Source organism: Sphingomonas sp. F9_3S_D5_B_2 (assembly GCF_054263715.1).
The window spans coordinates 510,570-568,240 of the sequence record NZ_JBSZFB010000001.1 but is presented as its reverse complement, the minus strand read 5'-3'; the positions used below and the strand labels follow the sequence as shown (position 1 = coordinate 568,240).

Here is a 57,671-nt window from a genome sequence, read left to right as displayed (position 1 = left end):
AACGCCAGGCGCATATCTTCCGGGCCCATGCCGCAGCCATCGTCAGAGACTTCGATTCGCTCGGTCCCGCCGCCGCTCAGCGAAACCGCGATCTGGGTCGCGCCGGCATCCAGCGCGTTCTCAATCAGTTCCTTGAGCGCACTTGCCGGCCGCTCCACGACCTCGCCGGCGGCAATGCGATTCACAAGCTCGGCGGGCAGCCTTCTTATTGACATGGTAAGGGTCTTATCCCAATCCGAGGCAGCCGGCGAAGCGCTGATTTTCCGCGAGATTCAGGCCGCATTCAATGGGACGTATTTAACGGGGTTAAGCTGCGGACGATGGCTTCCGCTGCTGCCCCGCCTTTAGCGAGAAACGGGTAGAGAATGTTCTGGACGCGCTGGTTCAAATGGATCTCCCACGACATGGCCATCGACCTCGGGACGGCCAACACGCTCGTCTACGTCCGGGGCAAGGGCATCGTCCTGAATGAGCCGTCGGTGGTGGCGATCGAGACCATCAACGGCGTCAAGAAGGTCAAGGCGGTTGGAGAAGACGCCAAGCTGATGATGGGCAAGACACCCGACCAGATCGAGGCAATCCGGCCGCTTCGTGACGGAGTCATCGCCGACATCGATGTCGCCGAGCAGATGATCAAGCACTTCATCCACAAGGTGCACGGCGGCAAGATGCGCGCCTGGCGCTTCCCGGAGATCGTGATTTGCGTGCCGTCGGGCTCGACGTCAGTCGAGCGCCGCGCGATCCGCGACGCCGCCTCCAACGCCGGCGCGAGCGCCGTGTACCTCATTGAGGAGCCAATGGCGGCAGCGATCGGCGCGGACATGCCGGTGACCGCCCCGATCGGTTCGATGGTCGTCGACATCGGCGGCGGCACGACGGAAGTCGCGGTGCTGTCGCTTCGCGGCCTCGCCTACACCACCTCCGTCCGGGTCGGCGGCGACAAGATGGACGAGGCGATCAGCTCCTACGTTCGCCGCAACCACAACCTGCTGATCGGGGAAGCCACGGCGGAGCGGATCAAGAAGGAAGTCGGCATCGCCAAGCCCCCCGTCGACGGAATCGGCAAGACGGTCCACATCAAGGGCCGCGACCTGGTGAACGGCGTCCCCAAGGAAATCTCGATCAACCAGGGCCAGATCGCCGAAGCGCTGTCCGAGCCCGTCGGAACCATCGTCGAGGGTGTGCGCATCGCCCTGGAGAACACCGCCCCCGAACTCGCCGCCGATATCTGCGACCAGGGCATCGTCCTCACCGGCGGCGGCGCGCTCCTGCAAGGCCTGGACGAAGTCCTTCGGGACGAGACCGGCCTGCCCGTCACCGTCGCCGAGGATCCGCTCACCTGCGTGGCGCTTGGTACCGGCCGGGCGCTCGAGGAAGAGCAGTTCCGCGGCGTCCTGCAAACCGCCTAGGGACGCTTGAGGGGTGGCGGCCACGCGCCCCGGCTGGTCGCGACGCGCGCAGTACGGGCTGTTCTTCAGCTTCCTGGCGCTCATCGCAGGCCTACTGTTCGGCCTGATCCTGCTTGCGCTTTCCCTGCTTGCGCCGGCAAAGTTCCAGCAGATCCGTGGGGCAGCGCTCGATGTCACCGGTCCGATCGCGTCCGGGCTGCACGAGGTCACCAGCACTGCCCAGGGACTGGTTAGCGGGGCTGGTAATTACTGGGACGCGGCAAACCAGAACGGCAAGCTCAAGCGCGACCGTACGGCGATGCTTCGCCGGATGGTCGAGGCCAAGGCCATCTTCCAGGAGAACCAGCAGCTCAAGGCCGTCCTTCACCTGCGAGAGAACGACCCGGGCACCATCGCGGTCGGCCGCGTCGTGGGTTCTTCGTTCAACAGCCCGCGCCGGTTCGCGATCTTGTCCGCCGGCACACGCGACGGCGTGCAGGTCGGAATGCCCGTGCGCGCGGCCGACGGCCTCGTCGGGCGAATCGTTGATGCAGGAGCACTGTCATCGCGGGTGCTGCTGGTATCCGACCGGTCCAACATCGTCCCCGCGCGCCTGCTGCGGAGCGGCATCCCTGTCATTTCGCAAGGCCGTGGCGACGGAGCAATTGACGTTCGACCGCTGGAAGTCGGCCGCAACCCGTTCAAGCGCGGTGACATCATCATCACGTCGGGCACCGGCGGTCTCTACCCGCCGCTGGTGCCGATCGCCCGCATCGTGAAGCTGGAGGACGACGGCGCAATTGCCTTGCCACTCGCCGATCCGGGCAGGATCAGCTTCGCGACCGTGGAGCCGCCTTACGAACCGGCGGCGGCAGGCGCGGGAGCTGCAACGGACGCGGACAGGCCCTGATGGCTCGAGCTGCGCTCACGGCGAAGCGCCGCATCGGCGTCGGCCCAAAGCCGCTCGCCGGTTACGTGCCGGCGATCACGGTGGTGCTGGCCTCCTTGCTTGCAGCGCTGCCGGTCGTCTCGACGAGTGGCTGGTACCCAGACTTCGGCTTCCTGGCCCTGATCAGCTGGCGGCTGCTTCGTTCGGACCCGTGGCCCGGCTGGTGGGCCGCTCCGCTCGGTCTCGTCAACGACCTGTTCACCGGCTTTCCAGTAGGTTTCTCAGTGACTTTGTGGAGCGCAACCATGCTTGCGCTGGATTTGGTCGACCGCCGCACGATGTGGCGCGACTATTGGATCGAGTGGGGGCTCGCAGCGGTGTTGCTGGCGGCAGACGAGTGGCTTCAATGGCGAATCGCGGCGCTGGGCGGGGCGCGGGTGCCCTTCTGGGCGGTCGTTCCACCCCTCGTCATCTCGACCTGCGTCTTCCCGCTTAGCGCCTATCTCGTGTCGCGGGCCGATCGTTGGAGGCTCGGGCGATGAACGGCGGCAAGCGGATCACTCCGGTCCACCAGTCCCTGACCTTCTCGCGGCGGATGCTGCTGCTGGGCGGCGCGCAGGCAGCGGTCGGCGGGTTGCTGATCGGCCGGATGGGCTGGCTGTCCGTCGCGGAGAACCAGAAATACCAGCTTCTCAGCGAGAGCAACCGCGTACAGCTGATCCCGGTGCCGCCGCGCCGGGGGTGGATCGTCGATCGCAATGGCAAGCCGATCGCCATCAATCGCTCGAGCTTCCGCGTCGACATCATTCCGCAGCAGCTGGTCAACGGGCCGAGGGTTGTCGCCCGGGTCGCCGAGCTGCTGCAGCTGCCGCCGGACGAAATCGAGCGGATCAGCCGCGAACTGAAGGATTCGCGCGGCTTCCAGCCGGTCTCGGTCGCCGACAACATTCCCTACGAGCAATATGCCGCGATCACCGTTCGGCTGCCGGAGTTGGCCGGTGTATCGGCATCGCGCGGCTTTACCCGCTACTATCCCGGCGGTTCGACCGTCGGGCAGCTCGTTGGCTACGTCGGCGCCGCGTCTGCCAACGAGTATGAGAAAGAGAACAAGAACCCGCTGCTGCTGATCCCGGGCGTGAAGATCGGCAAGGCCGGGCTGGAGAAGGCCCTCGAGCAGACGCTTCGCGGCGAACCCGGCGGTCAGCGCGTCGAGGTGACTGCACGGGGCAAACTGGTCAAGGAGCTGGACCCCAAGCCGGACCGCAGCGGCGGCACCGTCCAGCTGACCATCGATTGCGACCTGCACCAATATGTCGCACGCCGGATCGGCGACCAGTCCTGCTCCGTAGTGGTGCTCGACGTCACCAACGGCGACATCCTGGCGATGCCGTCGATGCCGTCATTCGACCCAAACCAGTTCTCCGACGGGATCAGCCAGGCGGAGTGGAAGATGCTGTCGGGGGACGACCACCTTCCGCTCGTCGATAAAGCGCTTCAGAGCCTCTATCCATCCGGTTCGACGATCAAGCCGTCGATGGCCATGGCGCTCCTGAACGCCGGGGTCGACCGCAATCACCACGTCCTTTGCACCGGCTCCTATCCACTCGGAAACCACGTATTCCACTGTGACCAGGTCCACGGCGCCGTCGACATGGACAAGGCGGTGGTGAAGAGCTGCGACATCTATTTCTACGAGATGTGCCGCCGCGTCGGCGCCGAGAAGCTCGCGCCGATGGTGCGTTCGATGGGCTTCGGCGAGGAGTTCGACCTGCCGTTCGACCAGCGCTACGGCACCATTCCCGACCCGCAGTGGCTGATGCGCAAGTATCACCGCGAGTGGCAGACCTACGACACCATCAACATGTCGATCGGCCAGGGCTATGTCCTCATCAACCCGCTTCAGCTCGCGGTCATGGCGAGCCGTCTAGCGACGGGCAAACGGGTGATGCCGCGCCTGCTGAAGAACAAGCCGATTGTCCCGCAGACGCAGCTCGCGGTCGACGCAGACCACCTGAATTTCATCCGCAAGGCGATGGCGGGGGTGGTCGATCACGGCACCGCCGCGGCGGCCAAGTTGCCGCTCGATGGCATCCACATGGCCGGCAAGACCGGAACCGCCCAGACCCACAATCTCAGCGCAGGCGAGCGTGGCAATTACACGGCATCGCAGTGGAGGCTGCGCGACCACTCGCTGTTCATGGCCTTCGCTCCGTACGACAACCCGCGCTACGCGGCCGCGGCGATTGTCGAGCATGGCGGCTTCGGCGCGGCAGTGGCGGCGCCGCTGATCCGCGACACCATCACCTTCCTCTACGACAAGGAAAAGGCGCTCGCGGCGCTCGACACCTTCGAGCAAAGCATTGGCGGCCCATTGAACGAGCGCCTAGCCCGCAAGACCGCGGCGTGGCGCTCCGCCAACGGACTACCGCCGCTACCCGCTGCCCAGGCATGATCACGTCGGAGATCATCCCGCGGCCGCTGGCGCGGCTGCCGTGGCGACTTATCTTCATGGTCGGGACCATCGCCGGCTTCGGGCTGCTCGTCCTTTATTCGGCGGCCGGCGGCTCGATGCAGCCGTGGGCGATCAAGCAGGCCGTTATTTTTCTGTTCTTCCTCGGCGTCGCAATCTCCATGTCGTGGCTGAGCGAGGCGACGATCAAGGCACTGACGTTCCCGCTGTACGGTGCCACCCTGCTCATGCTCTTCGGGGTCGAGGCACTCGGCCTCGTCAGCAAGGGCGCGCAACGCTGGCTCGACCTCGGCTTCATTCGCCTGCAGCCGTCCGAGTTCATGAAGCCGGCCATCGTCCTGACGCTGGCCCGCTTCTACGAGCTGGTGCCGGCCGGTGAGATCCGCCGGTGGCGGGCGATCTGGCCGGCAATGCTGCTGCTTGGAGTGCCGGCGTTCCTGATCCTGGTGCAGCCGGACCTTGGCACCTGCATCATGGTCGGGCTGTGCGGCGTGACGGTGATGTTCCTTGCCGGCCTGCCGCTCTGGATCTTCGTCGGCCCACTGGCGGTCGCGGGCATCGCGGCGCCAATCGTTTACGGCCTGATGCACGGCTATCAGCGCAAGCGGATCGACGTGTTCCTCGATCCCGAAAGCGACCCGCTCGGCGCCGGCTACCACATCGCGCAGTCCAAGATCGCGATCGGATCGGGAGGAATCTGGGGCAAGGGCTTCCTCCAGGGCAGCCAAAGCCACCTCGACTACCTTCCCGAAGGTCACACCGACTTCGTCTTTGCGACTATGGCGGAGGAGTGGGGCCTGGTCGGCGGCGTGCTGCTGATCCTGGCCTTCGCGATGGTGATCCGCTGGGGCATGAAGGTCAGCGCCAACTCACGCACGCGCTTCGGCCAGCTTGCCGCCGCCGGCCTTTCCGCGACCATCTTCTTCTACGTTTCCATCAATTTGATGATGGTGATGGGCCTGGCGCCGGTCGTCGGCGTGCCCCTGCCCCTGGTCAGCTTCGGCGGGTCTGCGGTGATGACCGTGATGCTCTGCCTCGGCCTGTTGATGTCGCTTGAAAGGCAGCAGCGGAGCGTGTCGACGATCGGCTAGCAGGTTGAAGCGCAAGCGGTTGCGCACCACCTGTGCCCATGCTACCGGCGCGCCGCTCCGAGCAGAAATCGCCGCCGGAACATCCGCCTCACGGCAGTGGACGCATAGCTCAGTTGGTAGAGCAGCTGACTCTTAATCAGCGGGTCCTAGGTTCGAGCCCTAGTGCGTCCACCACTTTTCGCCTTGATAACTCTGCAGTTTTTTAGACGAGTGGTGGGTGCCGAGCACAGAGATAGCCGTCCCTGGGTAACAATCTGGGTAACAGCTGCAAAATGCAGTCGTTGTATATCCGGTGACAAGTGAACCAACCTTCCCCGATGAAGGGCCGCTGTTGGCGGTTGCTGACGGCCTGTTTCGGTCGACCTTACGTGCAAAGGGGTCCTTCGTTTAAGGCACGATGCGGCTCGGACCCACAAGGCGACATTCACGGCACCTTGGCGGCTTTTAAGTTTCACTGTTCCTACCTGCAGTGCGCTATTTGGTGGCAAACCGGGCCGTCGTCGGCCATCTCGCTCCGGCCCGCAGGGCAGTTGACCAGGAAGCGTTAGGCAGGTCGGCGAAAGGAACAATCGGAGCGCGACGATGGAAGAGGCTGCGGTCGCGAACCTCGACGACATCCACAGGGCCACCGGCTCAGACTACTGCTACCACTATAGTGAGCTTCCGCGCCAGGCGAGCCTCGAGCAGATCCGAAACTACTGCGCGGACCGGCGGCAGATGTTCGCCCCGATCGCGAAGGCCTTCGACGCAGCCGCCAACAGCCGCTGGGTGCTGAGGCACTACCTCGCCATCAAGTTTGCAACCGCCGCCAACATGCTGGCCGGATCGTCGGTCTACGCGCGCGATCACAACCTGATGCTCGCCGTGCCGTACTTCAACTACTACGCCGTGCTGAACGCGTGCCGGGCGTTCCTGCTAACCTCCCCACCGGTCGAGTGGAATGGCCGCGACACTGTCGAGATGACGCACGCGAAAATTCTCAACCTCACCGGCGACTACATGCGGGCGCTCGATCCGACGCGGCGCAATGAATCGAACGCACAGTTGGAGCGGCTGCGCGGGCACCGCGAACTGTTCTCCTACCGCTTCCCGCTGTCCGGACGCGGACTAACGGGCGGCGAAGCCTTCGACTGCGAGGCTGCCATCTCGCTCGGCCGGCTGATCGCGGAGCTGGCATCACTTAACAGCGAGTGCCTCGACGCTTCGCTGCGCAAGCATGCGTCGATGGAGCTGCCGGTTGGCAAGATCTCTGACCACGAGTGGGCATCGGCGTACGAGCTCTCCGGCGTTTCGCTGCCCGATACCGACGACCAGTACCGGTTCGACAAGTATGTGCGCGGTTGGCGGACGGTCTCCCCTCTCGAGGTCATGACGTCCGATGGCTTGATCGAGGACATTTACGGCAACTGGAAAGATCCCGACGATCGGCCAGGCATGTTCGACCCGGACGAGAGCCACAACATAATTTTGGCGCTCTGACGAGTGGCGGACCTGACTGCGCGCAACTTGCAGCGACGTTGACCGGCCTCTTGTCTCACCGGAATGCTAGCCATTCGACAGTTGACCGGTTCCGCGCCGGAAGCAAGATCATAGCCTTTAGCTCGCGGAACTAGAACGCGGGTCTCCGAACGTGCCGTTACCTCAGATCAGCAACGCGTTTCGCGCCGACCCACGGCTTAGATGAAAAAAGAAGTCGGCGAGAGACTAGGCGGGTCGGAATGCACCGGCCGTCTGTGGCCAGGCATTAGGTGACGTTGAGCAAACCCTGCCGCATATGCTGCGATGACAGCCAGACTTGAAGATCAGTAAGCGTCCGCCGCCGCAGCATCAGGATCGGCGACCATTTTTTCACCTCTTGCATCCCGAACGATACGGCAAAGTGCGAATCGAGCACGAGGTGAACCACACCACCCTGCTGACCCGCGCAGTCGAGCCACAGCGGTCCGTACGATCGCAGGAAATCGGCCTGCGCTCGTAGTCCACCCGCGTGCGCCTCCGAAGCGAAACAGCCCACGACGAAGCGGGGCATGGTCCATTTGCCTTGAGCATAGTCGCAGGCAGGAGTCGCCTCCACGAGTACGAGAGGACCACCCTTGGAAGCGGAGGCGAATATGTCCTTTCGTAGGACCGTCTCGTCGAAGCCCATTGCGGTGAGGGCATCGTGAACCGGATCGCCCTTCGCCCCAACGAGATAGATGCTGCCAGGACGCACCGGGTTGCCACTCGCCAGCACGGACCAATGGAGCATCGCATTCAAACGGGCGGCCTGAGCCGCAGCGAATACCAAGCTTTTCGGCTTCTGAGGTTCGGCGATCAGCGCTGCAATCTTCTTGCGCTTTCGCCCGGGATCGGACTCTGGCGTACCGTTGGAGTAAATGAAGTCGACGGCATCCCATAGGATGCCGCTCAGCCGCTCGATGAAAGCAGCGACTCCGCTCTTTTCCTTCCGATAGTCGGCATTTTCTTTGATCGCCTTGCGCTGCTCAGCCGCCGTGTCGAAGATGAGCTTGGCAGATCCCTCGACCAATTGGGCGTTCGGAACCCTATGATGTTCGAGGCGATCGAGCAAAAGTGGCTCCAAGCCACTGCAAAGGTCATCCAGCAACTTCTCCTGCGTGTGCCCTTGCTGACCTGTCGATGCCCGGGCGAGGGCTGCCAGTACATGCGAAGCTGCCGCGTTCCACGCCAGTCGCTTGTCACCGGTGCCGCGGCCGACGTCGATGATGTCGGCGATTGCAGAGGTGGTGCGGCTGGCAGCGCCGTGAACCGCCTCCTCCCACGACCAGAACAGATCGAGCGGCCGGCTGGCCGCCAGTTGCTCCTCGATGGCACTCTTGAAAGCATCGGCCGCCGCATCGGCCCAGTCTTGAGTGACTTCCGGGAAATCTGATTTGTCGAGGCGATGGACGATTCCGGGCGCACATTGTGGAAAGGTCTGAGGGAAGCGCTGCCGGAATTCCTCATAGGTTTCGTCGGATCCGGTCCACACAATCACCATCAGCGGGTTGGCATCGCCGTGCAGGATCTGCTGGAGAAATCCGAGCGTACCGGCTGCCGTCTCCTCTGCACTGGTGCCGGTGCCAAGGTTTAGGTCCATGTCGACAATTGCCAAGCGGATCCCGTGGAGCGGCGCAGGAGGATTGTCCTCCACTCTGCCGCTCAAATAGACCGACCCTATGCCGAGACGCGTAAGCGCCCGAATGACGGGTTCCACCTCTTCGTAATGATCGTCGACCACAATCGCGCGGGCAGTCGAAAGCATGTCAGGCCTTTTCGCTGAACTGAAGTGCGACGACGGCACCATCCCGGAGCTCAAAGGGCAGACGAACGTCCCCCCTGTCGGGAAAGACAAGCCCCCCTCCGTGCGCTCGCATGATCTCGTCGGCTAGGTGAAGTCCTAGACCCATCCCTTCAGGTCGCCGGGTCGCGAACGCCTGAGTCAGGAACTCGGGCGGATCCTGGAACCCTGGCCCATTGTCCGCAACCACCAGCGCGGGCCCGCCAGCCAGATCGGTGGTGGTCCCCAGATAGATCGCTTTGCTGACGGCACCCTTGTTCTCAAGCCAGTAGATGGAATTGTCGACGAGGTTCATCAGCGTGGCGATTATCAACCGGCGCGAGCAGACGATGGAGAAGTCCTCGTCACCAGCCTCGATGCCGTTAATCATCTCGATGCGGTGCGCCCGCGCGCGATAGCCTGTGTTGAACAGCGCTTGGCGAATGAGCAGGCTGGCAGCCTCCTTCCGGCGCCCGGACTTGCGGGTGAGATAGGTCAGACCCTCAATGAGCTCAGAAAGATGCTCCGCGAGCGGCACCAGTTCGTCGACGCGAGTGCCCCGCCGGACGGCAGTGACGATCTGACCGATGCCCTTTTCGACCTCGTGGATGACCGTCGACACCGTCAGCCCCGAGCTCGCCGCGACCATCAGCGTGTCGCGGACGCTACGAAACTCGCGCTCGATCGCATCCAGCAACCGATTGAGATCGGTGACACCCCGTCGGGCGAGCTCATCGCGCAGCTCACCCATGCGCTCGATCACCGGTTCGCGCGCCGATGCCGCGCTGTATTCGCGCCTGATCCTGACCTTATCCTGATTGCGTTCCGATTCGATCTGGGTGAGCGCGAACAGCACAATGTCGCGAAAGAGGTCGTACCGTTCGTCCTCGACAAAACCCTCGCGGTTGGTCTTTTCGACGAGACCTCGGCTGTCCTCGCCCCTCAGATGCACTGCGCCGATGATCTGGTTGTTGCTGAGGCGCTGGGTCGGCGTGTTCACGCGGCGCGTGCCGAGCTCGAGCCAGTCGTTGCCGGGCTCGCCATAGTCGAATACGCGGATCTGGTCGCGAAAGACGCGCACCCCCCCATTGTTGCGCAGGAACTCACGAAGGCCTTTGCGGTCGGACACAGCGAAGCGAAGAACTTGGGGATCGAGGTCGAACAGACGCAGATCGACGTCGAAGTTGCCAATCCCCGCTAGGGAACCGGCGCCGTTCGTCGCCAGCAGGCCTCTTATCGAGAGCTCGACGCCATCTCGCCTGCGCCCCTCCACGCGGGTCATCCCGGCCGGGGGCTCGAACTCGTAGTCATATTCCAGGCGGTCTCCTCGCACGCGGCAGCTTCCGCGATAGGGAGCGAAATCGAGCACCGACTCCAGACTGAGAAGATCGGCCACCCACTCGGCGTGAGGCTGGACGCTGAAGGTCACATTGAAGTCGCTTGGTCCCTGGAACGGCGACGAGATGGCAGTGACGGCGCGATGGACCTGCCGCACCATGCCGCGAGTCCACGGCTCGCCGAGGATCGTCACCTCGATCCGCGTTCCGGTGGCGTCGCCGGTGAAATCGATCGGCGTGCGCGTCGAGACCGCGACGGGGGTCTCGTCGAGATAATGGTCGCCCTGAAACTTGCGCCAGTCGAGGTCCACGACAACCTCAGGCCTGTCGCGAAAGCGCGTGACGAGTTTTACGTGGAGGCCAAGCTTGTGTGCGGCGAAGCGACCGATGCCCTTCTCACCAAGAGGCAGCCGATGAAACCGCGGGCTGCGGATCCCCGCGTTCTTCTCCTTCTCGCGATGATCTGTGCCCGGCTCAAGCCAGACACGGGTAACCGTCTCCCAAGTCATTCCCGAACCGTTATCTTCGACGATAACGGACCCGGAATCGGGGTCGTCGATGCCCTGCATGGTGACCGACACGTGGGTGGCGTCGGCGTCGTAGGCGTTCTTGACCAATTCGAAGACAGCAATGCCGGGATCTCGAATGAGCTGGTCGCCAAGGAGCAACAGCATCCTGGCTCGTGGCCGGAAGCGCAGCAGTTCGGTATGATCCTGGGCCGTCACGCCAAGCCTTCCCCTCTCACACGATCCCCGTTCAGCCGGGCTTCGCCGAGATCATGCATTTCCACAAGCTTTGCGAGAGGGGCGTGCGCTGCAGCACCTCCTCCGCCTTCGTCACTGGAGTAGAGATGGAGCGCTCCGGCTACTTCAAGTCCACACCGACGTCTTCGCGCAGCTTCATCCAGAACTGGTCGACAGGTTTGCGATCGACTATGAGGAGCGCGCACTGGGGCGTCCAATGTCCTCCACAGCAAGGATCGATACCGGACCACCTTTTTGACGCCGAGTTGAAGCTGGTTATTCCGACCGCGCGCCGTGCAGCTAGTCACCTCGACAATCCGAATTAGCTTTCGAGCGCCCAAGCAAAGTCCGAAGGGCCAGAATTGCCGTATCTTGCCACAGCGGGATAGCTCGCTACGCCCAATTATGACTGCCCCAACATCCAAGGTGAAGCATCGCGACCCGCCGCCAATCGTTCCGGAAGAGCTTTTGGGACGAGAATATGCGTGCAGCGGCTGCGGCCTGAACCAACCGGTCAATTGGATGGAGAAACAGCCTTACCCCAAGGAGTCAGTCGCCGGCACCAAGGCGGTGGGTCACTGGGTGCCGGTTTCGTTCTCCAACACCTGCTCAAGATGCAGGCTTCGAAATGATATCCGTGCCGACACCACGCCGCGTCGCGGATCGCTGACCATATCGGCAGACGAGGCGGTCCGGGAAGTCGCCGGTGTCTCGCTGTTTCTTTTGGCAGGATTGGGCATAGCGGGTGACAAGCGGGCGGTGATTGAATGTAAGGTTGCCCAGCTTGAACACGACTTGGCGAGAGAGAGTGGGGGGACCGTTAAAGCCTTCCACGCCAAAGATATCATGGACCGAAAGGTTTGGCCTGACAGGTCACTGTCAGCGGGCCTCAAATATGTGCGTCGGATGGCGAAAATCGCACGCACAAATCGCGTTTCCAAATTCATCACGGTTGGAGCAATGGGGACCGCAGACGCAGCTCAGAAGCGCTACCTCCGTGATCAGGTTTTCTCCGCCTACACTCTCCGAACGCTGGAGCTCTGCACGAACGCTGGAGTTCAACCCCGCTTCGCCTTCGACCAAGTTCAGCGAGGGAAGAAAAACGGGTGGGCCGAGGAGTGCATGGTAGGCATCCGCAGGTTTCCGTTGTTCGTTTGGTTTAGCAGGGGGTGTCACGTCCCAGACATCGATCATATTGAACCAGGCAGCACTCTTGAGAGCAAAATTGCCGACTGCCTCGCCTACATCACAGCGCGTGAGTTCGAACGGCAAGCAAGTGGTCTCGCCGTCGACGTGAACACGGAATGGTTTGGAGATACGCACTTCTCCGGCTTTAACGATGGGGGCGATCTTATTTACGCCGATGGTGTCGGTTTTCCGTGGCGGAAGGTGTTCGGCTCCAAGGGCGCTCGGTAGTGTCCGCCGTCTGCCATTTCTTTCCCTCGTCGCGTTCGATGCTCACGCCTCCGACGGATCATCGCGTTACACAGCGAGCGAAGCGAGGCCTCCGAGATGAATCATACAACGGATCGGCGCCTATCGCGCACCCTGAGTGAGTTACGTGATCTTACGCCGCGCTTTGAGATAGCCATGGCGCAGTTCGATGAGAGCGCAGGATCCATCGATGCAGCCAAGAAGGTGGATGAGCTAGATCACAGTGCTGAGTTCTGGGTGTCTATGGCTTCAGGGCGGAAGCGACATCCCGGTCCGCGACGCTTTGCTAACTGAGTGTTCGCGCGTGGGAAGCAGACCGAAGCTGCTCAAGTGCGCCCGCTTGCCATGGGGCGTCGCAAGCGCGAAAGTTGAACTGTGCTTAGGATTTTCGTGGGCGTCACTCACAAGCCGTGGTTCGACCACCTCTCCGGACTTAGCCCGGGCGAGGTGAACTTCTGGCAGCCGTCCGGCGCGGGCGAATTCAAAGCGCTGCGGCCTGGTGATCTATTCCTGTTCAAACTGAAGGCACCTTGGAACGCTATCGCAGGCGGCGGTGTGTTCGAGCACGCGAGCCTTGCTCCGTTGTCGCTTGCATGGGAGGCGTTCGAAACTGCCAACGGCAATCTAAGCCTAACCGACATGCGCGCCACGATAGCCAAGCTGAGGCGGATGAGGGACTTGGACAAAAGCGACGACCCAACGATCGGTTGTCGCATTCTCACGCAGCCGTTCTTCTGGCCGAGCGAGCGATGGCTGCCCGCACCCAGCAGCTTTTCGGCTAACACCGTCGTTGGGCGTACTTACACGACCGAGGACGCGGAAGGGCTCGCCCTATGGCGCGCGGTGCAGGAGCGCTTGGCCACCACACCCAACGCGCCCGAACCGGCCTCAGGCAACCGGTTCGGTGCGCCCACACTGTTGCTGCGCCGGCTGGGGCAAGGGACGTTCCGCATGGCCATAACCGACGGGTACCAGCGGCGCTGCGCAGTCTCCGGCGAGAAGACGCTGCCAATCCTGGACGCGGCTCACATCCGGTCGTACGCCGAAGGCGGCGAGCACGAGGTCTCAAATGGTCTTCTGCTCCGAACCGACATCCACAAGCTTTTCGACCGCGGCTACGTCACCGTGACCGAGGACTTGCGGTTCAGTGTATCCGAGCGGCTCAAAGCTGACTTCGACAACGGTAAACATTACTACGAGATGCACGGGAGGGAGGTCGCAACGCCAGCGCCGGGGATCGCGCTGCCCTCACAGGATGCGCTCCGTTGGCATCGCGAGAACAGGTACTTGGGATAAAAATCAGACACTCGTAGACGTAGGTTCTCGCGCACCAGCTCCAAGCCCCCTCATATTATTCGAAGCGCTGTACCGCGAGATACCGCGCCTGGGCGCTGTGGGCCTGGAGATAACAGATAGCGCGACGCGCCCACTGATCGGACGTAGAAGCCGAGCAGCCGAAGCTCCTTAGGTCGCCGGGTCATTTGGTGTATGTCTCTCTTGCGACCAACCTTCAACGACCGCAAGTGTTAGGCAGCGATATCCGATACGGGTCCAGCTAAGTCCCTTGCACCGAAGGCAGACTCTAGTAACGGAGCCATCGTGGAATGAACTATTGCGGCAATTTGCCGAGCAAGTAACGGCGGAACAGCATTTCCTACTTGAACATACTGCTGCGTGCGATTGCCCTCAAAATAGTAATTGTCGGGAAAGGTCTGCAATCGCGCAGCCTCGCGCACCGTCAGGCTCCGGCATTGTGAAGGATCAGGATGGATGAAGTAATGGCCGTCTTTGGCGATATGACTGGTGATTGTGGATGATGGTTTGTTCCATGTCTGAACTCGAAACCGATCATTAAACTTGTTGGATTTCCAGTTCTTATGCTGCGGAGATAGTGAGGCAGGGAAGTCGACTGCGCGCGGAGAGAAACCTTGAATTTCCGCGAACACTGATGCGAATGCATACCGTGCCAGATCAGCAGCCATGTGACCGCGCGCGTAATGATTTGGCGTGACTTTGAGCTTCTTGTCGTGCAGCCAGTCCGATAGGTTTCCGTCTTCTGCGGGCGCAGGAGGGAGTTCCACCTGTCGGTGCAATTCCCGAGGCGACTCTGCGAGCGCAGCGAGTCTCGCGGCCACGTCGGACAGACCAACTTCAGCCGCGCCTAGCGCGGCCACCTCGTACGCCTGACGGATCATGGTGCGCCAAGCGCCGTCAGAGTCGGCTGCCTTGCTGAGACCGCTTCTCAGCGCAGGAAAGCCCCGGATGACGTCTGATACAGTGGGAACGTAGTTCCGCTTCGTTAGTCGCTGGTCGAGGTTTAACTGGTCGGACAGGTCACCTCTGACGCCAACTAGGATGACCCGGTGACGGGACTGGGGAATACCGTATTCCTCAGACCGTAGGATGAACTGATTGTTTTTTGAATCAGGGGCGAACGAAGTGATTGTGTAGCCTTCGCCTGCATTTCGCAGGTCGTCGAGGACCTGTCCGAAAATGCTCGTTCCCCTCACGCTCGAGGAAAGGATACCCTTCACGTTTTCCATCACGAAGGCGACTGGGTTCAGTCGATCGAGGATCCTGATGTATTCCCGATAGAGGAAATGCCTCCGGTCCTCGCTGGGTACATATCCGGCTACGCCACGGTTTCTGGCGCGCCCTACGAGCGAATAGGCCTGACAAGGGGGCCCACCGACCAAAATCGCTCTGTCGCCGGCCTCCCTATTGATCTGATCAATGCGCCAGTCGATTTCTCGCTCGGCTGCCGACGATCCTAATTCCGCTTGGAGTGTCTCTTCGCAGGCGGCTTTCCAATGCGCCGGAAAGCGCCTGATCAGCTCTGCCTTGGGCAACTCGCCAGCGATATAGTCGTAATATTCGGAAGGCGGTTGGCCATCAAACTGTCGGAAGAAACTTCGTAGCCTGAGGGTGGCAAACGCAGAACTTTCCTTCTCAACTGAAAGTGCCACCTTGAAAGGGTGTATGCCGTCAGTGGACAGCGACGAGAAACCTTCGGCCAGCCCGCCTGGTCCGGCGAAAAGATCAACCACGCAGAATTTTTCCGGCACCCCGCTCCCCCTCAAAGCGTATTGATACCAGGTCCCACAGGCACATCCAGCGGAATGTCATGGCCGACGTCGTAAATGCGGCAACCCGTTCACGAATGATGAGCGATATGCCTACGAAGAACACGAAACCGGAACGGCGACTTCGGGACGCGTTGCAGGAGCTCGGGTTTAGTCTGGAAACTCATGCAGGAGATCTCCCAGGCTGCCCCGACATAGTCGACAGGAACAGGCGGTGCGTGATCCAAGTGCACGGTTGCTTCTGGCACCGTCATCCGGGGTGCCGATATGCGGCAACTCCTGTGACGCGGCCGGATTTCTGGATCCCGAAGCTGACAAGGAACGCAGAACGTGATGCGAGGAACATGCAGCGTTCCCGCGAGCTCGGCTGGAGAACGGCGGTGGTCTGGGAGTGCCAACTGCGGATGCCCGAACAGGTGCGCGCAACGTCAGCGCTCGTGGGCGAGTGGATCCGTTCGGAAGACGCGAGTTTTGAACTGCCTGTGGGAGGTGCTGATGTCAGCTCAGGAACTGGTCCAAGTCGACGCCCTCCTCCGCTAACCGCGCCAGCAGGTGAGTTAGCGCTGCCTTCTCCGAGCGAACCAGATTGAAGTGCCCTTTGGCGACCTTGTTGAGGGCGGCATCGGAACGTGGTGAGAGCAGCCCCTTCCGTTTCGCGCCAGTTGCCAGCGCTTGAGCCTTTGGGGCCAGACGCACCAGGAGCGTGTCCAGCTCGATCTCAAGGTCCATTTTTCTCACCGAGGACGCGGCTTTGATCGCTTCCTTTGCATCCTCATGATCGAGCAGCACGGAGTCAGGTAGATGCGCGAGCGGCAGTTCGAGCCGGGATACTGTTGCCCAGCATGCCTGCTGCTTGCAGTATTCGCCTACGTTCTTGACGGTCGGAGGCGTGTCCCGAATGGCCTTCGCCACGGCTGGTGCGGCCTGCTCGATGATCACACGCAGTTCCTCGGGGACTTCCTGACTGTTCCAGACGAGCTGAAGGTTGATGCCGGCTTTCCCGCTACGTCTGATTCTGTTCTGTAGCCAAGCCAGCGTGTAAGTCACGGTCTGGGCCTTGTAGCCCCTGTCCTCGCGGTACCATTCGGACTGACCCACCATGTGGTCCGTCCAGCGGAAGATCAGTGCCTTCGAGGCCGTATTCCTGAACCACACTTCGTTGAAACGTAGCGAAGAGGTCTCCCAATCCTTGGCAACCTGTTCTGCGAAGGTGAGGAAGCACTTCTGAGCGCCTTGAGACACCACATGCGGTTCACCGTCGAACGTAAGCTGATACTTCGCAAGGTCGGTCTTATCGAAGACCTGCGCCTTCGGAAATTCCAGCGAAAAGCGTCGCTTCTCTGCTGGTGTGCCATACGCGCTCGCGTCCTTGTACTGCCCACGCGCTCTTTCGTAGAACCACTTCGTCCCTGTCATCGCACCCGGCTTTGGTGGCGCCGCTAACCGACGCGACATCTGCTCCATCGCGACGTGGAACGGGTGACTCGAGAAGAAGTCCGCTTCGCTGATCTTGTTCTGCGTGTTCGCGTATCGAGAGATCTTCGGAACGATCTCCTCGATCAGGTCAGGGCGGACCACCGTCAGCTTCATCTGGACGAAGACTTCTGAGAGGTCCGCGCTGACCTGGTCTTGGGCATACAGAATCGACGCGGTAGTCTGACCTCCATTGACAATCTGAAGATCCTGTATCGCTTCGAGCGCGACAGCTCCGTCTGCCGTGCGGCCGCGCCGAATGCCCGAAGCGGTCGCCGTGATTCCGTTATTGTACGCGAAGAAGCGCTCAGGATTCTCGCGAGCCGTAGTGATGATCCCGCGGTTCACCTTTGTGCGGGCTTGTAGAAATGTTCGCACGTTCTGCTCCAGAAGCCGCGCGCCGTATAAGCCGTAGATCTTGGCAAGGAGGCTTCCAGGAATAGCAGCGAGGTAGGACTCGAAGGCGGCGTTGCCGCCCGAAGCGGGCAGGCATGGTAGCGGCTCCGAGCCAAGCGCAGTGAAATCGATCTCGATCGGTTCCGGCGCTCCCCGGGATCCCAGGATCTCGGCGTAGCGTCGAAAGTCGAAATAGTTGTAGACAGCAGATCGGCCCGCAATCTCATCCGCGGCCTCGGGTGGCCGCCGCGTCGACAGCCGCGCATTGGAGAATAGAACGACCCTGATGCGTCGGATGGCAGAAGGCTGGCTGTAGATCGCATATGCTGCCTCGAACGACGGGCTCGTTTCCTCCAGTTCGTTGATGAAAGTTGCGTCGAAGGCGAGCTCCACGAACCGCCGCGCCTTTTTCATGTAATCTTCGATTTGTTGAGCGTTCAGGACTTCCAGGTCGCTGCTTTGCCGGAAGTCACATATAGCGAGGTACAGAATCTTCCGTTCTGCATCGAGAGCGTAGCCGTCAATCTGGTATGCGCCGCGACCCTCGCGGCGGACGGGGGTGTACTGCAGATCTATACAATCTCCATTATCCGCCGCCAGCTCCGAATACATGCGGAAGAATGCACTTCGGGTGGGCTCCGATGAAGCTTCAGCCTCGAGCAGCAGCTCCTCGTTGAACTCAGAATAGGACGCTTCGAGATCAGCTGCCTCCACGAATGAGTCCTTCCAAAGTGTCGTTGAGATCAATGACGAATTGGCTGCAGGCGTCTGGCCGGATTGAGTACCGCACCTTCTCGACCCCTGGTCGCAGCATGCTCCTGACGATGCGCGGGAAATCATCCCGAACGTGGTATGATATCCTCTCTGATAGGAGCCAGTGGTCGACTCCATATTCCGGCCGATCGGAATATCCGCCAGCAACCAGCCCGCCCTCCAACCGATCTCTGGCTTCAGACTCCGTCCCTACCAAAGCTCGGATTTCATCCACCAAGGATCCGAGCGACCGCCCATCATCGCCAGTTGCCGTCGTGACACTCAGGTTCTGCTGACAAAGAACTATCGGACCTGAAGTCGTGTCGAGCTGATCCTCCGATGAAATTCGCAGACGACGGTCTGAGGTAGCAATTGTCGTCTTGATCTCGAAGATCGTTCCGGCGAACAGAAAATCCTGCTCATCACCATATGGGCCCCGCCACGAATGCACCGCGGGAGCCGCTGACATGTTCGTCAGCATCACGTCCCTTAGGAAGAGTAGCTCCCCGAATAGCCCCAAGGCCTCCTGCGGACTCAGGAGAGACGCCTTGCGGCGAGCGAGCATGTCCTGCCACTTGAAAAGGAGCGAAACCACGATCCGCAGGGCTTCATCGCCCTCGCGAGTGAGATCGCTGGTGGCGTCAAGCAACGTTACGCAGAGCGCGCGGAAAAGCTCTCTGTCATCCTCGTCGAATAGGATCAGGCGCAGCCGGTAGCGATCCTGCCCCATCGGGACCGGGTGCAGGTCGATGCCAGCCGGCGCTGGCCACTTGCCAATTGTCTCGAGCTGACCATGTCCATCAAGCTGGAATATGTAGCGGCCTTGAAAATCGCGACCGCGCCAGAAATCCAACGGGTGAGCTGGATCGGCGCGCCTGAGGTTCGGCTCGGCAGGATCGACGCTTGGCGGGATGTCGGCCCACCGGTCAGGCATCTATGTACTCGTTGACTAGGATCTCCTCGTCGTCGTCCTGCTCGCTCATGAAGAGCTCGAGTTGCTTCTTGTAGACCTTGTTCACCTGATAGGTGCGCGTCGACGGAGCCACTCCGGTTGTTGGCAGCGCGACGCTGAGAGAAACAACGGGGTCCGCAATTTTTAGCGTACCCTTGGCAGTTTTGGCCTTGAAAACATGGATTATGAGCAGCGGTCTCGATCGATGTGCGCAGTATGCCCCTTCCCCACGCCGGCCGTTTTCCGCCGCCATTTCTTCTGCAGCGGCAGCGAGTTCCTCATCGGCCATCGCGAGCTGAACGTCGTTCGGATCGGCGACACGGTTCTTCATGCCGTTGACGCGGTACACTTCCCCGTCTGCCGTCCCGCTCAAGCGTGATCTCAATCGGATCGTCCTTCCGAATACTTCGCGCGGTTCACCGGACTGAATCTGCGGAAGGGCAACATCCCACTCGCGCAGTTCCGAGCCAAGGCGGTCCCCCACGTAATCCTGGAGGAGGCTCGTATCGCCGGTTATGAGGCCAAGATCACCATGAGCTTCCGAAAAGCGGAAGCTTCGAAGGAGCGAGAACACGTTGCGACCGTTCACGCCCCGCCAGACCAGTGACTGTTGGCAGGTCGCCGTGGGGTTGGGCGAGCCAAGCGCCTTCACGAATTTCCCCACCACCGACATGTTTTTCAAATTCACTGCATCGTCGTTGACGAGCGCGTACCCTTCGATGTGACGGCCAGAATAATCCTGTGCGAGCGTGAGCTTCGATGCCGTTCGCATCTTGTTAGCGGCCGTGATGCGGATCGCGAGCGGGCTCTGACGAACTCGCAATCCGAACTGCTCGGGAGTCTGATTTAGAAGCTGCATGCGCTTCACCTCGGTGCGCAGTTCCTCGATCGCAGCATCGACATATTCGTAATGATCCAAGGACGTTTCGGGCAGATAGAGCCGGCAAATATCTTCGTAATCCGGTCGGTAGCCAAACCATCGCGCCATCTGCATGAGAGTGTCGGATGCTGCCGTATTCCGGAGGATGTACGACACCGTCAGGCCCTCAAGTGTCAGACCGCGCGACAGAGCCAAGCCGCCGATGGCGATAACGTGCAAGCCCTTCTCGCGATTGCGTGAGTATTCGAGGGCACCGCCCTTCATGTTCACCGTAAGGGGTTTGATGCTGTCGACTGCGTCCGGAAGGAGCGGCAGAAGCATCTTGAACCCAATTCCGAGGTCGCCGTACTCCTCCTCGTACGTCGCTCTCAACTCATGAATGTCACCGTCCGTCACGGAACCGAACGGAAGGTTTGCATTGACGACGACGGCGTTCTGGAGGCGCGTCAGGTATGTATAAACGAGGCCGAGGACGCGTTCTTGGATGTCATTGAACCGGCTGACATTGATCATCATCGAACAGTGCTGTTTGCCTTGGCCACGCAGCACGCGGATCGCCCTCGACAGACAGAATACACGTATGGCCTTGAGGAGAGTTGGCGGGAGTTCCTCAAGTGGGTGAGTCCGCTTGTGTGCGAGCGGGAGGATGTCACCGAAATCGTCGACAACCCTGACCATCGATGTTTTTAGGTCGCCATCGTCCGCGAAAACCCGGGCAGAACCGACGTAATTAGTCGGGGGATCCAGCGCCTTGATGAAGTGCCGCGGGAAAAGGTCATCGGCCTCCATCGCCTCGTCGCTGTCTGGATCAATGAAAATGTTCGCGAACGGAGTGGCGGTGTATCCCACGTATGCAGAGCGATCGAAGAGGGCGAGAGTCTGGCGGATGACCCCGTTGATGGCGGTGGTGCGCTTCGGATCCTTGATTGTATTGATGGATGCGTTGTCCGCCTCATCGTCAATGAGCAGGCAGGGCAGATCTAGCGTGTCCGGGCCGCCCTGTTCGATGAGCCAGTCACGCAGCCTTTCCAAAGGCGCCTTGTTCTTCTTGGTAACAAAAATGATTGGTTCATTGTGTGCCGCCAGGCTGAAGAACATGCCGGCCGCATCCCGAGTGAAATCGCGATCCCTAGATGTCCCGTAGGACGGGATTCGCCGTTCCGTCGCGTACATCTGGATTGGCAACGATTCAGGTGCCACAGGGCCAAAGACCGATTTCTTGCCGATAAATGTCTCATCGAGACGTTCCTGCGTCTGCGCACGGAGCGAGTTCGTGATGCCCGCCAAGAGGATGATCACCTTGTAACCCGCATCCGCGGCCTTGCAGATCAATGCTGAATAGTTCGTGGTCTTGCCCGATTGGACGTGGCCCATCACCATACCCCGTCGGCCGCCGCTGCTGGGCTCGGTCGGATCGCCAGAGAAATCCAGGATCTCATCGGTCACGTTGTCGAGCGTGGCGACGACGTGCGACGGCAGAACGTTGCCCTCCAGGTAGTACCTGCGCAGGCGCGGCCAGTAGTAAGAGTTGTGGCTGCTACGCTTGTCCTGCAGCCAAGGACGGAAATCCTTCGTGACGGCGGCGCCCCTCGCCTGCGTTACGGTGAAGCCATGCTCGAGCTCTCTGATCGCCAGTTCGCGATCTTCGTCGGTAAGATTCGCAAAGGGGCCGCTCTCTACCGTTTCGCGGATCGCGCCCACCGGGATTGGGAGCCCTGCGGAAATCAGTTCACCGTACTTCTGGTTCAGACAGATTCTGAAATACGCGAGTTCGCTGTCGATATTAGCCACCTAGCCAACCCTTGCTCTTGAGATGCTCCGAGACCATCGGCCACGCTTCACTGAAAGGCTGCGTGAACTTCAGTATCTTCACCAAATTTTCAAATGAGCCGCCTGCGTTCGCCAAGAGAAGCGGAAGGGCCGCATCGAGCTGGTCGAGAAGCTTCCGCGGATCGCTCTCAGCTTGGTGCAGACCGTCAGGGTTAGCCACGACGTCCTGGCCGAAATTCACAACGGGAAAATTCTGTTCGATAGCGCTGATCGCCGCGAGTGCGGCCCCGCTCAGATCATCTTCCGGTAAGTCGAGGAGCGCTGCGACCAAGGGATGCTCGCGGTTGATGTAGTAACGGATCTCGCCGCCACGCGCATACTTGCTCCAAACCGCTATCTTGTTTGCGGACGATATCTTACCGCCCTTCGATCGGAATACCTTCCCAGAGCTTTTCCGCAGTCCCTCTACGATCGTCCTGAGACGGTTGCGCAATGCGGTCGGTAGCTGAGCGTCGGCCTTATCGACGGTGATCTTCCACAGCTCGTCGAGCGAGTTCGGGATATCAATACTGATCCTGACAAGCTGGGAGAGCTCGCCATGCCTCATCAAACGGAACCATGTCCCGTTGATGATCAGGCGATGATTTCGGTAGACGTAGAATCCCTGGTTTCGGACAAACCCTTCCGCGCCAGCCAGCCGCTCATAGTCGCCGGCGCCAAGTTTCGAATAGTGCGGAAGGATGAAGGGCTCGATGCGAATCCTCCCTTTGCCGCGGACAGCCACCTCCTGGATTTCCAGCGGTTGGGTGGCATTATTGGAGCGATGGAACGGATCAAATGGTGAGAGAGGAGTTCCATTGAGCCGAATCGCGAGCTTGCGCCCGCGAACCTCTCCGGCGAGATAACGATGGAATACCAGTGACAGTCGATTTCGAGCGTGAACGATCAGATCATTGAAGGCAGATTCCGCTAGATTTCCGTTCTCGGAAAGCCGGTCGCACGACGTCCAGATAACCTCAGTGCCGTGCTTCTTTTGCACCTGAGCGGAAGCGAGTTCGGTGATGTCTGCCACCTCGAGGACGCCCATCTTCCAAGCGTCGACGTCGTCTAGATCCCAGGTTGCACCCGACAGCTTCCCATTCTTCTGGCTGACTACGGTCAGCCGTTTGCACTGCGAGAATGAGGCAGTCTTCATGCCCCAGCCAAAGCGGCCAAGGTCATCCGGTGAGCGTTCGTCTGAAGGGTTTGAGCTTGCGGGTCTCATCGCAGCGTGCAGCTCGCCCTGCGTCATTCCGTCGCCGTCGTCGGCGATGCGGACGATCGGGTCGGCTGCGTTGTAAAGGCAGGTCAGGTCGACGACTTTTGCCTTCGCCTTGATACTATTGTCGATCAGATCGGCGAGTGCGCTCGCGAGATCATAATTTCCGAAGCTGCGGGCGGAGGTCATCAGCGCGCACGCATCTGGAGGATTCTGAACGTAACGCATTCGGGTCAGACCGCCAGTCCAGCGGACGGGCACGCGCGAGGTACCCGCCAGAGACCACGGTGCGTGTTCATGCAGAACACCTACGAGGAGCGTGGCCGGAGCGACCAGGCCTTCGTAACAGAATCCTGCACGACCAAGCCTTCGTTCTCTAGCAGGTCCAGGATAGTTCGTGACACGTGACCTTCGTGTCGTTTGTGGCCCATGTAGATGCCCAGCGACCTGCCGAGATCGGCATTCGTAAGACCTCCATCGTGGTCACCCAGAACCGTAAGCGTCGCTGCCTTGAGCTCGGCGATAGCTCGCTGAGCCTGAAGATACGCATCTACATTACGCTGCATTAAGCCCTCGCGCTGTCGCTCGTCTGGCACTCGACTGCGACAGTCTGCCCGTAGTTATCTGCAACTAAGCGGAAAATGGAAGGGCTTTCTAATCCACGGCGAAGCGCCTCCCGTGTCGGCACATTGGATTGGGTCAGAAGCACCGTGATCCGCGACTTGAAACCTATAGCTTCACGCCCACGCTATTCAGCATTGCTCACATCCGGCGACGGAGCAGCCGCAGAGCGTCGGGAGCAAAGAGACCAGTCTGCTGGTGCCCCTGTTTGTCGAACCAGATCGTGCGCACGACGGCCCAGCTGATGGTAGCGAGCCGCGCAAGGGGATCATCGATCACGACCATGCAAGGCCCCCCACAGACTGGCTCTACACAGTCGCCTTCAAGCAGGCTCTGTACGAAACTGGCTGACGGATACTCGGTCCGACTCTCGCCTATATCGTGACTCACCGTACATACTCCTTCCAGTGCTCAAGCCTGGCCAAGGCGATCGTCAATTGAACCCGCGCTGGCGCGGCCAACGGCCCATTCCTCTTGAGAAACTTGGACAGTGTTCCGGCCGGGATCCCGGCGTCGTGGGCCAGTCTCGTTTGAGAACCCCGCCCAACCCGTTCAATCAAAGCGAGGCTCGCAGCGCGAAGGTCCAAAGCGTCCGGCGCCGAATGAGCGCCTCGCCCGCGCGTGGCGGAGCTCCCGGTATGGTTCCTTATATGTGCTGGGAAACTCACAACAGTCCCCGAAATTTCGCGTGACGCAATTCCGCCACTTGAAGTTTCATTCGTTGTGACGTCCGATGCAGAAACTTTCCTGTCCGCTGTGTTCAACGCAGCGGAACGAGCGCCGCGTGCTGTGAATTTCGCATGTCTGTTTTTTCCGGTGCCGGCATCACCCGCTCGCCATGACAGGTAATCATTCGACGCGTGCTCGCCCGGCCCCTCCCCGGTAGAGATGAAGGTGAGCCGGAACTCGCGAGAGCGGCGGGAACCGCGCTCACCTACCCTCTCGACGGCAACAATTCCGCGCGCAACAAGGTAGCCAAGCGCCTCGCTGTTGGCCGAGTAATTCGTTGTTCCGAGTGCATCGGCAAGCTTGCGCGTACTCAAGCCGATGCGCCCGTTGTTGTAGCCATCGAACCGGCGCAGCAACGCGAGCAGCACGGCCCGCGACCTAAATGGCAGAGTTCGGAAGGCGTCGGAATCTGCGAGGGCGTGCGGTATCAGCATGAAGCCGCCGCCACGGGCGTCAGCCCGGTGGGGAGCCTTGGAGCGCTTCGGCATGCATGATGCTCAGCAGTTTGCGGGTTCGGAAGCGTCCAGTCGCCGCGCCGTGTTCACGATCCTAGCCTGTCCGCCGCCCGGGCAGCGACGTAGGTCTCGATCTCGTCCATGGACCAGGCATTCAGACGTGCGCCAGTGATTTTCAGCGGCCGTGGGAATTCGCCCTTTCCCATCAGGTCATAAATCGTGGATCGCCTCAGGTTGGTCAGTTGGATGACCTCTGGAAGGCGCAGCAGCTTTTGCATGTTGCATCTCCGTCTCGTGTTGGACGCTGACGGATGTACGAAGACGCTGGCGTCCCTATCACTAGAACACGGACGTTTTGTTTTTCGCCCTGTAGTAGTCTTGTTCGATCGTGCTGGCGCTTGTGCCACCCTCCGCCTTCCCGACGAGTGCAAAGGCGCGCCTTTTGCTAACTCCCTTAGCCTTCAGACGATCAACCTCGGCCACGCGACTAGCCTGCGATCCTCTCCTCCGCGCCTGAGCGCCATCGTTAAGCTCTGCGCGACGCTTCGCACCGAAGATCACATCGGCGTCATACTCGAACTTCAGCTGCCACTCCTGAAAGACCTGCCCGAGCTCGAAAGCGTCGTATGCCGCCCAGGAGGCATCTCCACGTAAGATATGGAAGCGCACTCTCTGCGCACACGATACGATCTGCTGGCGGTACCAGGCTTGGCCCGCATGAGGCTTGAAATGTTCCTCGCGCAATTTGGCAGGCAACTTCTCGTATGCAGATAGCCCCTCCTGAATGCGGGCCAGCACTTCCTCAGACTTCTTCCACGGTTCAGGCGTCCCGGCGATTATCGGACCGATCAGGCTCTGCATCAGGTCCTGATCCAGAGGCTCTGGGAAAATGACGCTCTCGAGCAGCGGTTCGTACAGGGCAATTCCCGGTGGAGCGTGCTCAGCCATGGATCGCAATCACGTTCCCTCCGGCGGACCGGCGCGCGACAGTTCTCAATAAATCCTGCGCCCAGAGGTGCAATGCCGCGCGCTTCTCATCCGTGTAGTGATGCCGCTGATAAACAGCGGCTAGCCCACCCCGTGACCCGCTCACGTGGTTGAGTACGGCCTCCGTAACGTCGAGGCGAATTCCAAGGCGCTGCAGCCCCGTCGCCACAGTCCGACGAAGGTCGTGAAACGTGAACCACTCGGTCTCGCCCACCTGCGCCCTCACGGCCGCGTTGAGCCGGGCAAGTGCCTTGCTGAACCCGCTTGCTCCGTTGCTAAGATTGGATCGTGCGGGAAACAGTCGGTTGCTGCCGATAATCTCGGGAACACCGGCAATGACTTCAGCGGCGAGCGCCGAGAGCGGCACCAGATGCGGCCGCCCGTTCTTCGCTCGCGAAGCAGGTATCGTCCACGTCAGCGACTCCAGTTCGAACTCGCTGCGTTCGGCACTGAACACCTCGCCCCGCCGTTGGCCTGTCAGCAACAGCAGCCGGACGCCCGCGCTCCACGGCAACTGCTCCTCGTCCAACGCCCGCCACAGAGCTGCTATCTCCTCATTCGACAGCACGCGGTCGCGCGGCGTCGGCGCCTTCGGCTTGCCGGCATCACGGCAGGGGTTTTGCTCGAGCGTATCGAGCCGCGGCATCGCCCACGAGTAGAACGCACTGAGCTGAGCGGCGACTGCTCGGGCCATCACCGGTGTTTCGCGTGCGCCGCCGCGCGCAACCTCATCGATCAGCCGGGTAATCTCCCCTCGCGTCACGCTATCGGCAAGTCGCTGACCGAGCACTGGCAGGATGTATCGCCGGAAGATGCGATCGATCTCCGGCCCGGATCTCTTCCTAGCCGCTTCTGCACGCCAGTATTCGTCATACATTGCAGCGACGCTGGTGGATCTCGCCGCAACCTTTCGCTGCGCCGGTCGGGGTTCGCGTCCCGCCTCGATGTCGCTGAGAAGGGTGCGTGCGTGCCGGCGCGCATCGGCCAGGGTGAAGCGCGTCTCGTGGTAGCGCCCGAGCGCGATGTTGCTGGTCCTGCCCCCGACCCGCTTGCGCAGGATGAACGTCTTCGCTCCGCTGCTTCCGACGCGGACGCGCAGTCCGACCACGAGCCGGTCGGGGAACTCGAGCCTTCCCGACGATGGCGCCTTCAGCCCGCGGATCTTGGCGTCTGTCAGGCCCGTTCCCTGCACCGTCATCCAGCCCTCCGATGCCGCAGAAAAGCCTTACCCTGGGTAACATTCGGGGCTGGATACCCCCGGTTGCGACCGGATGACGATGGACACGAGACCTTTGGAATTGCAAGCTTTACGGACGATTCCGGATCGGTCCGGACGCACTCTTTTCTGTCTCTTAATCAGCGGGTCCTAGGTTCGAGCCCTAGTGCGTCCACCATTCCCTTCACGGGATCAGCGCCTTCAGGATCGGGTCGACCCAGCGCTGGCGCGCCATGTCCCAGACGATGAAGTCGCCTTCGAACTGCCAATAACCCCAGCCGAACGCGTGGCGTTCCGCCTCGCTACGGACTGCGGCGGTGTAGGCGACGCGGAGGTTCTCGGGCGTGCCGCTCTTCTCGTAGGCGCCGAACTCACCGAGCAGAATTGGGCGGTTGTTGGCGCGCGACCAGGCGCCGACCTGGTCGAAGTCCTTCGCGACCGCCGCGCGGTCCGCATCGCTTCCCCAAGTGATCCCGTGGAGATCCTTGACGTCCCCTGCCCAGGACGCGCCCTGGTGCGTAAAGTGGAACGGCTCGTAATAGTGGAACGTGACCAGCAGGTTCGCATCCTGCGGCAGTTGCAGCGTCGGCAGCTCCTTGAAGCTGTTCCAGCTCGTCGGGCCGACCACGACGATCCGCGTGGGATTGCTCTGCCGGACGACCGCCAGCAACTCAGCGAACACACTGTTCCAGTTGGCGGCATCGAGCTTGGCGTGCGGTTCGTTCAACAGCTCGAAGGCGACGGTGCGTGGAGCGTTGGCGAAGCGCGGCGCAACCTGCTGCCAGAAGGCAGGCAGCTTCTGACGGCAGAGGGTGAGATCGTTCGAGCAGACGTCGAAGTCATGCTCGTCGATGATCACGCCGAGCCCGGCGCGCTGCGCTTCGCGGACCACGTCGTCCAGCTTGGCGAGCCACGCGGGATCGAGCCGGTTCTGGGCATCCATATACTTGAACGCCTGCAGATTTACGCGCACGAAGTCGAAGCCGGCGCGGTGGATCTCGTCAAAGTGCTTCCACTGGAAGCGGCGCTTGCTCACGTCGCTCCAATAGGGGTCGTAGCCGAGCACGTTGACACCGCGGCGGAAAGGCTGGTCCGACGCTTGCAGGGCAATCGCCGAAGTTGAGGTCGCCGGCGCGGCCGGAGGAACTGCCGCTGCTGGCGCTTGCGGAGCCATCGCTGTCGCCACGGGCGCAACCGCAGATGCGACCTGCGCGGCGGTCATCGCCGCAGGGACTGCGGCGCAGCTTGCCAGCGCCGGAAGGATCAAAGCGCTCAACCAACGCAAAACACGCATATGCATCCCCTGTCATTCCAAGCCGTGCTTGTCGGTTGATAGCGTTATCATCTAGCCTCGCGTCAAGCTTCGAGGGGAGATTCATGCGCAAATTCGGATCGGCAGCCATTGCCGCTGCCCTATTCACCGGCGTGGCCGTTGCGGCTCCGCCGAGCGCGGCGCCGGTGCATTGGCCTTCGGTGCACAGCCGGGTCGCCAGGGATCCGAAGATCGAAGCGCGGATCACGCGAATCCTCAAGGGCATGTCGCTCGAGGAGAAGGTCGGGCAGGTCGTCCAGGCGGACATCTCCGCGGTCACCCCCGACGAAGTCCGCAAGTACAAGCTGGGCTCGATCCTGGCCGGCGGCAACAGCTCGCCGGGCGGCAACGAAAAGGCACCTGCGGCCGATTGGCTGCGTCAGGCTGATGCGTTCTGGACGGCGGCGCGAGCCGCGGATTGGCACGGAGACAAGATCCCGCTCATCTACGGCATCGACGCGGTCCACGGCCACGCCAACATCGTCGGCGCGACGATCTTCCCGCAGAACATCGGACTTGGCGCGGCGCGCGACCCCGATCTGATCCGGCGCATCGGCGCAGTGACCGCCAAGGAAATGGCGGTGACGGGGTTCGACTGGGACTTCTCCCCTACCCTCGCCGTTGTTCGCGATGATCGTTGGGGGAGGACCTACGAAGGCTTCTCGGAAGACCCCTCCGTCACCCGGCTCTACGCCGGCAAGATGGTCGAGGGCCTTCAGGGCCGAGCCGGGAGCAAGTCGTTCCTTGGCGCAGGCCATGTCATTGCGACAGCCAAGCACTTCGTCGGCGACGGCGGCACTGCGGGTGGCAAGGACCAGGGCGACAACCCGTCGACACCGGTTCAGCTGCGCGACATCCACGGGGCGGGCTACCCACCGGCCATCGAAGCGGGTGCGCAGGCAGTCATGGCCTCGTTCTCGAGTGTTCACGGTGAGCGGATGCACGGCAATCGCGACCTGCTGACCGGGGCGCTCAAGCAGGACATGCATTTCGATGGCCTGGTGGTCGGCGACTGGAATGCGCATGGCCAGGTGCCGACCTGCACCAACACCGACTGCCCGGCGTCCATCAACGCGGGCCTCGACATGTTCATGGCTCCGGACAGCTGGAAAGGCCTCTACGCGAGCACTCTGGCGGAGGCGAAATCAGGCACGATTCCGATGAGCCGCCTGGACGATGCCGTGCGGCGCATCCTCCGCGTCAAGCTGCGCGCCCACATGTTCGAGAAGGCCGCACCATCGGCCCGGCCGTTCGCCGGCAAGTTCAACCTGCTCGGCGCGGCCGCGCATCGGGCTGTTGCCCGCCAGGCAGTGCGCGAATCCCTCGTCCTCTTGAAGAACAGCAAGCAGCTGCTCCCGCTCTCGCGAAAAGCGAATGTGCTCGTCGCCGGCGACGGCGCCGACAACATCTCCAAGCAGTCGGGCGGATGGACCATCACCTGGCAAGGCACCGGCCTCACAAACGCCGACTTCCCGCACGCCCAGTCAATCTGGAGCGGCATCAAGGAGGCGGTCAACGCTGGTGGAGGCAATGCGACGCTGAGCGCGGACGGCACGTTCTCGGGCAAACCGGACGTCGCGGTCGTGGTCTTCGGCGAGGACCCGTATGCGGAGTTCGTCGGCGATCGCCCGCGCAGCCTTGAGTTCAGCCCCGCCGACAAGAAAGATTTGGAGCTGCTGCGCCGGCTGAAGGCAGCAGGCATTCCGACCGTGTCCATCTTCCTCTCTGGGCGGCCGATGTGGGTCAATCCGGAGCTCAATGCTTCGGACGCCTTCATTGCGGCCTTCCTGCCGGGCGGCGAAGGCGGCGGCATCGCCGACGTGATCTTCCGCAAGCCCACCGGCGGGATCGCCAACGATTTCCGGGGGAAGCTCAGCTACAGCTGGCCCAAGCGCGCGGACCAGACGGCGCTGAATGTCGGTGACGCCGATTACGACCCGCTCTTCGCGTTCGGCCACGGCCTTCGCTACGGACAGCCGGGCGAAGTGCCGCAGCTTTCCGAGGAGCGCCCAAAAGGCGGCGGCCTTCCGGAAGGTGTCCTGTTCGGCAGAGGATCGGTGCCACAGGGCTGGAGCTTGGCGTTCCAGGGCGCAAACGGTGGCCAGATCAAGGGCGTGGACCGACGCGCGCAGGAAGACTCGCGGCAGATCAGCTGGCCCGGAACCGGCACGGCAACGGCGGCAATCACCGCCAGCCCGGCACTCGACCTATCCCGCGAAGCAACGGGCCAGCTCAGCATGGTCATCGACTACCGACTGGACACCCCACCTACGGCGCCGGTGACGCTCGGCGTCTCATGCGGTGCCAGCTGCGGCGCGACCGTGCCGATCGCCGGGCTGCTCCGTTCGGGCAGTGTCGGACAATGGACGACCATGACCATTCCCCTCGACTGCTTCGCCAAGGCCGGTGCGGACATGACCAAGCTGTCCGCTCCGCTTACAATTGCAACGGCGGGACGGATGACGATGAGCATTTCCGATGTGCGGGTGCTCAGCGCGAACGTTCCGCAAGGCCAGTGCGGAGCGTGATGACGGCTGCTAAAGGGCGCCGATGATCACCACGAGCACCTTCGCGGACCGGCGCGGCCTGTGGGCGTTCGTCCTCGGGGTGCTTGCCGTAACTGCCGGCGTCGTCCTGCACCTGCCGATGTTCCTGATGGGCCGGATGACTGACTACCGGCTCTACGGAATGCCGATGGGCGTCGACATGTACGTCGGCATGGTCGTCATCATCCTTGGGGTGGCAATCGCCGCCTATGGGCTGCTGCCGAAGAATGTCTCGGAACAGATCTCGGCCTCCCAGGACATCGTCGTTTCGCCGCCCGAGGACGCGCCGCTGACACGGGCGCACTGGACGCTGATGCTCGTCCTTGTGGTCGCGCTGGTGATCGATGTCATGAAGCCGGCGAGCCTCGGCTTCACGATCCCGGGCATGTCGAGCGAATATCATGCGGCAAAGTCGACGGTGTCGATGGTGCCCTTCTTCGCACTCATCGGCACGGTGGTGGGGTCCGTCGCGTGGGGCGCCATCGCGGACATTTACGGACGGAAAGCGTCGATCCTGCTGTCAGCGGTGATGTTCGTCGGGACGTCGATCTGCGGGGCAATGCCTTCACTCGCCTGGAATATCGGCATGTGCTTCATGATGGGCGCTGCCGCCGGCGGAATGCTGCCGGTCACCTATGCGCTCCTGGCCGAGATGATGCCGAGCCGGCATCGCGGCTGGAGCCTTGTCCTGGTGGGTGGCCTCGGGGCTGTCGGCGGCTATTTCGCGGCGAGCGGATTGTCGGCGCTTCTCCAGCCGGTTTTCAGCTGGCGGATTCTCTGGCTGCTCAACCTGCCTACCGGGCTGACGCTCGTGCTGCTCGGCGGGCTGATCCCTGAGTCGGCCAAGTTCCTGCTCGCGCGCGGGCGTCGCGATGAAGCCCGCCGCGTCATGGAGAGGTTCGGATCCAGCGCCCGGCGCACCCGCCCCGCCGAAGCCGTGGCGCTTGCCCGCGGACCGGCGGTTGCGCTGACCGGCCGCGCCTTCCTCGGCAAGTTACTAGCTCTGAGCCTCGCGGCAACTTGCTACGGGCTGATCAACTTCGGCCTGCTACTGTGGCTGCCCGCCGATCTCGTGGCGAAGGGCTACAGCATGGCGGTATCGAGCAAGCTGCTCGCCGAGTCCGCGCTGATCGCTTTCCCCACCATCTTCGTCGTTGCCTTCGCTTACAGCCGCTGGAGTTCGAAATGGTCGGTGGCGGGAGCCATCGCCGTCACGCTGGCAGGGCTGCTCGGCGTCCTGCAGCTCGAGTTCACCGGCCGCGGCAGCCCCGTCCTTCCCGTGGCGCTGCTGATCGTGGGCACGAATGCGCTGATCGCCATGCTGCTCCCCTACACGGCGGAGAGCTTCCCGTTGCGTATTCGCGGGCGCACGACGGGAACGGTTGCCGCGTGCAGCAAGGCCGGCGGAATGTTCGCGCAGCTGCTTGCCGTCCTGGCCCTCGTGCCGCCGCTCGCGCTCGTATCCCTGATCATCATGGTGCCGACGGCCGCTGCGCTGCTGATGATTGCTCTGTTCGGCAAGGAAACTCGCGGGCGCGATTTGCGCGATCTTGATCCCGACGGCCACACCTTCGCTGCAACCGGTGCCTGACGTTGGGATGATCCGCGTCGGTCTGGTCGGCTACGGGCTTGCGGGCGCTACCTTCCACGCGCCGCTCATCCGCGCCTGCTCGCGGATGGAGTTGAGCGCCATCCAAACCTCGCGAGAGGTGCCGGAACGCGTGGGCTCCACAGACGAGTTGCTCGAGCGCTCCGACCTGATCGTCATCGCTTCCCCGAACCAGACCCACTTCCCCATCGCAAGCGCCGCCCTTGCGGCGGGGAAGCACGTCGTCGTCGACAAGCCGTTCACGGTTACGCTCGACGAAGCTGATGCCCTCATCGCACTGGCGCATGAGAAGCAGCGGGTTCTAACGGTGTTCCACAATCGGCGGCTCGATGGCGACTTCCTGACCGTTCGGACGCTCCTTCCGCGGCTCGGCGACATCTACCTGTTCGAGGCAAACTGGGACCGCTTCCGCCCCGCGATCAAACAGGGTTGGCGCGAACTTGCGGAGCCGGGCGGCGGGGTCTTCGCAGACCTTGGACCGCACCTCATCGACCATGCACTGCAGATCTTCGGGCTGCCTGACTCAGTGCGGGGCGATGTGATCGCCCAACGCGCCGATGCCCGCGTCGACGACTATTTCGACCTGACGCTGCATTACGACCGCATGCGAGTGTGCCTGCGCTGCTCGACCATGGCAGCCGAGCCCCGCGCCCGCTTCGCGGTGCACGGCAGCGGCGGCAGCTTCGTGAAGTACGGCATCGACGTACAGGAAGCACAGCTGAAGACTGGGCTCGATCCGCTCGCCGCGACCTTCGGCGTCGACGAACGGCCGGGCACCTTTACCGGGCGGGACGGTACGCGGACCGGCGTTGCGACCGAGCGCGGCCGCTATCCCGATTTCTACGATGCGGTGGCGTCGGCCATCCTCGACGGCATGCCCGTGCCAGTCGATCCCGCCGACGCCCGCAACGGGCTGATGCTTATCGACCTCGCTCGCCGGAGCTCGGAGCTGGGACAGCGTCTGCCTGTCCCGGCCGCCAGTTCGCCGGCAGGGTAAGCCCCGCCACGTTGATCGACGCGGTCTGCCGGATGTCCCGCGACGATGCACCAAGCAGGATCTGGTAGGTGCCGGGCGCAATGCGCCACGCATGCGCCGCCTGGTCGAACGTCGCGAGAAGCCGCGGGTCGATGGTCACGCTCACGTTCCTGGTGGCACCGGGTGCCAGGTCGACCTTCTGGAAAGCACCGAGCCTCTTGGGCGCTTCGAAGACGCCTGCCGGAGCCGCGACATAGACCTGCGGGACGTCCATGCCCTGGCGCTTGCCGGTATTCTGGACACTGAACTGCGCAGTCACGCTGCCGTCCGCATTGGCGGTCGCGCTGACCGGACCATAGCCGAAGCTGGTGTAGGACAGCCCGTGGCCGAACGGGAACAGCGGCTGCAGTCCCTTGGCGTCGAACCACTTGTAGCCAACCCGCGCACCCTCCGAATAGTTGATCGAGAACATCTGCCCGTCGGCGAGGCCGGTGCCAGGACGGACCGCGCGGGGCAGCTGGCTCTCGTCCATCGCGAACGTCGCCGGCAGGCGCCCTGACGGATTGACCCGACCGAACAGGACGTTGGCGATCGCCTCACCGCCCGCGGAGCCGGGGTACCACGCCTCCACGATCGCCGGCACGCGCGAAGCCCATGGCATCAGCACCGGCCCGCCCGTCTCGAGAACGGCAACGGTGTTCGGGTTGGCTCCAGCGACGGCGGTGACCAGCGCGTCCTGGTTGTCCGGCAGAACCACCGGAGCGTCGATCGACTCGCTGGTCCACTGGTTGAGGAACACCAGCGCAACATCCGCCGACGCTGCAGCACGAGCAGCTGCGGCCGGATCGGCACCGTCGACGAATGTGATGCTCGCCTGCGGCGCAAGTGCCTGTATGGCCTTTAGGGGCGAAGACGGGAAATAGACCACCGGCCCTGGCCAGCTGGTCGGCGCGATGCCCGGAACCGCATTCTCCCCTTCGGGGTAGACCTGCGACGACCCTCCGCCCGACAGCACGCCACGGTCGGCATGCGACCCGATGACGACGATGCGCCGGGTTGCTGGCGACAGCGGCAGCAAGGCACGCTCGTTCTTAAGAAGAACCGCAGCCTGCTCGGCATCGGCCCGGCTGACGGCGGCGTTGGCAGCCCTGTCGATCGTTCCGGAATTGACCGGATTGTCCACGACACCGTGAGCGAACATCGACCGCACGATGCGGGTCGCCATATCGTTCAATCGACGTGCCGGAACACGCCCGGCGGCGATCGCGTCGCCGAGCGGCTTCCCGAAGTAGGGCTTGTCGTCGAACGGATAGCCGGACTGCTGGTCGAGGCCGTTGTTCGCGCTCGCCTCAGTGCTGTGAACCGCACCCCAGTCAGACATCACGTAACCGCGATAGCCGAAATCGCCTTTCAGCACGTCGTTGAGCAGCCACGAGTTCTCGCAAGCGTAGCTGCCGTTGATGCGATTGTAAGAGCACATCACCGAGCCGGGATTGCCGCGCTCGATGGCGAACTGGAACGCGAGCAAGTCTGACATGCGGGCAGCCGCAGGATCGATCTGCGCATCATGGTAATTCCGCCCGGTCTCGAGATCGTTGATCGCGTAATGTTTCGTAGTCGAGATGATGCTGTTCGACTGTATTCCGGCGATCTCCGAACCGACGATGGTGCCCGCAAGCAACGGGTCTTCACCGCCATATTCGAAGTTGCGGCCGTTGCGCGGGTCGCGCAGCAGATTGACGCCGCCCGCGAGCTGAACATTGAATCCTGACGCGCGCGCTTCCGAACCGATCATGCGGCCGCCTGCGAACGCGATGTCCGGGTTCCAGGTCGCAGCCGTCGCGATGCCCGACGGCAGTGAGGTGTGCGGCGGCTTTATCTTGGCGCCGCCCTGAGTCGCAACGCCGACTCCAGCATCCGTCTGCCATTGCGCCGGGATGCCGAGCCGCGGGATACCGGGTATGTAGCCGGCGGTGCCCTGGATCGCTTCGGCAGGCGCCTTGAAATTCTTGCCCGGATTGTCGGTGCCGAAATAGCCGAACACCAGCTCCATTTTTTCCGCGCGAGTCATCGCTCTGACGGCGAGCTGTGCGCGTTGGTCCGCGCTGAGTGCGGTGTTCATCCACGGGCGCGACGGCGCCGCATTGATGGCGACCGGCGCGGCGATCGCGATAGCCATGGTTGCCGTCAGCGCACACCAGCGCGACTTGTTGATCATGCTCTTCTCTCCCCTGGCTCGCGCCTCGTCAGGCGCGGCGAAGCTTGACTCTAGCGTGCCGCCGGGCCGATTGGTAGCGCTACCAAAAGCCACCACGGATCCCGTTCGGCGCTAATGCAATTCACCGCTGCCATGCTTCCTGCCGATGTCGCAAGTGCGACCCTCGCGGGCCGACTGCAACTCGAGGACGGACCGACTCCGGTGCTCATCCGCGGCGGGTTCGTCGAGGATGTCTCGCGTGCCGCACCAACCGTCGCGGACCTCATGGAAAGCGATGTCGGCTCCATAGCGGGCGAACGGCTGTTTGCAGTCCAGGAACTCTTCTCGCTTGCGCCGGAGCGCTTCCTCGCTCCCGTCGACATTCAAGCCGTCAAGGCCGCTGGCGTGACATTCGCCATTTCCGCGATCGAGCGGGTCATCGAAGAGCGCGCTCGTGGCGACTACCGCGAGGCGGCGGCAATCCGCGACAAGCTCGAACAGCGCATTGGCGGCGCGATCCGCTCCGTCGTACCGGGGAGTGAACCGGCGGCGCGCCTGAAGGAAGCGCTGATCGAAGACGGTCTGTGGTCGCAGTACCTGGAAGTCGCGATCGGCCCAGACGCGGAGATTTTCACGAAGACGGCTCCGCTCGCGAGCGTCGGCTGGGGCGCTCAAATCGGCATCAGGTCGGACTCGAGCTGGAACAATCCGGAGCCCGAGGTCGTGCTCGTCTGCAACAGCCGTGGTGACATCCGCGGCGCGACGCTCGGTAACGACGTCAACCTGCGCGATTTCGAAGGACGGAGCGCGCTGCTGCTTAGCAAGGCCAAGGACAACAACGCGTCGTGTGCGATTGGGCCGTTCATCCGCTTGTTCGACGATCAGTTCACGCTTGACGACGTCAGCTCGGCGGTCGTCGAGCTGGAAATCAGCGGCACCGACCAGTTCACGCTGCGCGGGCAAAGCCGGATGAGCGAGATCAGCCGCGAGCCTGCCGAACTCGTCCGTCAGGCGATGAGCGAACATCATTATCCCGACGGGTTCGCGCTGTTTCTTGGTACCCTCTTCGCCCCGACCGAAGACCGCGACGAACGTGGACGCGGCTTCACGCACAAGATCGGCGACGAAGTGCGCATCTCGACCCCCCGGATCGGCGTTCTCGTCAATTCCGTCACCACGTCGCGTGACGCACGCCCGTGGACGTTCGGCGTTCGCGCCCTGATGCAAAATCTCGCTTCCCGCGGACTGCTGTCCGACGCGCAGAAACAAAAGGCTTTCCCGTGACCGAAACACTGACCCATCTGATCAACGGCGAGGCCGTTTCCGGCCCCGCCACGGGCGAGAGCCTGAACCCTTCGAACCTAGAGGACGTCGTTGCGAGCTATCCGAGCGCCAGCGGAGCCGAGGTCAACTCGGCGGTAGACGCTGCGCGGCACGCTTTCCCCGGCTGGTCGGAAGCGTCGCCCGAAGTGCGGTCCGATGTTCTCGACAAGGCCGGCTCGCTGATCATGAGCCGCGCCAAGGAGCTTGGCACGCTGCTGTCTCGCGAGGAAGGCAAGACCCTGTCCGAGGGCACGGGCGAGGTCATGCGGGCGGCACGTATCTGCAAGTATTTCGCCGGTGAAGCGCTTCGCCGTCACGGGCAGACACTGGATTCGACGCGCCCCGGTCTCGACGCGCAGACCTATCGCGAGGCGGTCGGTGTGTTCGGCCTCATCGCCCCCTGGAACTTCCCGATCGCCATTCCGGCCTGGAAGGCTGCTCCGGCACTCGCATTCGGCAATACCGTAGTGCTCAAGCCTGCCCCCCAGACGCCCGCCATCGCGCACGCTTTCGCCGAGATCCTCCAGGAAGCCGGCGCTCCTGCCGGCGTCTTCAATCTCGTCTTCGGTGAGGGCGATACCGGCAATGCCATCGTCAACCATCCGGGGATCGACGGCATCTCGTTCACCGGCTCACAGAAGGTCGGCGCGCTGGTCGCCGAGGGAGCGGCCAAGCGCCAGGCGCGCGTGCAGCTGGAGATGGGCGGCAAGAACCCGCTCGTCGTCCTCGACGACGCCGACATCGACCGGGCTGTCACGTGCGCGATCGATGGCGCATTCTTTGCCACTGGCCAGCGCTGCACCGCTTCGTCGCGCATCATCGTCACCGAAGGCATTCACGACCGGTTCGTTGAGGCGCTTGCTGAAAAGGCGCGCTCGTTGCGTGTCGGCGACGCACTGGACCCGCAAACGCAGATTGGCCCCGCCGTCAGCGAACAGCAGCTCGAGCAGAACCTGCGCTACGTCGGCATCGCTCGCGATGAAGGCGGAAGGATCATAACGGGTGAAGAGCCACTGAAGCTCGGCACCCGCGGCTACTACATGGCGCCGATCGTCATCGCCGACACCAATCCCGACCAGCGCATCAACTGCGAAGAAGTGTTCGGCCCTGTCGCAAGCACCGTGAAGGTGCGCGACTATGAGGAAGCGCTGGCGATTGCCAACCGTGGCCAGTTCGGCCTTTCCGCAGGCATCGTCACCAACTCGCTGCACCACGCGCGACACTTCCGCCGCAACATTCGTGCCGGCATGGTGATGATCAACCTGCCGACCGCCGGCGTCGACTATCACGTGCCGTTCGGCGGCACGCGCAAGTCGAGTTACGGCGCCCGCGAACAGGGCTTCGCGGCGGTCGAATTCTACACGCAGACGAAGACCGTCTACATCGGGGGCTGAGTATATTGCCTGAGAACAACGACAGCCGCGCGATCTATCCCAGCCTGCGCGGCAAACGGGTGCTGGTCACGGGTGGCGGATCCGGCATCGGCGCGGGAATCGTCGACGCGTTTGCTGCTCAACAGGCGGACGTCTGCTTCTTCGACATCTGCGAAGAGGATTCCCGGGAGGTTGCCGAGCGTACCGGCGCCAAGTTCCTGTGTGTCGACCTCAAGGACGTGGGCGCAACACAGCGTGCGATGGCCGATCTCGCCAGCGACGGCGGCGCGTTCGATGTGCTCGTCAACAATGCGGCAAACGATGATCGCCACGAGGTCGACCAGGTTACGGAAACCTATTGGGACGACCGGCTCAGCGTGAATCTAAAACACCAGTTCTTCTGTGCGCAGGCCGTCGCGCCGGGCATGCGGGCCAAGGGCGGAGGTGCAATCGTCAACCTCGGTTCGATCAGCTGGCACCTCGCGCTGCCCGAGTTGGTTCTTTACCAGACCTGCAAGGCGGCGATCGAAGGGCTGACACGCGCGCTTGCCCGCGATCTCGGCGGCGACAACATCCGCGTGACCTGCGTCGTGCCGGGCAACGTCCGAACCCCGCGACAGCTCAAATGGTACACGCCCGAAGGCGAAGCCGAGATCGTCAACGCTCAGGCGCTGAAGGGCCGGCTGGTGCCCGAAGACGTTGCCGCGCTGGTGCTGTTCCTGGCTTCCGGAGACGCTCGCCTGATCACGGGACACGAATATTTCGTCGATGCGGGGTGGCGCTGACATGAGCGACAGGGAACCGGCGCCGGTCTGGGAACTCGAAGCCGAGCTCGGCGAGGGACCGGTTTGGGTGGAGCGTGATCGGGCGCTCTGGTTCGTAGACATCAAGAAGCACCACATCCACCGCTTCGACCCGCAGGACGGCAATCGCCGCTCCTTCGAAGCACCAGAGCAGGTCGGCTTCGTTCTTCCTGCGCAAGGGGGCGGCTTCGTTGCGGGGCTCCAGTCGGGACTCTACGGTTTCGACGAGAGCACGGGTGCGTTCGAGCGCATCGTCGAAGTCGAGCCGGAGCTTCCGAACAATCGCCTGAACGACGGCGTCGTCGATCCCGCAGGGCGCCTCTGGTTTGGCACGATGGACAACAGCGAGACCTCGAAGAGCGGCGCCTTCTACAGCTTCCATCGCGGCGAGCTGTCTCCGAGCGGTCTGGGCGATATCGCGATCACCAATGGCCCGGCAATCTCGCCGGACGGACGCCTCCTCTACTTCGTCGATACGCTCGCCGGTACGATCGAGGCGGCGGAGATCCGGGAAGACGGCACGCTCGGCGAGCGGCGGTCCTTCGTTACGATTGCCGAGGAGGACGGCCACCCGGACGGCCCGACCATCGATGCCGAAGGCTGCGTGTGGATCTCGCTCTACAACGGCTGGGAAGTTCGCCGCTATTCGCCGATCGGCGACCTGCTGGACACGATCCGTTTCCCAGTGGCCAACATCACCAAGATTGCGTTCGGTGGCGACGACCTGCGCACCGTTTTTGCAACGACCGCCCGCCAGATGCTCAGTCCTGAAACGATCGATCGCCAGCCGCTGATCGGTTCGTTGTTCCAGTTTCGCGTCGACGTTCCGGGGGTTCCATGTCCGCTCGTTCAGCTCTGATCCTGACCGCATTGCTGGCGTCGGGCGCGGCGGCGACGCCGAGCATCGACCCGCAGTTCGGAAGCCACGCGGTCATCCAGCGCGGCAAGCCGATCTTGCTGACCGGAACTGCCGCTGCGGGAGAGCGGCTGACGATCGCGTTCGCGGGCGCTACCCGCATGGCGACGGCGGACGCGTCAGGACGCTGGCAAGCAGCCTTCCCCGCACGATCTGCAGGCGGCCCATATACTTTGCGCATCACCAGTTCGGCAGGCGGAAGCGTAACTGCGGACGACATCATGCTCGGCGATGTGTGGCTGTGCTCGGGTCAGTCCAACATGGAATACCCGCTTCGCCGGGCGCTCAACGGCGACGGCGAGGTTCAGGCCGCGACCGACAAGGACCTGCGCCTGATGAAGGTCGACAAGCAGTTGTCCAACAGCCCGCAGGTCGCCTTCTCCAAGGCGCCGGCGTGGCAGCGCTCCACTCCCGATACGGCAAAGGAATTCTCTGCCGCCTGCACCTTCATGGCGCGTGACTTCCGGAAGACGCAGAAGGTGCCGATCGGCGCCATCGACGATAGCTGGGGCGGAACGCCAATCCGTGCCTGGATGGGCGAAGCCGCAGCGCGCTCCAGCGGCAGCGCCGGGCCTGCCGACCTGATCGATCTGTTCCGAACCAACGAGCCCGAGGCCGTCCGCCGGTTCGGCGGCGAGTGGGGCCAGTGGTGGCGATCGAGAACCGGACAGCAGCCCGGCGCCGAGCCGTGGAATGCAAGTGAACGGCTCGCGTGGAAGCCGGTGCCGAGCATCGGCAACTGGAACGACTGGGGCGGTGACTGGCCAACCTTCGACGGTGCCGTCTGGGCGCGGCGGCAGGTTACCTTGTCCGCGGCAGAAGCCGCCCAGCCTGCGACCTTGTCGCTCGGTGTCATCGACGACGTCGACGAGACTTTCGTAAACGGCGTGGCCGTCGGCGGCAGCAGCGATCCGATGTCGCCGCGCAACTACAAGATCGGCCCCGGAGTACTTCACGCCGGGTCCAACACGATCGTCTCCTATGTGCGAGACCTCTGGGGCCCGGGCGGGATGATGGGACCCGCGAGCGCACTCCAGATCGCCTTTGCCGACGGTCACGCGCAACCGCTCGACACGGGCTGGAAGTACGTCCGCATCGACGGGGCTGTCGGCTCCCCTCCCGTGCCGGCATGGGGCAACTCGTCGGGCGTATCGACGATCTACAACGCCATGGTCGCGCCACTCGGCAGCCTGCAACTGAAAGGTGTCGCCTGGTACCAGGGCGAAGCGGATGTCGGGCAGCCGGGGTACGACCAGCGCCTGGCGGCGTGGATAAACAATTGGCGGACGCAGTTTCGCGATCCCAAGCTGCCGTTCCTGATCGTCGGCCTTGCTGGCTGGGGCAAGCGGACGTCTGCTCCAACTGAAAGCGGCTGGGCAGCGCTCATCAATGAGCAGCGTCTCGCCGTTCAGCGCGATCCACGCACTGCGCTCATCAGTGCAATCGATCTCGGTGAGCCGGACGACATTCACCCGGCCGACAAACAGGAAGTCGGCCGCCGCATGGGGCTGGCGGGCCGAAGCCTGGCCTATCCGGGTTCTCAAGGGACGGTTGGCCTCCTCCCCGTTAGGGCCACGCGCCAGGGCAATGACGTCGTGGTCCACTTCACCAAGCCGCTGCAGACCCTGAGCGGCGCGACCGCGAACGCCGTCGAGCTTTGCGGGCCTGCAGGCGGCACGTGCCGATACGCGCAAGCACGGGCGAACGGGCCTACGCTCGTGATCGCGTCAGACGGCAAGCCGGTCTCGCGCGTCCGATACGCCTGGTCAGGTTATCCGATCGTCAACCTCTACGACGCGGACCTGATGCCCGCTCCGGTGTTCGAGCTGCCGGTTCAGTGATTGTGGCGCGGGACCTTCGCTGAGGTCCCGCGATACTTCACGGCGAACTCGAGCACGCCGCCCTCGGCGAGCTGCCCCGTTTTCTCGCGGTAGATCTCTTCCCAGGGCGTGTTGCTCGCGGGCACGGCGGGCGGAGCGTCGCCGTTACGGCGCGCGATCTCGTCGGGCTCGACCAGCGCGTCGCACCTGCCTTCGTCGAGATCGATCCGAATCATGTCGCCGGTGCGCAGCCAGGCGAGACCGCCCCCCGCCGCACTCTCCGGCGACGCATTGAGGATCGAAGGGCTGTCGGAAGTGCCCGACTGCCGTCCGTCCCCGAGCGTCGGCAGGCTCGTGACGCCGCGCTGCAGCAGCGCGTCCGGCGGCTGCATGTTCACCACTTCCGCCGACCCTGGCCATCCGAGCGGGCCCGACCCGCGGATCACCAAGATGCAATTCTCGTCGACGTTAAGCGACGGATCATTGATCCTATGGTGGTAATCGTCCGAACCGTCGAACACGATCGCGCGTGCTTCGAATACGCCATCGTGACCTGGCCGCGACAGATAGCGCTCGCGAAACTCGTCCGAGATCACGCTCGTCTTCATGATCGCGAAGTCGAACAGGTTGCCGGACAGCACAAGAAATCCCGCCCGCTCTTTCAGCGGTGCCGAGTAGGCGAAGATCACCTCGCGGTCTGTCGTCTCACGGCCCTCCAGGTTCTCGGCTTGGGTGCGGCCGGTGCAGGTCAGCGCACTGCCGTCCAGCTTCCCGGCCTGCAGCAATTCCCACATCACGGCGGGAACGCCGCCGGCGCGGTGAAAGCGCTCGCTCAAATACTTGCCGGCCGGCTGCATGTTGACGAGCAGCGGCACATCGTACCCGTAGTCGATCCAGTCGCGTGTCGAGATTTCGACACCCGCGTGGCGCGCCATCGCGACGATGTGGGGCTGGGCGTTGGTCGACCCGCCGATCGCCGCATTCAGGCGGATCGCATTGAGGAACGCCTCGCGGGTCAGGATCTTCGACGGGCGGAGGTCCTCATAGGCCATCTCGACGATGCGCCTGCCCGTCTCGTAGGCAAGGTGAGCGCGTTCGCGGTAAGGCGCCGGGATCATCGCCTGTCCCGGCAGTGACATGCCGAGCGCCTCGCTGATCGAGTTCATCGTCGAGGCCGTACCCATCGTATTGCAATGGCCAAGCGATGGCGCGGAATCGCTCGCCCGGCGGATGAACTCTTCCTCGTCGATCTTGCCCGCGCCGAGCAGCCGCCGCGACCGCCAGATCACCGTTCCCGATCCGACCAGCTCGCCATCGTGCCAGCCGTCGAGCATCGGGCCGCCATTCAGCGTCAGCGCCGGGATATCAACCGTCGCCGCAGCCATGATCGACGCAGGCGTCGTCTTGTCGCAGCCGGTGGTCAGGACAACGGCGTCGATCGGATAGCCGTTCAGGACTTCCACCAGGCCGAGGTACGCCAGGTTGCGGTCAAGCGCGGCGGTGGGCCGACGGCAGTTCTCGAAGATCGGGTGCATCGGGAATTCCATCGGAATCCCCCCAGCATCGCGAATGCCAGCCTTGACGCGGTCGACCAGCTTCACGTGCACCCGGTTGCACGGGACCAGATCGGAACCCGACTGCGAGATGCCGATGATCGGCTTGCCGCAGCGCAACTCCTCGCGAGTGAAGGCGTCGTTCATGTAGCGCTCTAGGTAGAGCGCCGTCATGTCCGGGCGGTCCGGCGCGTCGAACCACTCGCGCGACCGGAATGGGCGAACCGGTGTTCGTTCGGTCATCGCAACCCGCGCGTCAGCCTTCCATTTGCTCGAGTTCCTTGCCGCGCGTTTCACGGATGAACTTCTGCACGAGGAAGAAGCTGATCACGGCCGAAACCGCATAGAAGGTATAGCTGGCGGTCAGGCCCCAGTTCGCCGCCATCGACGGGAAGCTGAACGAGATCAGAAAGTTCGCGAACCACTGGAAAAAGCCGGCGACGGCAAGTGCCGACCCGCGGATCTGGTTGGGAAACATCTCGCCCAGCATCACCCACATGATCGGCCCCCACGAGACGTTGAAGAAGATCACGTAGAGGTTGGCTGCGACGACGGCGATCTTGCCCAGGTCCGGCGAGAGAACGAGCTTGCCGGCCGAATCGAGCGTCCCCTGGCTGAACGCGTACACCATGATGAACAGGGCCACGGCCATGCCTGCCGAACCGATCAGCAGCAGCGGCTTGCGGCCAATGCGATCGACCAGAAGGATGGTGACGAAGCACGCTGCGATCGAGACCGCGCCCGAGACGATGTTGATCAGCAGCGAGTCATTCTCGCTGAAGCCGGCGAGCTGCCACAGCGTCGCGCCGTAATAGAAGATGACGTTGATGCCGACGAGCTGCTGGAAGACGGCGATCATGATGCCGACCCAGACGATCGGGCGCATACCCAGCAAGCTGCGCGAACCCGCAGGTGCGAGAACGTCCGACAAGCGCGGCCGGTGGTCGGCGCTGAACGTTCCGCGGATCTCCTCGAGCTTGGCCCGTGCCACGTCGGTCCCGAAGAGGTTGGCAAGCACCCCGCTCGCCTCATCGTCCCGGCCCTTCGAAACGAGATAGCGCGGGCTCTCCGGAATGAAGAACAAGGCGACGAGGAAGATCGCTGCCGGGATCGCCTGCATCAGGTACATCCAGCGCCAGGCTTCCAGTCCTCCCCAGAAGCCAGCCGTCGACTGCCCCGCGGCCTTGGCCAGGAAGTAGTTGATCACGAACGCGGCGGTCAGGCCGGTGATGATCATGATCTGCTGCACCGTCGTCATTCGCCCGCGAATGCTCGCCGGCGCGACTTCGGAGATATAGGCCGGCGACAGCACGCTCGCGGCGCCGACGGCCATGCCGCCCATGATCCGCGCGAGCAGGAACAGCACGTGGTCGTGGGCGAATCCCTGCACGAGCGCCCCGACCAGGAACAGCAGAGCGGCGACGCGCATGACGTTGCGGCGGCCCATTGTGTCGGCAAGCCGCCCGGCGAAAAACGCGCCGATGAAACAGCCGATGAGCAGTGATCCGACAGTGAAGCCAAGTCCGTTGCTCGGCGACAGGCTGCCGGGAATGAGATTGAAGGCCTTGGTCAGCCCGTCCTGGGTGCCGTTCACGGCGCCGCTGTCGTAACCGAACAGGAAACCGCCGATCGTCGCCACGGCCACGATCGCGCCGATGAAGCCCATGTTCGCCCGCTGCGGACTTGCTTCGACCATTCTTCTCTCCCCTCGTGCCTCCTAGCACGTGTTAGCGGTAACACGCCGCTTCTGCGTCGCGCAACGCCCTAGCTTCGGCTTTCCGCCTTGCGCGACTTGGCTTTGCGCGGCGGCGGCGCGGCGGATTCGCGGATGATCAATGCGTGTGTCAGCACCCGCTCGGCGAACTTGCGTGTTGAACCGGCGTGGTGGACCCGAAGGTCGGCGATGAGCAGCTCCAGGGCCGCCTCTGCCATTGCAGCGATCGGCTGTTTGACCGTGGTGAGCTCCGGCCAGACGCTGGTCGCGAGCGCGGTATCGTCGAACCCGACGATGCTGAGGTCGTCAGGCACGTTGAGCCCCCGGCGGTGGGCGACACTCATCGTTGCCGCGGCCATGTCGTCGTTGCTGGCGAAGATGGCCGTGGGCCGGTTCGGCCGCGACAGCAGACGCTCGCCTGCGGTCAGCCCGGACCGGTAGCTGAAGTAGCCCTGCTCCGCCGGCGCAGCGTCACAGTCCAGCCCCGCCTCCCGCATGGCGTCGCAAAAACCGCGGTACCGATCGAGCGACGCGATGTGGTTCGGGTGCCCCTTGATAAAGCCGATCTCCCGATGCCCGAGGTCGAGCAGGTAGCGCGTCATCTCCATTGCCGCGGCATGGTCGTCGATACGGACGTTGAGGCTATCCTCGCGCGGCGCGCCCATCGCCACCGTGACGACCGGGATGCCCAGCGCATCCAACTCCGCCATGATCGGCTGCGATTCCGACAGCGGGGGCGGCAGGACAACGCCTTCGACATCGCTGGTCGCGAAACGGCGTGTAACCTCGGCCTGCTCGTCCGCATCCTCGGATTCGCACGATTCGATGACGAGGTGGACGCCGGCGTTCCGGGCAGCGTGGAGCCCGCCGATCAGGAACTGGCTGAGATAGGCGGCGCTCGGGTTGGCATAGAGCAAGCCGATATGCGTCGCTTCACCGGCCGCGAGGCTTCGCGCGGCGGTGTTCGGCGAATAGTTGAGTTGCTCGATGGCTTCGAGAACGGCGGCGCGCGTCGACTCGCGGACATTCTTGCCGTGGTTGATGACTCGTGAGACGGTCATCGCCGACACGCCGGCGGCGCGTGCGACGTCCTCGATCGTGACTGCTCCCCGTCCGCGCCGGCTCGGCTTCGCCATTCAAACCCCTCCCACGCTGGGTAAGAGACCGCAACAGCCATTGCAATCGAAGCGCGTTGACCGCGGCTGCCGGGAAGCTACGTTAGCGCTACCATTTTCTTCGTGATCTGAGGGGAGCACGACGTGCGAACACCGCGCTGGCCGGTCGTGGCCGCGATGACTTTGTCGCTCGCTTCGACGAGCGCCACATTGGCCCAGCCGCAGTCTGCGCTGCCCGTCTACAAGGACGTCCGGCAGCCGGTCGATCGGCGAGTCGACGATCTGCTTGCGCGCATGACGCTCGACGAGAAGGTCGCGCAGCTGCTCACCGTATGGGAGCAGAAGGCCAAGGTGCAAACCGCCGACGGGCGGTTCTCGCCGCAAGCAGCGTCGCAAGCATTCCCCAACGGCATCGGCGGAATGGCTCGCCCTTCCGACAAGCGCGGCGTCAGCGCCGGCAATGGTGCGGCGGGAGCAACCCAGGACGTCAACCGCGACGCGCGCGACACGGCGGAGTACGTAAACGCGGCCCAGCATTGGGCAGTCGAGCATACGCGGCTCGGGATCCCGATTCTGATGCACGAGGAGTCGCTCCACGGTTACGTCGCCCGCGGTGCCACCAGTTTCCCGCAGGCGATCGCACTGGCGAGCACCTGGGACCCGGACCTTGTCACTAACGTGTTCTCTGTGGCCGCGCGTGAAATGCGCGCGCGCGGCGCCTTCCTGGCGCTCGCCCCGGTCGTTGACATTGCGCGCGACCCGCGCTGGGGCCGCATCGAGGAAACATTCGGGGAGGACCCGCATCTCGTCGGTACGATGGGGCTCGCCGCCATCCGCGGGTTCCAGGGTCCGACGCTGCCGCTCGGTCCCGACAAGGTGCTCGTTACGCTCAAGCACTTCACCGGCCATGGGCAACCCGAAAGCGGTACCAACGTCGGCCCCGCACATCTTGGCCAGCGGGAGCTCCGCGAGGACTTCTTCCCGCCGTTCGAGCGCGCGATCCACACCTATCCTGTGCGGTCGGTGATGGCCTCGTACAACGAGATCGACGGCATTCCTTCGCACGCCAACAACTGGTTGCTGAACAACGTTCTGCGCGGCGAATGGGGATACCAGGGCGCCGTCGTCAGCGACTATTATGGCATCCGCGAGCTGATGAGCCGCCACAAGCTCGTCAACGATATCGCAGCCGCCGCGGACCGCTCGATCAAGTCCGGCGTCGACATCGAAACGCCCGATGCGGAGGGCTTCGCCAAGCTGCCGGAGCTCGTCCGTTTAGGCCGCGTCCCGCAAGCCTTGGTTGATCAGTCGGTGCGCCGAGTGCTTCGCCTGAAGATCGAGTCCGGGCTGTTCGACGATCCGTTCCCGGACCCCGCCACCTCCGAAGCAAGGACTGCTACTCCGGACGCGGTCGCTCTTGCGCGTCGGGCAGCGGACAAAGCCGTGGTCCTGCTCAAGAACGACCACAATCTGCTTCCGCTCGACCCAGCGAAGATCCGCCGGATGGCGGTGATCGGCACGCATGCCAAGGACACGCCGATCGGCGGCTACAGCGATGTGCCGAAGCACGTGGTCAGCGTCCTCGAAGGGATGCAGGAAGCTGGCCGCGGCCGCTTCGCCGTTGACTATTCCGAAGGCGTCCGCGTCACCGAAAGCCGCTGCTGGTCGTGCGACGAGGTCAAGCTCGTGCCTGCATCGGTCAACCGCCGCCTCATCGCACAAGCGGTTCAGACCGCGCGCAAGGCGGACGTCGTGGTCATGGTGCTTGGCGACAACGAGCAGACCAGCCGCGAAGCGTGGGCGGAAGGCCACCTTGGCGACCGTTCCTCGCTCGACCTCGTCGGTCAGCAGGAAGAGCTCGCCCGCGCGATCTTCGCGCTTCACAAGCCGACGGTCGTGGTCCTGCTCAACGGGCGACCGCTGACGGTCAACTACCTGGCGGCGAACGCACCAGCGTTGGTTGAAGGCTGGTATCTTGGCCAAGAGACCGGCCACGCTGTCGCCGATGTGCTCCTCGGCAAGGTGAGCCCCGGCGGCAAGCTGCCGGTGTCGATCCCGCGTTCCGTCGGCCAGCTGCCCGTCTACTACAATCACAAGGCGACCTCACGCCGTGGATATCTGTTCGACAGCACGCAGCCGCTCTACCCGTTCGGCTATGGCCTCAGCTACACGCGGTTCGACATCTCGGCGCCGCGCGTTCTGACGCCGGCAATCGCCGGCAACCAGCCCGCGCGGGTCGAGGTCGACGTCGCGAACACCGGCAGCCGTGCCGGCGACGAAGTGGTCCAGCTCTACGTCCACGACGACGAGGCAAGCGTCACTCGTCCGGTGATCGAGCTCAAGCGTTTCCAGCGCCTGACGCTTCAGCCTGGCGAGCGCCGGACAATCACCTTCACGCTGGATCCGGCTGATCTTGCCCTGTGGAATCCCGACATGAAGCAGGTCGTCGAACCGGGCACCTTCACCATCTCGGCAGGGCCGAACTCGGTCGATCTCAAGAGCACGAAGCTGACGGTTACCGGCTAATTGTCAGATACGGATCAGCCAGCGCTTCCGCCACAGGTAGAACATCGCCAACCAAACGAAGGCGATGAAAAGGAGCACGGGCACGAACGCCGCCAGTTCGCCGCCGAGGACCGGCTTCAGCTGCCGGTAAGGCAATTGTATCAGGTCCCAGCCGAGCAGCGAATAGGCGACCTCGTGAAGCGTGTAGGCGGCGATCGCGTTCATGCCGAAGGGAAGCACGACCACTTCCATGGCGCGGCGGATGCCGGTCATCGGCTTGCCGTCGAATGCCGCGTGTAAAGCGCTCAGCAGCAGCAGGGCGATGCCCGTTGTCACCAGCACGAATGTGCTCGACCAGATGTCCTTGATCACCGGGAAGACAAAGCCCCAGGCGATGCCGGCGACGACCATCGCCGCGCCGGCGATCGCAAGTGACCGCGTGCGCTCCCCTCGTTCGTCGCGGATGAGATATTCGCCAACCGCAACACCGATGAGGCCCTGCGCAAGGGCAGGCAGAGTGCCCAGCAACCCCTCCGGATCGTAGCCCTCCGGGCCCGGTACATAGATGTGGTTGCCGGCACCGAGCAGCACACGGTCGACCGAGCCAACCAAGTTATGTCCCCTCACCCAGATGTCCGTCGAGACGCCATCGAGGGTGGGGATCAATGACATCGGCCAGTACAGCACCAGAATGGCTGCAGCGATGATCAGCCGCGTGCGGGGCGACAGGTTCAGGACCATGACCGCGCAGGCGCCGTATACCAGGCCGATGCGCTGAAGCACGCCGAACAGCCGCCAGTTTCCGGAGTTGAACTGCGAGAACCAGAAGATGTTTGACAGGATGAATCCGAGAAGCACCAGGCGCACAGTCCGCCAGAAGATGCGCGCATAATCCGCATCTTGCACTCGCCTCAGCGACAAGGGGATCGAAACGCCGACCATGAACAGGAAGCTCGGAAAGACCACGTCGGCGATGGTCAGCCCGTCCCAGTGCGAATGGAGGAGCAGCGGATAGACGGGCGGCGCCATGCCGGCCATCTCGTTGACCAGGATCATCCCGATGACAGCCAACCCGCGGAGCAGGTCGAGCGACACCAGTCGCTCGGGCCTCGTCTGCTCAGTGGGGGCGGGCATAAGCGCGCCCCTCCTGGTAACCTTCGTTGAGCCGGCGAATGGCGACATTGCCGGGAAGGTCCTGGCCAATCTCCCACACCATCACGCCCGCTCCCCAGGCGCCGGCGAGTTGGCCCTTGCGTTCCAGCGTCGGCAAGCCGTTGTAGGTCACGTAGCTGCACCCTCCGCAACGCTGCCCGACGACATCGCCAGTGAGCTGTCGCTTGCCGAAGCGGGCGCCGATTTCATTCAACGTCAGGCTTTCAGCGTAATTGCCGAATCCGTGCCCGTAGAACGGCACGCCTAGCGCAAGCTTTTCCGCCGGAACGCCCTTGCCGAGCCATAGCCGCAGGTCGGTTTCAGCCTGGGCGTACGTCGAATGTTCCCCGCCGGCCGGACCCCACGTTGGCCCGACGCCATCGTACGACATCACTCCGATCACGTCGAAGTACGGCAGCGACGCATCGGGCGCCATTCCGCCCGGGTAAGACGCGGTCGCCACCGTAAGCAGCTTCGACCTCACGTGCAGAGGCTCGGCAAGTTCGCGCACGAGCGGCGTGTAATTGCCCGCCTTGTCGATGCTCATCATCAACTCGCCCTCGAGGTCGATGTCGATCCCATCGAGCCCGTAGCGATCGACCATCTCCATGACGCTGGCGACAACCTTCTGCCGCAACGGTGCAGCGGCCAGTTTCGTCCAATCGCCGCCACAGGCGGGGATCACAGCGCCGCCGAGCGAAGCGACGATCTTGGCGCCCGCTTGGTGCGCGGCGGCAACCAGCCTTCGAAGCTGCGCGTCCGAAATCATTGCGCGGCTTGCGTCGGGCGCACAGGCAAGACCGTTCGGTCCTAGGACCTCACCCGCAGGCGTCGGGTTGACGAATGCGAGATCGAGCTGGGTGTAATTCTCGAAGGTGCCCTGATCGATGGCTCGGTCCAGCCCCTTGAAAGCGGCGATATAGCCGACGACCCTGCCGCGATCCGCGGCATGTGCGGGAAAGGTGGACAGCAATGCGGCGGCAACAAACAGGATTATGCGCTTCATCGCTGCAGCCTAGCCGGTCGAATGCGCAGGGCAACAGGAGTCGATTGACCCTCGTCCGGACGCATGACACCACCACGACAAACCGGAGGGGAAGTCTCAAACATGCGCCGTAAAGTGATCGCGTTGCTGATCGCGTCGTCATTGGCATCGCCGGCCCTGTCAGCCTCACAGCAGGACTTGAACTCGCTGGCCGGCAACATGGGCGTCCGGCTTACGATCCTCGACAACAAGCCCGCCAAGTGCCCGGGTCAGGCGAGTGGTTGCTTCCTGTCCCAACTCGACTTGAGGATACCCTCCAGCCTCGCGCCCGATCTCGCAAGCGGCGGCTTCAAGCTCTTCTTCGGTTCGGTCGCTCCCGTGATCCAGGCGGATAGCAATGCGTTCGCCGTGCGCCTGATCAACGGCGACCTGCATGTGCTCGAACCCAAGCCGGGCGTGAAGCTGACAGCGGGCAAGACCTATCGCATCCGCCTGTGGACGCAGGGTCACTTCTTCTCCGCTTATTATCCGCTTCCGAACATGTTCCTGGCCTCCGGGGATCTCGCGCCTACGGTGATTGCTGCAACGCGCCCTACCGTCGACCCGGAGAGCGGCCTGGAATCCCTTCCCTTCGTGGCACCGCTGGCGGACGAGGCTCGCCTCGGCACTGCAGCGGCAGACGACCAGACCCGGTGGCAGACGCCGGAGCGCGCCTACAATCTCTACGCCCAACGGGGTGCTGCCGGCGTCGCGCCTGCCGAGTTCGCGATCATCCCGCAGCCGGCGCTGATCCGCCGGGTGGCTGGTGCGCCGTTGGACCTCACGCGGGGCGTCCGGCTTAGCCTTTCCGGCGTCACGCAGCCCCAGCTTGCCGCTGCTATTGCCGATCTCGGGAGCGCCGGTGTTCGTGCTGGCGTCAACGGTCCTGCTCTTCGCATTCGAGTTTCCCCCGGAGCTCGCCTGAACGCGGAAGGTTATCGCCTGACCAGCGGAGCCGCCGGCGTCGACATCGTGGCAGCGGACGCCGCCGGTGCTCGATACGCTCTTGAATCGCTCGCACAGGAAGCCGCGCACGAGCGTGGCTTGGTCCCGCCGATGTTGGTCGAGGACGCGCCGCGCTTTGGTTTTCGCGGGCTTCACATAGACTTGGCGCGAAACTTCCACAGCAAAGCGGAAGTGCTGAAGATCGTCGAGCAGATGGGTCGCTACAAGCTCAACAAGCTTCACCTGCACCTCGGGGACGACGAAGGCTGGCGCCTGCAGATCGCACGTTTCCCTGAGCTCACGGAAGTCGGGGGATTCCGCTGTTACGATCCAACCGAGACGCGCTGCCTGCAGCCGCAGCTCGGCGCGGGCCCCGATCGCGACACTCCGATCAACGGCTATCTCAGCCGTGCCGACTACATCGAGATTCTCAAGGCAGCGAAGGCGCGAGGCATCGAAGTCATCCCCTCCTTCGACATGCCTGGCCACTCCCGGGCTGCGGTCCGCTCGATGGAAGTTCGCTACCGCCGGCTGATGGCCGCGGGACGCCGGGCGGACGCAGAGCGCTTCCGCCTGGTCGAGCCGGGCGACACCACCCAGTATCGCAGCGTCCAGAACTACAACGACAACACGCTGAACGTCTGTCTCGACAGCACCTATCGCTTCATCGATGCAGTGGTCGACGACATCGCCGCGCTCCACGCCGCGGCCGGCGCTCCGCTCAAGACCTATCACATTGGCGCCGACGAGACGGCAGGCGCGTGGTCGGGTTCACCCGCCTGTCGCGCGCTGATGGCCAAGACGGGGCTGACGGTCGAGCATCTCGGGCCGATGTTCATCGAGCGGGTCTCCGCTTCGCTCGCACGCAAGCACATTACGGCCGCTGGCTGGAGCGACGGCCTTGACCATGTCGATCCGGCCAAGATGCCGCGCAGCGTTCAGTCGGACATCTGGGGCGATCTGTTTACCGCGGCTACGGCCGAAGCGCACCGCACGGCCAACCAGGGTTGGAAGACGGTCATCGCAGTGCCGAATGTGCTCTATTTCGACATGCCCTATGCGCCCCACCCGCTGGAGCGCGGCTACGACTGGGGCACGCGCGGAAACGATACCTTCAACGTGTTCAGCTTCATCCCGGACAACCTCGCTGCCAATGCTTCGGTACTGAAGAACATCCAGAACAAGCCGACGACGATGACGGACACAGTCCCGCTGAAAGCCTCCGCGTCGATTGACGGGGCGCAGGCCAACCTGTGGAGCGAGACGGTCCGACGCGACTCGATTGCCGACTACATGCTGTTCCCTCGCCTGCTCGCCCTTTCCGAGCGAGCCTGGCACCGTGGCTCCTGGGAACCCGCCTATCGGGCAGGAGCCTCCTACTCGTACGGCGACGGTAAAGTCAGCGCTCAGGCGCTCACTTCCGACTGGGACCGCTTCGCCGCAAAGATGCCGATGCACCTGCGGGCGCTGGAGCAAGCGGGCGTCAAGTATCGGCTGGCACCTCCCGGTGCACGTGTGATCGGCGGCTCGCTGCAGGCGAACAGCGAATTCCCGCAGCAGACTATCGAGTACCGCACGAACGGCACGAGCTGGTCGCGCTACTCCGGGCCGGTCCGCGTCAAAGGGAAGGTCGAAGTCCGCGCCCGCTCCTTCGACGGACGCCGCACCAGCCGCGTGGTCGAGGTCAACGCGGGCTAGGCCGCCTGGAGCTGCGCCGCGAGGGACGTCGCGGTGGACGCATCCGTGAGGATGTGCACGCGGGCGGCTTCCGACCGGACTACCCCGCGAGCGCCAAGGCTCTTCAAGCCAGACTCGTCGAGCTTGCCCGCGTCGGCGAGCCTTAGGATCAGCCTACCCGCCCGTTGCTGGACGTCTTGGACGTTAGCGGTACCGCCGAGCGCTTGCAGCCAGTCTGCGCCCGCGACAGGGGCAGCGGGCGCGCCTCGCACGCTGGCCCTAATCTCGCCGGCAACCTGGTCGGCGATGGGGCCGAGGACGACCTGCAGCGCATCGCCCCCGGGCCGAACGAAGCCTTTCGCTCCAAGCGCCCGCAGCCGCGCCTCGTCGATCGCGGCTGGATCGGCGAGCGTCAGCCGCAGCCGCGTCATGCAAGCATCGATCGTCCGCAGGTTGGCGGCCCCGCCGAGCGCCTGGGCGAAGTCCCCGCCGCGAGTTCCGGTGCCGACCTCACGCGGAGCGACAACGTCGCCGATATCCCGCCCAGGCGTCTTCAGGTCGAAGCGCCGGATGCACCAGCTGAACGAGAAGTAGTAGACGGCGAAATAGACCAGGCCGACCGGCACCAGCAGCAGGGGCCGCGTCGAAATGCCGAACCCCAGAACATAGTCGAACAGGCCCGCCGAAAAGCCGAAGCCAAGCTTCACGCCGAGGAGGTTCATCACCACCATTGAAACGCCGGTGAGCACCGCGTGCAGAACGTAAAGCGCGGGCGCGAGGAACATAAAGCTGAACTCGATGGGCTCGGTCACGCCGGTCAGGAAAGAGGTAAGTCCCAGCGACAGCAGCATGCCGGCAACCGCCTTGCGACGGTCCGGAAGCGCCGCCCGGTACATGGCCAGGCAGGCCGCCGGCAGCCCGAACATCATGACCGGGAAGAAGCCCGCCATGAACGCGCCGGCAGTGGGATCGCCGGCGAAGAACCGCTTCAGGTCGCCGGTCGTGCCGTGGAAATCGCCAATGATGAACCAGGCGATGTTGTTGATGATGTGGTGCAACCCGGTCACGATCAGCAGCCGGTTGAGGAACCCGTAGGCGAACAGGCCGAAGTTGCCGGACGCCACGACCCAGCGGCTGAGATGGTCGATGCCGCTCTCCAGCGCCGGCAAGCCCAGGCCGAACAGCAATGCTCCAACCAGCCCGACGGCGCCGGCCGCGATCGGCACGAACCTGCGTCCGCCGAAGAATGCGAGATAATCAGGCAGCTTGATGTCGCTGAACCGGTTGTAGAGCATGCCGCCGGCAACTCCCGAGAGAATGCCGGCAGGAATGCTGAGCTTGTCCAGCTGCTTCGCCTTCCACGCCGCGATTGCGAGGTCTTTCGCGGCCTGGTCCGTGAAGGCCGCCGCGGCGTCCGGCGCCACCTGAAGCAGTGCCTTGGCGCCTTCCGTAAGCACGAAGTAGCACACCGCCCCGGCCAGTCCTGCCGCACCATGGTTTTCCCGTGCGAGGCCGACGGCCACGCCAATGGCGAACAGCAAGCCGAGGTGGGAGAAGATGGCGTCGCCGGCGGCCGCGATGAAAGCGATGTTGAGCAGGTCCGGTTGTCCGAGCCGAAGCATCAGCCCCGCGATGGGCAGGACGGCGATCGGCAGCATCAGCGCGCGGCCGAGCGGCTGCAGTTTGTCGACCCGAAGCTGGATCATCGTGCGCCTCCCTGGACTGGAGCATTCATGAGTTCGGCTGCGAGCGCTCGCACCTCAGCCGCGGTTTCGAGCTTGAGCGAATGCTCTGCGACACGTCGGCAATCGGCGGCGGAGACGCGCGCGAGTGCACTCCTCACCGCGGGCAGTGCGGCCGGAACTGCCGACAGCTCGCGAATTCCGAAGCCGACGAGAAGAAGTGCGCCGAGCGGCTCGGAGGCGAGACTGCCGCACAGGCTGACCGCCTTCCCGGCCTTCTGTCCAGCCGCAGCCGTCATGACGATCAACCGCAGCACAGCGGGGTGAAGTGAGTCGATCGAGGCGGCGAGCAGCGGGTTCGTCCGGTCCATGGCCAATGTGTACTGCGCAAGATCATTGGAGCCGATCGACAGGAAGTCCGCTTCCGCCGCCAGCCGATCGGCAATCAATGCCGCCGCGGGCGTCTCGACCATCACTCCAAGCATGACTCGCTTCCCAAGCTCATCGAGCCGAGCACGAACGCCCCGCAGCTCATCGACGGAGGACACCATCGGCAGCATCGCCTTGATATGCTTGCCGGTCACCTGTGCGATGGCGCGCAATTGCTCCTCGAGCAATTCCGGCTTGAACAGGTCAGTTCTGATGCCGCGAGCACCCAGTGCCGGGTTCTGCTCGTCGGGAAAGCGGATGTAGGGCACCGGCTTGTCGCCGCCGATATCGATTGTCCGGATAGTCAGCGGCCTATCACCTAGGGCGTCTGCAATCGACTGATAAACGCCGCGCTGCTCTTCCGCGGACGGTGCTTCCAGCCGGTCCAGGAACAGGAATTCGGTCCGCAGCAGGCCGCAGCCTTCCGCGCCAGCAGCAAGCGCCGCGTCGGCGTCGCGAAGGCTTCCAAGGTTCGCCAGGAGGCTGATCCGCTCACCATCGCGGGTGACGCAATCGCCTCGGTGACTCGACTGCTCTCCATGCGCCGCCGCACGTGCCTGCGCGTGCTCGTCGGGATCGATCACGAGCACGCCCGCCGTCGAATCGAGCAGGACGCGCGTGCCATCCGAGACTTCGGCCAGGCGCGGTCCCATTGCGACGAGCGTCGGGATTCCGAACGAAGCGGCGATGATCGCCATGTGGGAGGTCGGTCCGCCGCCGGAGGTCGCTAGACCCGCGACACGGTCGCGCCGCAGCCACATCAACTCGGACGGCAGCAGTTCGTCCGCCAGCAGGATCGTACCTTCCGGCAGTTCGATACCGGACGATGCATCTCCCGAGAGTGCGGCGGTGACCTGCGCGGTGATGTCATCAAGATCTGCAATACGCTCGCGAAGCAACGGATTACCCGACGAACGCAATGCTTCCGCTGCGCTCCCCGTCGCAGCCTGCCAAGCGCGAGCGGCGCTCCGGCCAGCCTCGATCTCGGCAGCTGCGGCAGCATTCAATTGCTCATCGTCGAGCAACCCGATGTGCGCCTGCGCGATGGTCGCGGCGGGACCATCCATGCTCGCACTGAGCGCTTCGAGGCGCTCGCGCACGGCTGTTCGCGCCTGCTCAAGCGCTGAGCGTTCTTCGCTGACGCCCCGGCCCTCCTCGGCCACTTTCTTGACCTGCCGGCGCCAGTGCATCGCAGTCCCAAGAACTACGCCAGGAAGGGCGCACACGCCGCCGATCTCGTTCTTCGCAACGATCCGACCCGGAGCCTTCGCGACCGCTGGCCGCTGCTCGACTTCTCCGGCGTCCAGAACCGCAACAATCGCATCGAGCGCAGCTTCGGCGTCGGCCCCGGCAGCACTCAGCTGAACGCCGTCGCCGTGCCTGACGTTAAGCGCCATGATGGCGATTGGACTGCGGGCATTGGCGCTCTTGCCTGCCAGGCTGATCGTCACCTCACTCGAGTAGCGTTTCGCAGCGTCGGCGATCCGTGCCGCCGGCCTTGCGTGAAGCCCATGCTCGAAGGCGATCACCACTTGGCGGGTGACCGCCGCAGATGCGTCGGTGGAGTTTTCGACGGATCCCTGCTCGCCACCTTCTATCGACGCGATCAGCTGACCGCGTTCGATCAAGCGGTCGAGCGGTTCGGCCGACAGCCGAAACTCGCCCGCATTCGTCAGAACGATCGGCGTGACGAGGCTCTTCGCTTCTAGCCCCACGGTGTCGAGATCGAAGCTGATCAGCTGATCGCCGGCGGAAACGCGGTCACCGTCACGGACATGAGCCTCGAAGCCCTTGCCGG

At 63.3% G+C, this 57,671-nt stretch carries 41 protein-coding genes and 1 tRNA gene (2 of these 42 cut by a window edge); 21 read left to right on the top strand and 21 right to left on the bottom strand.

Going from position 1 to position 57,671, the window contains the following annotated elements; translation table 11 throughout:
* Window positions 1-215, bottom strand: partial view of a DNA mismatch repair endonuclease MutL gene (gene mutL, locus ACUXST_RS02680; protein ID WP_458388399.1) — the 5' portion only. It extends 1,564 nt beyond the left edge of the window; only the first 215 of its 1,779 coding nucleotides appear in the window; the start codon lies at window positions 213-215; its stop codon lies beyond the left edge, outside the window.
* Window positions 216-365: 150 nt separating this feature from the next.
* On the opposite strand from mutL, the gene ACUXST_RS02675 reads away from it, so the two are divergent.
* From ACUXST_RS02675 to ACUXST_RS02645, 7 genes are all read left to right on the top strand, one after another.
* Window positions 366-1,409, top strand: a complete 1,044-nt coding sequence (locus ACUXST_RS02675; protein WP_458388398.1) for a rod shape-determining protein — start codon at window positions 366-368, stop codon at window positions 1,407-1,409.
* A gap of 13 nt (window positions 1,410-1,422) precedes the next feature.
* Complete coding sequence (mreC, locus tag ACUXST_RS02670) at window positions 1,423-2,298, top strand: rod shape-determining protein MreC (protein ID WP_458388397.1); 876 nt, start codon at window positions 1,423-1,425, stop codon at window positions 2,296-2,298.
* Window positions 2,298-2,819 (top strand): rod shape-determining protein MreD, encoded by a 522-nt coding sequence (locus ACUXST_RS02665; RefSeq protein WP_458388396.1) that lies wholly within the window; start codon window positions 2,298-2,300, stop codon window positions 2,817-2,819. The genes mreC and ACUXST_RS02665 overlap by 1 nt, the downstream gene beginning before the upstream one ends.
* The gene (gene mrdA, locus ACUXST_RS02660; RefSeq protein WP_458388395.1) at window positions 2,816-4,729 is read left to right on the top strand and encodes a penicillin-binding protein 2; all 1,914 of its coding nucleotides are present in this window, start codon (window positions 2,816-2,818) and stop codon (window positions 4,727-4,729) included. Before ACUXST_RS02665 ends, mrdA begins: the two co-directional genes overlap by 4 nt.
* Entirely contained in the window at window positions 4,726-5,838 is a 1,113-nt protein-coding gene (gene rodA / locus ACUXST_RS02655; RefSeq protein ID WP_458388394.1) for a rod shape-determining protein RodA, read from the top strand. The genes mrdA and rodA overlap by 4 nt, the downstream gene beginning before the upstream one ends.
* 98 nt (window positions 5,839-5,936) lie before the next feature.
* Window positions 5,937-6,012 (top strand) — tRNA-Lys (locus tag ACUXST_RS02650).
* Window positions 6,013-6,420: 408 nt separating this feature from the next.
* Window positions 6,421-7,317: a hypothetical protein gene (locus ACUXST_RS02645; protein ID WP_458388393.1), complete on the top strand. Its 897-nt coding sequence runs from the start codon at window positions 6,421-6,423 to the stop codon at window positions 7,315-7,317.
* A gap of 265 nt (window positions 7,318-7,582) precedes the next feature.
* Here the strand turns inward: ACUXST_RS02645 and ACUXST_RS02640 are convergent, their stop codons facing one another.
* Together ACUXST_RS02640 and ACUXST_RS02635 are read right to left on the bottom strand one after the other, a co-directional pair.
* Entirely contained in the window at window positions 7,583-9,076 is a 1,494-nt protein-coding gene (locus ACUXST_RS02640; protein WP_458388392.1) for a hypothetical protein, read from the bottom strand.
* A 25-nt stretch (window positions 9,077-9,101) separates the two neighbouring features.
* A complete protein-coding gene (locus ACUXST_RS02635) occupies window positions 9,102-11,177 on the bottom strand; it encodes an ATP-binding protein (RefSeq protein WP_458388391.1) in 2,076 nt (691 codons plus the stop codon).
* Between the two features lie 444 nt (window positions 11,178-11,621).
* On the opposite strand from ACUXST_RS02635, the gene ACUXST_RS02630 reads away from it, so the two are divergent.
* Window positions 11,622-12,611: a hypothetical protein gene (locus ACUXST_RS02630; RefSeq protein WP_458388390.1), complete on the top strand. Its 990-nt coding sequence runs from the start codon at window positions 11,622-11,624 to the stop codon at window positions 12,609-12,611.
* Window positions 12,612-13,076: 465 nt separating this feature from the next.
* Window positions 13,077-13,925, top strand: coding sequence for an HNH endonuclease (locus ACUXST_RS02625; protein WP_458388389.1), 849 nt, complete (start codon window positions 13,077-13,079; stop codon window positions 13,923-13,925).
* 230 nt (window positions 13,926-14,155) lie between these two features.
* On the opposite strand, the gene ACUXST_RS02620 is transcribed toward ACUXST_RS02625, so the two are convergent.
* On the bottom strand, window positions 14,156-15,694 hold the full coding sequence (locus tag ACUXST_RS02620; protein WP_458388388.1) for a DNA cytosine methyltransferase: 1,539 nt from the start codon (window positions 15,692-15,694) through the stop codon (window positions 14,156-14,158).
* 59 nt (window positions 15,695-15,753) lie between these two features.
* On the opposite strand from ACUXST_RS02620, the gene ACUXST_RS02615 reads away from it, so the two are divergent.
* Window positions 15,754-16,302 (top strand): very short patch repair endonuclease, encoded by a 549-nt coding sequence (locus tag ACUXST_RS02615; RefSeq protein ID WP_458388387.1) that lies wholly within the window; start codon window positions 15,754-15,756, stop codon window positions 16,300-16,302.
* On the opposite strand, the gene ACUXST_RS02610 is transcribed toward ACUXST_RS02615, so the two are convergent.
* From ACUXST_RS02610 to ACUXST_RS02595, 4 genes are all read right to left on the bottom strand, one after another.
* Complete coding sequence (locus tag ACUXST_RS02610) at window positions 16,211-18,193, bottom strand: AIPR family protein (protein ID WP_458388999.1); 1,983 nt, start codon at window positions 18,191-18,193, stop codon at window positions 16,211-16,213. The two genes, ACUXST_RS02615 and ACUXST_RS02610, sit on opposite strands and share 92 nt — an antisense overlap.
* Window positions 18,194-18,281: 88 nt before the next feature.
* The gene (locus ACUXST_RS02605) at window positions 18,282-19,268 is read right to left on the bottom strand and encodes a PD-(D/E)XK motif protein (protein ID WP_458388386.1); all 987 of its coding nucleotides are present in this window, start codon (window positions 19,266-19,268) and stop codon (window positions 18,282-18,284) included.
* Window positions 19,261-21,957 carry a Z1 domain-containing protein gene (locus ACUXST_RS02600; protein WP_458388385.1) on the bottom strand — a complete coding sequence of 899 codons (2,697 nt, stop codon included), beginning with the start codon at window positions 21,955-21,957 and terminating at the stop codon, window positions 19,261-19,263. Before ACUXST_RS02600 ends, ACUXST_RS02605 begins: the two co-directional genes overlap by 8 nt.
* Window positions 21,950-23,422 carry an ATP-binding protein gene (locus ACUXST_RS02595; RefSeq protein ID WP_458388384.1) on the bottom strand — a complete coding sequence of 491 codons (1,473 nt, stop codon included), beginning with the start codon at window positions 23,420-23,422 and terminating at the stop codon, window positions 21,950-21,952. Before ACUXST_RS02595 ends, ACUXST_RS02600 begins: the two co-directional genes overlap by 8 nt.
* A gap of 176 nt (window positions 23,423-23,598) precedes the next feature.
* Here ACUXST_RS02595 and ACUXST_RS02590 point away from each other — a divergent pair, with 176 nt between their 5' ends.
* On the top strand, window positions 23,599-23,763 hold the full coding sequence (locus ACUXST_RS02590) for a hypothetical protein (RefSeq protein WP_458388383.1): 165 nt from the start codon (window positions 23,599-23,601) through the stop codon (window positions 23,761-23,763).
* Between the two features lie 193 nt (window positions 23,764-23,956).
* Here ACUXST_RS02590 and ACUXST_RS02585 read toward each other — a convergent pair whose 3' ends face one another.
* The 5 genes from ACUXST_RS02585 to ACUXST_RS02565 all read right to left on the bottom strand — a co-directional run bounded on the left by ACUXST_RS02585 (window position 23,957) and on the right by ACUXST_RS02565 (window position 28,478).
* A complete protein-coding gene (locus tag ACUXST_RS02585) occupies window positions 23,957-24,100 on the bottom strand; it encodes a hypothetical protein (RefSeq protein WP_458388382.1) in 144 nt (47 codons plus the stop codon).
* A 985-nt stretch (window positions 24,101-25,085) separates the two neighbouring features.
* The gene (locus ACUXST_RS02580; RefSeq protein ID WP_458388381.1) at window positions 25,086-25,277 is read right to left on the bottom strand and encodes a helix-turn-helix transcriptional regulator; all 192 of its coding nucleotides are present in this window, start codon (window positions 25,275-25,277) and stop codon (window positions 25,086-25,088) included.
* Between the two features lie 61 nt (window positions 25,278-25,338).
* Entirely contained in the window at window positions 25,339-25,947 is a 609-nt protein-coding gene (locus tag ACUXST_RS02575) for a hypothetical protein (protein WP_458388380.1), read from the bottom strand.
* Window positions 25,940-27,184: a tyrosine-type recombinase/integrase gene (locus tag ACUXST_RS02570; RefSeq protein WP_458388379.1), complete on the bottom strand. Its 1,245-nt coding sequence runs from the start codon at window positions 27,182-27,184 to the stop codon at window positions 25,940-25,942. Before ACUXST_RS02570 ends, ACUXST_RS02575 begins: the two co-directional genes overlap by 8 nt.
* 202 nt (window positions 27,185-27,386) lie before the next feature.
* The gene (locus ACUXST_RS02565; protein WP_458388378.1) at window positions 27,387-28,478 is read right to left on the bottom strand and encodes a glycoside hydrolase family 5 protein; all 1,092 of its coding nucleotides are present in this window, start codon (window positions 28,476-28,478) and stop codon (window positions 27,387-27,389) included.
* 101 nt (window positions 28,479-28,579) lie between these two features.
* On the opposite strand from ACUXST_RS02565, the gene ACUXST_RS02560 reads away from it, so the two are divergent.
* The 3 genes from ACUXST_RS02560 to ACUXST_RS02550 are packed head-to-tail and all read left to right on the top strand — an operon-like array spanning window position 28,580 to window position 33,666.
* Window positions 28,580-31,042 carry a glycoside hydrolase family 3 protein gene (locus ACUXST_RS02560; RefSeq protein ID WP_458388377.1) on the top strand — a complete coding sequence of 821 codons (2,463 nt, stop codon included), beginning with the start codon at window positions 28,580-28,582 and terminating at the stop codon, window positions 31,040-31,042.
* 22 nt (window positions 31,043-31,064) lie between these two features.
* On the top strand, window positions 31,065-32,651 hold the full coding sequence (locus ACUXST_RS02555; protein ID WP_458388376.1) for an MFS transporter: 1,587 nt from the start codon (window positions 31,065-31,067) through the stop codon (window positions 32,649-32,651).
* Window positions 32,644-33,666, top strand: a complete 1,023-nt coding sequence (locus tag ACUXST_RS02550) for a Gfo/Idh/MocA family oxidoreductase (protein WP_458388375.1) — start codon at window positions 32,644-32,646, stop codon at window positions 33,664-33,666. Before ACUXST_RS02555 ends, ACUXST_RS02550 begins: the two co-directional genes overlap by 8 nt.
* Here the strand turns inward: ACUXST_RS02550 and ACUXST_RS02545 are convergent.
* Window positions 33,590-35,863, bottom strand: coding sequence for a beta-glucosidase (locus ACUXST_RS02545; RefSeq protein WP_458388374.1), 2,274 nt, complete (start codon window positions 35,861-35,863; stop codon window positions 33,590-33,592). The genes ACUXST_RS02550 and ACUXST_RS02545 overlap by 77 nt on opposite strands.
* Before the next feature lie 132 nt (window positions 35,864-35,995).
* Here ACUXST_RS02545 and ACUXST_RS02540 point away from each other — a divergent pair, with 132 nt between their 5' ends.
* From ACUXST_RS02540 to ACUXST_RS02520, 5 genes are read left to right on the top strand one after another with little or no spacing between them, the layout of a single operon-like run.
* The gene (locus ACUXST_RS02540) at window positions 35,996-37,126 is read left to right on the top strand and encodes a fumarylacetoacetate hydrolase family protein (RefSeq protein ID WP_458388373.1); all 1,131 of its coding nucleotides are present in this window, start codon (window positions 35,996-35,998) and stop codon (window positions 37,124-37,126) included.
* The gene (locus ACUXST_RS02535; RefSeq protein ID WP_458388372.1) at window positions 37,123-38,559 is read left to right on the top strand and encodes an aldehyde dehydrogenase family protein; all 1,437 of its coding nucleotides are present in this window, start codon (window positions 37,123-37,125) and stop codon (window positions 38,557-38,559) included. Before ACUXST_RS02540 ends, ACUXST_RS02535 begins: the two co-directional genes overlap by 4 nt.
* Window positions 38,556-39,323 carry an SDR family NAD(P)-dependent oxidoreductase gene (locus tag ACUXST_RS02530; RefSeq protein ID WP_458388998.1) on the top strand — a complete coding sequence of 256 codons (768 nt, stop codon included), beginning with the start codon at window positions 38,556-38,558 and terminating at the stop codon, window positions 39,321-39,323. Before ACUXST_RS02535 ends, ACUXST_RS02530 begins: the two co-directional genes overlap by 4 nt.
* Before the next feature lies 1 nt (window position 39,324).
* Window positions 39,325-40,200: an SMP-30/gluconolactonase/LRE family protein gene (locus ACUXST_RS02525; protein ID WP_458388371.1), complete on the top strand. Its 876-nt coding sequence runs from the start codon at window positions 39,325-39,327 to the stop codon at window positions 40,198-40,200.
* Window positions 40,179-42,098 (top strand): sialate O-acetylesterase, encoded by a 1,920-nt coding sequence (locus ACUXST_RS02520; RefSeq protein ID WP_458388370.1) that lies wholly within the window; start codon window positions 40,179-40,181, stop codon window positions 42,096-42,098. Before ACUXST_RS02525 ends, ACUXST_RS02520 begins: the two co-directional genes overlap by 22 nt.
* Here ACUXST_RS02520 and ACUXST_RS02515 read toward each other — a convergent pair.
* The 3 genes from ACUXST_RS02515 to ACUXST_RS02505 form a co-directional block, all read right to left on the bottom strand.
* Window positions 42,092-43,873, bottom strand: a complete 1,782-nt coding sequence (locus ACUXST_RS02515; RefSeq protein WP_458388369.1) for an IlvD/Edd family dehydratase — start codon at window positions 43,871-43,873, stop codon at window positions 42,092-42,094. The genes ACUXST_RS02520 and ACUXST_RS02515 overlap by 7 nt on opposite strands.
* Window positions 43,874-43,886: 13 nt before the next feature.
* Window positions 43,887-45,326 carry a sugar porter family MFS transporter gene (locus ACUXST_RS02510; protein ID WP_458388368.1) on the bottom strand — a complete coding sequence of 480 codons (1,440 nt, stop codon included), beginning with the start codon at window positions 45,324-45,326 and terminating at the stop codon, window positions 43,887-43,889.
* A 68-nt stretch (window positions 45,327-45,394) separates the two neighbouring features.
* On the bottom strand, window positions 45,395-46,480 hold the full coding sequence (locus ACUXST_RS02505; protein WP_458388367.1) for a LacI family DNA-binding transcriptional regulator: 1,086 nt from the start codon (window positions 46,478-46,480) through the stop codon (window positions 45,395-45,397).
* Window positions 46,481-46,636: 156 nt separating this feature from the next.
* Here ACUXST_RS02505 and ACUXST_RS02500 point away from each other — a divergent pair, with 156 nt between their 5' ends.
* Window positions 46,637-48,985, top strand: coding sequence for a glycoside hydrolase family 3 N-terminal domain-containing protein (locus ACUXST_RS02500; RefSeq protein ID WP_458388997.1), 2,349 nt, complete (start codon window positions 46,637-46,639; stop codon window positions 48,983-48,985).
* 3 nt (window positions 48,986-48,988) lie between these two features.
* Here ACUXST_RS02500 and ACUXST_RS02495 read toward each other — a convergent pair whose 3' ends face one another.
* Together ACUXST_RS02495 and ACUXST_RS02490 are read right to left on the bottom strand one after the other, a co-directional pair.
* Complete coding sequence (locus ACUXST_RS02495; protein ID WP_458388366.1) at window positions 48,989-50,098, bottom strand: acyltransferase family protein; 1,110 nt, start codon at window positions 50,096-50,098, stop codon at window positions 48,989-48,991.
* Window positions 50,082-51,122: a glycosyl hydrolase family 18 protein gene (locus ACUXST_RS02490; protein WP_458388365.1), complete on the bottom strand. Its 1,041-nt coding sequence runs from the start codon at window positions 51,120-51,122 to the stop codon at window positions 50,082-50,084. Before ACUXST_RS02490 ends, ACUXST_RS02495 begins: the two co-directional genes overlap by 17 nt.
* Before the next feature lie 102 nt (window positions 51,123-51,224).
* Between ACUXST_RS02490 and ACUXST_RS02485 the strand changes: the two genes are divergently transcribed.
* Window positions 51,225-53,783, top strand: coding sequence for a family 20 glycosylhydrolase (locus ACUXST_RS02485; RefSeq protein WP_458388364.1), 2,559 nt, complete (start codon window positions 51,225-51,227; stop codon window positions 53,781-53,783).
* Here ACUXST_RS02485 and nagE read toward each other — a convergent pair.
* Both nagE and ptsP read right to left on the bottom strand, forming a co-directional pair.
* Window positions 53,780-55,468 carry an N-acetylglucosamine-specific PTS transporter subunit IIBC gene (nagE, locus tag ACUXST_RS02480; RefSeq protein ID WP_458388363.1) on the bottom strand — a complete coding sequence of 563 codons (1,689 nt, stop codon included), beginning with the start codon at window positions 55,466-55,468 and terminating at the stop codon, window positions 53,780-53,782. The two genes, ACUXST_RS02485 and nagE, sit on opposite strands and share 4 nt — an antisense overlap.
* A protein-coding gene (ptsP, locus tag ACUXST_RS02475) for a phosphoenolpyruvate--protein phosphotransferase (protein WP_458388362.1) crosses the window boundary here: on the bottom strand, window positions 55,465-57,671 show its 3' portion. The gene runs 247 nt beyond the window's last position; only the last 2,207 of its 2,454 coding nucleotides appear in the window; its start codon lies off the right edge, out of view — the gene reads right to left on this strand; the stop codon is at window positions 55,465-55,467. Before ptsP ends, nagE begins: the two co-directional genes overlap by 4 nt.

What these genes read in the sequence shown, in the direction of transcription:
- ACUXST_RS02675 (WP_458388398.1), top strand. Translation starts at nt 366, where the DNA reads ATGTTCTGGACGCGCTGGTTCAAATGGATCTCCCACGACATGGCCATC.
- ACUXST_RS02665 (WP_458388396.1), top strand. Translation starts at nt 2,298, where the DNA reads ATGGCTCGAGCTGCGCTCACGGCGAAGCGCCGCATCGGCGTCGGCCCA.
- mrdA (WP_458388395.1), top strand. Translation starts at nt 2,816, where the DNA reads ATGAACGGCGGCAAGCGGATCACTCCGGTCCACCAGTCCCTGACCTTC.
- rodA (WP_458388394.1), top strand. Translation starts at nt 4,726, where the DNA reads ATGATCACGTCGGAGATCATCCCGCGGCCGCTGGCGCGGCTGCCGTGG.
- ACUXST_RS02645 (WP_458388393.1), top strand. Translation starts at nt 6,421, where the DNA reads ATGGAAGAGGCTGCGGTCGCGAACCTCGACGACATCCACAGGGCCACC.
- ACUXST_RS02615 (WP_458388387.1), top strand. Translation starts at nt 15,754, where the DNA reads ATGGCCGACGTCGTAAATGCGGCAACCCGTTCACGAATGATGAGCGAT.
- ACUXST_RS02610 (WP_458388999.1), bottom strand. Translation starts at nt 18,193, where the DNA reads ATGTATTCGGAGCTGGCGGCGGATAATGGAGATTGTATAGATCTGCAG.
- ACUXST_RS02605 (WP_458388386.1), bottom strand. Translation starts at nt 19,268, where the DNA reads ATGCCTGACCGGTGGGCCGACATCCCGCCAAGCGTCGATCCTGCCGAG.
- ACUXST_RS02595 (WP_458388384.1), bottom strand. Translation starts at nt 23,422, where the DNA reads ATGCGTTACGTTCAGAATCCTCCAGATGCGTGCGCGCTGATGACCTCC.
- ACUXST_RS02585 (WP_458388382.1), bottom strand. Translation starts at nt 24,100, where the DNA reads ATGGTCGTGATCGATGATCCCCTTGCGCGGCTCGCTACCATCAGCTGG.
- ACUXST_RS02580 (WP_458388381.1), bottom strand. Translation starts at nt 25,277, where the DNA reads ATGCAAAAGCTGCTGCGCCTTCCAGAGGTCATCCAACTGACCAACCTG.
- ACUXST_RS02575 (WP_458388380.1), bottom strand. Translation starts at nt 25,947, where the DNA reads ATGGCTGAGCACGCTCCACCGGGAATTGCCCTGTACGAACCGCTGCTC.
- ACUXST_RS02570 (WP_458388379.1), bottom strand. Translation starts at nt 27,184, where the DNA reads ATGACGGTGCAGGGAACGGGCCTGACAGACGCCAAGATCCGCGGGCTG.
- ACUXST_RS02560 (WP_458388377.1), top strand. Translation starts at nt 28,580, where the DNA reads ATGCGCAAATTCGGATCGGCAGCCATTGCCGCTGCCCTATTCACCGGC.
- ACUXST_RS02555 (WP_458388376.1), top strand. Translation starts at nt 31,065, where the DNA reads ATGATCACCACGAGCACCTTCGCGGACCGGCGCGGCCTGTGGGCGTTC.
- ACUXST_RS02545 (WP_458388374.1), bottom strand. Translation starts at nt 35,863, where the DNA reads ATGATCAACAAGTCGCGCTGGTGTGCGCTGACGGCAACCATGGCTATC.
- ACUXST_RS02540 (WP_458388373.1), top strand. Translation starts at nt 35,996, where the DNA reads ATGCTTCCTGCCGATGTCGCAAGTGCGACCCTCGCGGGCCGACTGCAA.
- ACUXST_RS02525 (WP_458388371.1), top strand. Translation starts at nt 39,325, where the DNA reads ATGAGCGACAGGGAACCGGCGCCGGTCTGGGAACTCGAAGCCGAGCTC.
- ACUXST_RS02520 (WP_458388370.1), top strand. Translation starts at nt 40,179, where the DNA reads ATGTCCGCTCGTTCAGCTCTGATCCTGACCGCATTGCTGGCGTCGGGC.
- ACUXST_RS02515 (WP_458388369.1), bottom strand. Translation starts at nt 43,873, where the DNA reads ATGACCGAACGAACACCGGTTCGCCCATTCCGGTCGCGCGAGTGGTTC.
- ACUXST_RS02510 (WP_458388368.1), bottom strand. Translation starts at nt 45,326, where the DNA reads ATGGTCGAAGCAAGTCCGCAGCGGGCGAACATGGGCTTCATCGGCGCG.
- ACUXST_RS02505 (WP_458388367.1), bottom strand. Translation starts at nt 46,480, where the DNA reads ATGGCGAAGCCGAGCCGGCGCGGACGGGGAGCAGTCACGATCGAGGAC.
- ACUXST_RS02500 (WP_458388997.1), top strand. Translation starts at nt 46,637, where the DNA reads ATGACTTTGTCGCTCGCTTCGACGAGCGCCACATTGGCCCAGCCGCAG.
- ACUXST_RS02495 (WP_458388366.1), bottom strand. Translation starts at nt 50,098, where the DNA reads ATGCCCGCCCCCACTGAGCAGACGAGGCCCGAGCGACTGGTGTCGCTC.
- ACUXST_RS02490 (WP_458388365.1), bottom strand. Translation starts at nt 51,122, where the DNA reads ATGAAGCGCATAATCCTGTTTGTTGCCGCCGCATTGCTGTCCACCTTT.
- ACUXST_RS02485 (WP_458388364.1), top strand. Translation starts at nt 51,225, where the DNA reads ATGCGCCGTAAAGTGATCGCGTTGCTGATCGCGTCGTCATTGGCATCG.
- nagE (WP_458388363.1), bottom strand. Translation starts at nt 55,468, where the DNA reads ATGATCCAGCTTCGGGTCGACAAACTGCAGCCGCTCGGCCGCGCGCTG.